General features: G+C 69.0%; 46 protein-coding genes and 1 tRNA gene (1 of these 47 only partly in view). 21 read left to right on the top strand and 26 right to left on the bottom strand.

Going from position 1 to position 57,142, the window contains the following annotated elements:
• Positions 1-696 carry the 5' portion of a geranylgeranyl reductase family protein gene (locus ACFO8M_RS13945; protein WP_387976170.1) on the bottom strand. The gene continues 591 nt to the left of window position 1, outside the view, so the window shows 696 of its 1,287 coding nt (coding positions 1-696); the start codon lies at positions 694-696; its stop codon lies beyond the left edge, outside the window.
• 450 nt (positions 697-1,146) lie between these two features.
• Here ACFO8M_RS13945 and wrbA point away from each other — a divergent pair, with 450 nt between their 5' ends.
• Positions 1,147-1,767 carry an NAD(P)H:quinone oxidoreductase gene (wrbA, locus tag ACFO8M_RS13940; protein ID WP_387976167.1) on the top strand — a complete coding sequence of 207 codons (621 nt, stop codon included), beginning with the start codon at positions 1,147-1,149 and terminating at the stop codon, positions 1,765-1,767.
• A gap of 1,002 nt (positions 1,768-2,769) precedes the next feature.
• On the opposite strand, the gene ACFO8M_RS13935 is transcribed toward wrbA, so the two are convergent.
• From ACFO8M_RS13935 to ACFO8M_RS13915, 5 genes are all read right to left on the bottom strand, one after another.
• Entirely contained in the window at positions 2,770-3,354 is a 585-nt protein-coding gene (locus tag ACFO8M_RS13935) for a hypothetical protein (protein ID WP_387976164.1), read from the bottom strand.
• On the bottom strand, positions 3,351-3,923 hold the full coding sequence (locus ACFO8M_RS13930; protein ID WP_387976161.1) for a hypothetical protein: 573 nt from the start codon (positions 3,921-3,923) through the stop codon (positions 3,351-3,353). The genes ACFO8M_RS13935 and ACFO8M_RS13930 overlap by 4 nt, the downstream gene beginning before the upstream one ends.
• A gap of 96 nt (positions 3,924-4,019) precedes the next feature.
• Positions 4,020-5,807: an alpha/beta hydrolase gene (locus tag ACFO8M_RS13925; RefSeq protein ID WP_387976158.1), complete on the bottom strand. Its 1,788-nt coding sequence runs from the start codon at positions 5,805-5,807 to the stop codon at positions 4,020-4,022.
• Positions 5,804-6,184 (bottom strand): hypothetical protein, encoded by a 381-nt coding sequence (locus ACFO8M_RS13920; protein WP_387976156.1) that lies wholly within the window; start codon positions 6,182-6,184, stop codon positions 5,804-5,806. The genes ACFO8M_RS13925 and ACFO8M_RS13920 overlap by 4 nt, the downstream gene beginning before the upstream one ends.
• A gap of 196 nt (positions 6,185-6,380) precedes the next feature.
• The gene (locus ACFO8M_RS13915; RefSeq protein WP_387976153.1) at positions 6,381-6,839 is read right to left on the bottom strand and encodes a MarR family winged helix-turn-helix transcriptional regulator; all 459 of its coding nucleotides are present in this window, start codon (positions 6,837-6,839) and stop codon (positions 6,381-6,383) included.
• 81 nt (positions 6,840-6,920) lie between these two features.
• On the opposite strand from ACFO8M_RS13915, the gene ACFO8M_RS13910 reads away from it, so the two are divergent.
• Positions 6,921-7,781 carry a dioxygenase family protein gene (locus ACFO8M_RS13910; RefSeq protein WP_387976150.1) on the top strand — a complete coding sequence of 287 codons (861 nt, stop codon included), beginning with the start codon at positions 6,921-6,923 and terminating at the stop codon, positions 7,779-7,781.
• 114 nt (positions 7,782-7,895) lie between these two features.
• Here the strand turns inward: ACFO8M_RS13910 and ACFO8M_RS13905 are convergent, their stop codons facing one another.
• The 4 genes from ACFO8M_RS13905 to ACFO8M_RS13890 all read right to left on the bottom strand — a co-directional run bounded on the left by ACFO8M_RS13905 (position 7,896) and on the right by ACFO8M_RS13890 (position 12,689).
• Positions 7,896-8,591 carry a class I SAM-dependent methyltransferase gene (locus ACFO8M_RS13905; RefSeq protein WP_387976147.1) on the bottom strand — a complete coding sequence of 232 codons (696 nt, stop codon included), beginning with the start codon at positions 8,589-8,591 and terminating at the stop codon, positions 7,896-7,898.
• Positions 8,592-9,625: 1,034 nt separating this feature from the next.
• Positions 9,626-10,864, bottom strand: coding sequence for an amidohydrolase family protein (locus ACFO8M_RS13900; RefSeq protein ID WP_387976144.1), 1,239 nt, complete (start codon positions 10,862-10,864; stop codon positions 9,626-9,628).
• Between the two features lie 10 nt (positions 10,865-10,874).
• Positions 10,875-11,987 (bottom strand): adenosine deaminase, encoded by a 1,113-nt coding sequence (locus ACFO8M_RS13895; protein WP_387976141.1) that lies wholly within the window; start codon positions 11,985-11,987, stop codon positions 10,875-10,877.
• 36 nt (positions 11,988-12,023) lie between these two features.
• Entirely contained in the window at positions 12,024-12,689 is a 666-nt protein-coding gene (locus ACFO8M_RS13890) for a DUF4272 domain-containing protein (RefSeq protein WP_387976139.1), read from the bottom strand.
• 344 nt (positions 12,690-13,033) lie between these two features.
• Between ACFO8M_RS13890 and ACFO8M_RS13885 the strand changes: the two genes are divergently transcribed.
• The 3 genes from ACFO8M_RS13885 to ACFO8M_RS13875 all read left to right on the top strand — a co-directional run bounded on the left by ACFO8M_RS13885 (position 13,034) and on the right by ACFO8M_RS13875 (position 16,486).
• A complete protein-coding gene (locus tag ACFO8M_RS13885) occupies positions 13,034-14,128 on the top strand; it encodes a hypothetical protein (RefSeq protein ID WP_387976136.1) in 1,095 nt (364 codons plus the stop codon).
• A gap of 211 nt (positions 14,129-14,339) precedes the next feature.
• Positions 14,340-15,779: a serine/threonine-protein kinase gene (locus tag ACFO8M_RS13880; protein WP_387976133.1), complete on the top strand. Its 1,440-nt coding sequence runs from the start codon at positions 14,340-14,342 to the stop codon at positions 15,777-15,779.
• Positions 15,734-16,486, top strand: coding sequence for a ComEA family DNA-binding protein (locus tag ACFO8M_RS13875; protein WP_387976130.1), 753 nt, complete (start codon positions 15,734-15,736; stop codon positions 16,484-16,486). Before ACFO8M_RS13880 ends, ACFO8M_RS13875 begins: the two co-directional genes overlap by 46 nt.
• 77 nt (positions 16,487-16,563) lie before the next feature.
• Here the strand turns inward: ACFO8M_RS13875 and ACFO8M_RS13870 are convergent, their stop codons facing one another.
• On the bottom strand, positions 16,564-17,286 hold the full coding sequence (locus ACFO8M_RS13870; RefSeq protein ID WP_387976127.1) for a hypothetical protein: 723 nt from the start codon (positions 17,284-17,286) through the stop codon (positions 16,564-16,566).
• A 317-nt stretch (positions 17,287-17,603) separates the two neighbouring features.
• Positions 17,604-18,215: a hypothetical protein gene (locus ACFO8M_RS13865; RefSeq protein WP_387976125.1), complete on the bottom strand. Its 612-nt coding sequence runs from the start codon at positions 18,213-18,215 to the stop codon at positions 17,604-17,606.
• Between the two features lie 130 nt (positions 18,216-18,345).
• Here ACFO8M_RS13865 and ACFO8M_RS13860 point away from each other — a divergent pair, with 130 nt between their 5' ends.
• Together ACFO8M_RS13860 and ACFO8M_RS13855 are read left to right on the top strand one after the other, a co-directional pair.
• Positions 18,346-20,049: an N-6 DNA methylase gene (locus ACFO8M_RS13860; RefSeq protein ID WP_387976123.1), complete on the top strand. Its 1,704-nt coding sequence runs from the start codon at positions 18,346-18,348 to the stop codon at positions 20,047-20,049.
• 193 nt (positions 20,050-20,242) lie between these two features.
• A complete protein-coding gene (locus tag ACFO8M_RS13855; RefSeq protein ID WP_387976120.1) occupies positions 20,243-21,244 on the top strand; it encodes a hypothetical protein in 1,002 nt (333 codons plus the stop codon).
• Positions 21,245-21,282: 38 nt separating this feature from the next.
• Here ACFO8M_RS13855 and ACFO8M_RS13850 read toward each other — a convergent pair.
• A tRNA-Thr gene (locus ACFO8M_RS13850) sits at positions 21,283-21,359 on the bottom strand.
• A gap of 137 nt (positions 21,360-21,496) precedes the next feature.
• On the opposite strand from ACFO8M_RS13850, the gene ACFO8M_RS13845 reads away from it, so the two are divergent.
• The 5 genes from ACFO8M_RS13845 to ACFO8M_RS13825 all read left to right on the top strand — a co-directional run bounded on the left by ACFO8M_RS13845 (position 21,497) and on the right by ACFO8M_RS13825 (position 25,972).
• Complete coding sequence (locus tag ACFO8M_RS13845; protein WP_387976117.1) at positions 21,497-22,780, top strand: RNA-guided endonuclease InsQ/TnpB family protein; 1,284 nt, start codon at positions 21,497-21,499, stop codon at positions 22,778-22,780.
• A 320-nt stretch (positions 22,781-23,100) separates the two neighbouring features.
• The gene (locus tag ACFO8M_RS13840; RefSeq protein WP_387976114.1) at positions 23,101-23,685 is read left to right on the top strand and encodes a hypothetical protein; all 585 of its coding nucleotides are present in this window, start codon (positions 23,101-23,103) and stop codon (positions 23,683-23,685) included.
• A gap of 72 nt (positions 23,686-23,757) precedes the next feature.
• Complete coding sequence (locus tag ACFO8M_RS13835; protein ID WP_387976112.1) at positions 23,758-24,366, top strand: CDP-alcohol phosphatidyltransferase family protein; 609 nt, start codon at positions 23,758-23,760, stop codon at positions 24,364-24,366.
• On the top strand, positions 24,366-25,328 hold the full coding sequence (locus ACFO8M_RS13830; protein ID WP_387976109.1) for a phosphatidate cytidylyltransferase: 963 nt from the start codon (positions 24,366-24,368) through the stop codon (positions 25,326-25,328). Before ACFO8M_RS13835 ends, ACFO8M_RS13830 begins: the two co-directional genes overlap by 1 nt.
• Positions 25,325-25,972, top strand: coding sequence for a lysophospholipid acyltransferase family protein (locus ACFO8M_RS13825; protein WP_387976107.1), 648 nt, complete (start codon positions 25,325-25,327; stop codon positions 25,970-25,972). The genes ACFO8M_RS13830 and ACFO8M_RS13825 overlap by 4 nt, the downstream gene beginning before the upstream one ends.
• Positions 25,973-26,004: 32 nt before the next feature.
• Here the strand turns inward: ACFO8M_RS13825 and ACFO8M_RS13820 are convergent, their stop codons facing one another.
• From ACFO8M_RS13820 to cysS, 3 genes are all read right to left on the bottom strand, one after another.
• Positions 26,005-28,596, bottom strand: a complete 2,592-nt coding sequence (locus ACFO8M_RS13820) for an Hsp70 family protein (RefSeq protein WP_387976104.1) — start codon at positions 28,594-28,596, stop codon at positions 26,005-26,007.
• Positions 28,597-28,755: 159 nt separating this feature from the next.
• The gene (rlmB, locus tag ACFO8M_RS13815; protein WP_387976100.1) at positions 28,756-29,766 is read right to left on the bottom strand and encodes a 23S rRNA (guanosine(2251)-2'-O)-methyltransferase RlmB; all 1,011 of its coding nucleotides are present in this window, start codon (positions 29,764-29,766) and stop codon (positions 28,756-28,758) included.
• A gap of 116 nt (positions 29,767-29,882) precedes the next feature.
• Entirely contained in the window at positions 29,883-31,280 is a 1,398-nt protein-coding gene (cysS, locus tag ACFO8M_RS13810; protein WP_387976097.1) for a cysteine--tRNA ligase, read from the bottom strand.
• A gap of 369 nt (positions 31,281-31,649) precedes the next feature.
• Here cysS and ACFO8M_RS13805 point away from each other — a divergent pair, with 369 nt between their 5' ends.
• Complete coding sequence (locus ACFO8M_RS13805) at positions 31,650-32,594, top strand: ABC transporter ATP-binding protein (RefSeq protein ID WP_387976095.1); 945 nt, start codon at positions 31,650-31,652, stop codon at positions 32,592-32,594.
• A complete protein-coding gene (locus tag ACFO8M_RS13800) occupies positions 32,587-33,369 on the top strand; it encodes a hypothetical protein (protein ID WP_387976092.1) in 783 nt (260 codons plus the stop codon). The genes ACFO8M_RS13805 and ACFO8M_RS13800 overlap by 8 nt, the downstream gene beginning before the upstream one ends.
• A gap of 139 nt (positions 33,370-33,508) precedes the next feature.
• On the opposite strand, the gene ACFO8M_RS13795 is transcribed toward ACFO8M_RS13800, so the two are convergent.
• Entirely contained in the window at positions 33,509-34,576 is a 1,068-nt protein-coding gene (locus tag ACFO8M_RS13795; protein ID WP_387976089.1) for an aspartate-semialdehyde dehydrogenase, read from the bottom strand.
• A gap of 2 nt (positions 34,577-34,578) precedes the next feature.
• On the bottom strand, positions 34,579-35,844 hold the full coding sequence (locus tag ACFO8M_RS13790) for an aspartate kinase (RefSeq protein ID WP_387976086.1): 1,266 nt from the start codon (positions 35,842-35,844) through the stop codon (positions 34,579-34,581).
• A 129-nt stretch (positions 35,845-35,973) separates the two neighbouring features.
• Here ACFO8M_RS13790 and ACFO8M_RS13785 point away from each other — a divergent pair, with 129 nt between their 5' ends.
• The 4 genes from ACFO8M_RS13785 to ACFO8M_RS13770 all read left to right on the top strand — a co-directional run bounded on the left by ACFO8M_RS13785 (position 35,974) and on the right by ACFO8M_RS13770 (position 40,366).
• Positions 35,974-36,768, top strand: coding sequence for a hypothetical protein (locus ACFO8M_RS13785; RefSeq protein ID WP_387976084.1), 795 nt, complete (start codon positions 35,974-35,976; stop codon positions 36,766-36,768).
• Positions 36,769-36,965: 197 nt separating this feature from the next.
• Positions 36,966-37,544: a nitroreductase family protein gene (locus ACFO8M_RS13780; RefSeq protein ID WP_387976081.1), complete on the top strand. Its 579-nt coding sequence runs from the start codon at positions 36,966-36,968 to the stop codon at positions 37,542-37,544.
• Between the two features lie 216 nt (positions 37,545-37,760).
• The gene (gene leuA / locus ACFO8M_RS13775) at positions 37,761-39,479 is read left to right on the top strand and encodes a 2-isopropylmalate synthase (protein ID WP_387976078.1); all 1,719 of its coding nucleotides are present in this window, start codon (positions 37,761-37,763) and stop codon (positions 39,477-39,479) included.
• Positions 39,480-39,628: 149 nt separating this feature from the next.
• Positions 39,629-40,366 (top strand): SDR family oxidoreductase, encoded by a 738-nt coding sequence (locus ACFO8M_RS13770; protein ID WP_387976075.1) that lies wholly within the window; start codon positions 39,629-39,631, stop codon positions 40,364-40,366.
• Here ACFO8M_RS13770 and ACFO8M_RS13765 read toward each other — a convergent pair.
• The 6 genes from ACFO8M_RS13765 to ACFO8M_RS13740 all read right to left on the bottom strand — a co-directional run bounded on the left by ACFO8M_RS13765 (position 40,363) and on the right by ACFO8M_RS13740 (position 47,765).
• Positions 40,363-41,322, bottom strand: a complete 960-nt coding sequence (locus ACFO8M_RS13765; protein ID WP_387976072.1) for an endonuclease/exonuclease/phosphatase family protein — start codon at positions 41,320-41,322, stop codon at positions 40,363-40,365. The genes ACFO8M_RS13770 and ACFO8M_RS13765 overlap by 4 nt on opposite strands.
• A 104-nt stretch (positions 41,323-41,426) precedes the next feature.
• A complete protein-coding gene (locus tag ACFO8M_RS13760; protein ID WP_387976070.1) occupies positions 41,427-41,963 on the bottom strand; it encodes a DUF6973 domain-containing protein in 537 nt (178 codons plus the stop codon).
• Positions 41,964-42,080: 117 nt separating this feature from the next.
• Positions 42,081-42,719, bottom strand: a complete 639-nt coding sequence (locus ACFO8M_RS13755; RefSeq protein WP_387976067.1) for a hypothetical protein — start codon at positions 42,717-42,719, stop codon at positions 42,081-42,083.
• Between the two features lie 152 nt (positions 42,720-42,871).
• A complete protein-coding gene (locus ACFO8M_RS13750) occupies positions 42,872-44,014 on the bottom strand; it encodes a hypothetical protein (RefSeq protein ID WP_387976064.1) in 1,143 nt (380 codons plus the stop codon).
• Between the two features lie 86 nt (positions 44,015-44,100).
• Positions 44,101-45,894 carry an ABC transporter ATP-binding protein gene (locus ACFO8M_RS13745; protein WP_387976061.1) on the bottom strand — a complete coding sequence of 598 codons (1,794 nt, stop codon included), beginning with the start codon at positions 45,892-45,894 and terminating at the stop codon, positions 44,101-44,103.
• 8 nt (positions 45,895-45,902) lie between these two features.
• Positions 45,903-47,765, bottom strand: a complete 1,863-nt coding sequence (locus tag ACFO8M_RS13740) for an ABC transporter ATP-binding protein (protein WP_387976059.1) — start codon at positions 47,763-47,765, stop codon at positions 45,903-45,905.
• Positions 47,766-48,035: 270 nt separating this feature from the next.
• Between ACFO8M_RS13740 and ACFO8M_RS13735 the strand changes: the two genes are divergently transcribed.
• On the top strand, positions 48,036-49,826 hold the full coding sequence (locus tag ACFO8M_RS13735) for an ABC-F family ATP-binding cassette domain-containing protein (RefSeq protein WP_387976056.1): 1,791 nt from the start codon (positions 48,036-48,038) through the stop codon (positions 49,824-49,826).
• 90 nt (positions 49,827-49,916) lie between these two features.
• Here ACFO8M_RS13735 and ACFO8M_RS13730 read toward each other — a convergent pair whose 3' ends face one another.
• Together ACFO8M_RS13730 and ACFO8M_RS13725 are read right to left on the bottom strand one after the other, a co-directional pair.
• Positions 49,917-50,390 (bottom strand): HIT family protein, encoded by a 474-nt coding sequence (locus tag ACFO8M_RS13730; protein WP_387976053.1) that lies wholly within the window; start codon positions 50,388-50,390, stop codon positions 49,917-49,919.
• Between the two features lie 73 nt (positions 50,391-50,463).
• Positions 50,464-53,565, bottom strand: a complete 3,102-nt coding sequence (locus ACFO8M_RS13725; RefSeq protein ID WP_387976050.1) for an NACHT domain-containing protein — start codon at positions 53,563-53,565, stop codon at positions 50,464-50,466.
• A 381-nt stretch (positions 53,566-53,946) separates the two neighbouring features.
• Between ACFO8M_RS13725 and ACFO8M_RS13720 the strand changes: the two genes are divergently transcribed.
• Both ACFO8M_RS13720 and ACFO8M_RS13715 read left to right on the top strand, forming a co-directional pair.
• Entirely contained in the window at positions 53,947-55,497 is a 1,551-nt protein-coding gene (locus tag ACFO8M_RS13720) for a S8 family serine peptidase (protein WP_387976048.1), read from the top strand.
• 244 nt (positions 55,498-55,741) lie between these two features.
• Positions 55,742-56,929: a S8 family peptidase gene (locus tag ACFO8M_RS13715; protein WP_387976045.1), complete on the top strand. Its 1,188-nt coding sequence runs from the start codon at positions 55,742-55,744 to the stop codon at positions 56,927-56,929.
• Positions 56,930-57,142: the final 213 nt, after the last annotated feature.

The following is a 57,142-nucleotide window of genomic DNA, read 5'->3' as shown; positions in this document are numbered from 1 at the left end:
GCCGTCGCCGAGACCGAAGACCCACCCGTAGCCCGGTTGCAGGACGTCAGGCTCGTTGGCGGTCCGCAGCGCCAGCCAGGACTCGAGATAGGCGTCGTCGTGCTTGGCCTCGGAGCGGTAGTACTGCCGGACGGCGACGCCCATGGGGCGCTTCTCGTCCCGCTTGAGGCCCAGGGAAAGGGCGAGGCGCCCGGACACCCCGTCGGCGGCGATGACCAGCGGCGCGCGGTAGGTGACCTGCTCGCCGTCGCGGACGGCGCTGACGCCGCAGACGCGGCCGGCGAGGTCGAAGACCGGCGCGGAGACCTTGACGCCGGTCTGGAGCGAGGCTCCGGCGGCGACGGCGCGGTCGGCGAGGATCTGGTCGAAGTCGATCCGGGTGCGGGTGAGCCCGTAGTCCGGGTAGTGCTGGAGCGTGGGCCAGTCGAGTTCGATGGCGATGTCGTCGGCGACGACGCGGAGGCCGCGGTTGCGGATCCAGCCGGCGGACTCGGAGGTGTCGACGCCCATCTTGAGGAGCTGCGCGACGGCGCGGGGGGTGAGGCCGTCGCCGCAGACCTTCTCGCGGGGGAAATGCGTCTTCTCGAGCAGCAGAACGTCGAGGCCCCGGGAGGCCAGGTGGTAGGCCGCGGCCGAACCACCAGGTCCCGCGCCGACGACGATGACGTCGGCCTCCGGGGTTGCGTGAGTGGTCACGGGCGTCCTCTCAGGCGAACGGGGCGGTGATCCTTGTAACGACCGTCCCGCTTGTGAAGATCTTCACAAGCGTTTGCCGCAAGTCTAGAACTCCGCTATCCACGCCCTGTCACTTAGGTCCACCTAAGTTGTCATTATTCGAGGTCACGATGCATACAGGCGTGCTTGAACCAGAGTTGCGGAAGCGCCGGGAGCGCCTGAGGTGACTCGGCGATCGAGCGTGATAAAGCCGACAGCCGAAGACCCTCGCCACTTGCAACATCAGGAAACACTCTCGTAACAAGCCCCCCGATGAAGGCTTCACCCTCTCCCATAAGGGCGAACGCCATTGCGACAACGTGGCAAGCGCCACATCGTTCAAATTTGAAACTTCGTCGAGGGACCCGTATGGTCGATGGGTACTTCAAATCTGAACTACTTATTGACCGCACTCCTGGAAGAGGTAGGAACATGTCCGAGCCTGTCAAGGTCACCGTCGTCTACTACTCGCAGACCGGCAACGTCACCCAGCTCGCCCGCCAGATCGCCGCAGGTGCGGAGAAGGCCGGAGCCGAGGTCCGTCTGCGCCGGGTCGCCGAACTGGCGCCGCAGGAGGCCATCGACTCGAACGAGCAGTGGGCCGCGAACATCCAGGCCACCGCCGACATCGCCGAGGCCACGGCTGACGACGTCGACTGGGCCGACGCCGTGATCATGGGCAGCCCCACCCGCTTCGGCAACGTCTCCTCGCAGCTCAAGCAGTACATCGACACCCTTGGCGGACTGTGGTTCCAGGGCAAGCTGGCCGACAAGGTCTACTCGGGCTTCGCCGCAGCCTCCGGCAAGCACGGCGGCAACGAGTCGACGCTGCTGGCGCTGTACAACTCGTTCCACCACTTCGGCGGCATCATCGTGGCCCCCGGTTACGCCGGCGAGGTCGCCTTCGCGAACGCCTCGCCGTACGGCGTCTCGCACTTCGGCTGGGGCACCCCGGTCGACGAGAGCGTGCTCGCCGCCGCCACCGCGCAGGCCGAGCGCGTGGTGAACACCGCCGCCGCCCTCAAGGCCGGCCGCGCCGCCGTCGCCGCCTAACACCGCATACGACGAAGCGCCCGCTCGGTCCTCCTACGGCATCAAGAGGATCCGACGGGCGCTTTGTCGTACTCAATCGCGGTTGGTCTTTGGTCGGGGTTCAAGCGATCAGCGACGGAGCGGTGGGGGGCGGGGCTCGGTGGCGGGACTGCGGGTTCGTTTCGGGCGGACCGCGACACTCCCGAGCGCGGGGAGCGCCTTTGCTTGCGGCGCAGCGGTTCTGGGGCGGAACGTGAGGATCTTGTACGCCAGTGGGTGATGACGGCCGGGGGCGGCTTGAGGGAGAATTGAGGTACGTACAGGGACAGGGAATTCGTACAGGTGTCGAGTAGGTGCAAGCAGACTACGACAAGCCTCTGGCTGAATCGACAAACCGACTTGTTTCGAGGCACTCAGCCCCCACCGGGGGTTCCAGATCTCATCCCAGTGCTATCGCCCGCAGCTGTCCGCGCCCCCGATGGGCCGTGACTGGGTGGGAGATTTCCTAGTTGGGATCACCCCAACCAGAAGGAAGTGCCTTGCAGGGAGGCATCTTCGACCCAGGCCAGACCCGCCAGCGTTAAGGGCCGCACCAGACCAGGCAGTACAGACCTGGCCCGGCAGCTGCCCACGTCCATGGCGACGCCTTCACTACCGCACCGCAGGCGGCCATGCCCTCCGGGAGCGGACCACCCAACACCGTTGCGCCACTGCATGGCCCCGGCTTCGCCAGCGCTCCAGAACATTATCCGGGGAGCGAAGGAACGACAGCCACGGGAACACACCACCGCAGCCGATCACGACGCAGCGACCGGCGGCAGCACCCTTGGAAGGAGGTGACACCACATGACCGATCCGTCTCCCGATGCCCTCAACACAAGTGCCGAGCACGATCCCAAGAGCGGCAACGCACCCGAGCCGCGGCACCCGGCCACCATCGCCGCCCGTCTGAACCGCGACCGAGAACCCGCGACGATCGCGGTCCACGGCGCCCGTCGCGGTGTGGCCTGCTTCGGCCGCAAGTCATCCGCCGTCGTCGAACCCGCCTTGCGGGACGCTGTCGTGATCGGGTTGGACGCCGCCCAAGGGTTCGGGGGCTGTGAAGTCCTCGTCCGCCTCCACGCACTCCGGCCCGCCGCCGAGGGAGGCTTCGATCGCGACCTGGCCCCAGACCCGGTAGTAGAGGCCGATGCCGTCCTCGCGGACGGCGCTCACGTGCGAGACGGCGCCCGTGTCGTCGCGGTCGATCTCGACCTCGTGGCCCTGCGCCTCCCAGAACTCGGCCAGCTCCTCCGGATAGGCCTCCCGCACCAGCGGATCCTCCCAGCTCGCTTCTGGGAAGACGTACGAGAGGTGAACGGTGTCGTGGCCCTCCAGGACCTCGTTGCGGTCCACGCCGTAGCCGCACGCGTCCAGCTCGACCGATCGCGATTGGAAACCGGGGAAGCCCTCCAGCTCCGCGATCGACTCCGCCAGGAACGCCTCCATCGCGGCCAGCGCCTCGGTGTCGTTGAACTCCTCGTTCACCTCCGGTCCGGTACAGGCCGAGGCCGCGAGGCCGAGCGCGGCCACCGCCGCGATCGACCCGGCTCGTCTCGCGCGGCTCACAGGTCGTCCTCGTATGAGTCGGGCGAGTCGAACGGGTCCACCGCGTCGCGGTCGGCCGGAATGCCGTCGGGGAAGTAACGGCCGACCTTGTCGTAGCGGCCGCCCGGCATCACGCCGCCCGAAGGCGGGACGTACTCGATGTCCTCGGGTTCGCTGGCCGCCACCGGCCCTGACTGCACTCGCAGCACCGTGTAGCCGGACGCCCAGTACCAGAGGGCGATCCCGTCCGGCCTGATCGCGACGAGGCTCCGGTCGGTGCGGTCGGCCTTCTCCTTCACGGCGTCGCGGGTGAGGGTGTAGCCCAAGGAGGTCCAGTGCTTCCGGAGTACGTCGACGTAGGTCTCGCGGACGAGCGGGGTGCCGGAGTCGGGCAACGAGAACACATAGGTGATCTCGACGATCGTGAAGCCCGGGACGTCGATGCCGCCGCTCGTCGCGGGCAGCTCCGACCAGATCCGCTCCCTGCAGCCGGGGAAGTCGGGGAGGGCGGCGATGGAGTCCGCGGCGGCGGCCTCCATGGGCGCGTAGGCCTCGGCCTGCGTGTACCGGGGTTCAGGCGGGTTGTCCATGAAGTGCTCCACGATCGAACGGACCGGCGGCAGGGACGCGAGGGGTCCGAGGGCCCTGCGCCACCGCGAGCCGGGAGGGGGTCGGCGCGGCATTCGTCATCGCTGTCCGGTGGCGATGTCCGCGAGGGTCTCGCGTCCGGCCATGTTGGTGTCGTCCCAGTACGTGCTGTGGTTGTTGGCGTTCCACGCGCCGGTGTCGCTGTGGAAGGTGTTGCCGCCGAAGTCGTCTCCGGCCGGATTGGCTCCGTGGAGGAAGTCCGGTGAGAGCGGGATCGGGTCGAGCGAGTTCGTGGTGGACCACACGTTGTCCTCGTCGACGCCGAGCGCGCTGGCGGTGTCCGTGCCGACGCCCGGGGAGGCGACGAAGACGATGTTGTCCGCGTTGACGCCGTCCTGGGTGGCGGCGTGCCCGATCACGGTGGTGCCGTAGGAGTGTCCGGTGAGCGTGTGGTTGGTGTTCGGCTGCCCGGTGGCGTCGAGGCCCTTGGTGAACTGTTCGAGGTCGTCGCTCGCGTCGTCGGCCCAGCGTTCCTGCATGGCTTCGGGCACGATCGTGTCGGGGGCGTCGAAGCCGAGCCACATGACCGTGGCGTTCGACGCTCCGGGGGCGGCGAGCTGGGCGTCGCTCTGCATGGTGTCGGCCCGGTTGAGGATGCCGGTGGCGGTGCCGAGGCTCGCGGTGGTGCCGGGGACGAACGTGTTCACGTTGTCGGCGGTGTCGGGGTTGCCGACCGAGACGATCGCGCGGCCGCTGTCCTGGGTGCCGAAGCCGAGCAGGTAGTAGGGCTGCTGCGGTTCGGGCCCTTCGGCGAGGGCGGGGGTGCCGTCGTCGTCGGTGATGCGGTCCTGGAGCTTGGCGAGGTCCTTTTCGTCCTGCTTGAGGTCGTCGAGTTCGGCTTTGGCCTGCTCGTACTCCTCGGATTCGGGGTCCATGCCGTGGAGGGCCCGCTCTTTGGCGGCGATCCGGGTGCCGAGGCCGTCGATCTCGCTGTCGAGGAGGGTGCGGTTGGCGGTGTCGCGGGACTCGGTGGGGATGCCGTCGACCGGGCCGACCCATTCGGGGTGCTCCTCGATGAGGGCCTGGCGCTCGGATTCGCTGAGGCCGTCCCACCACTGGTCGACCTGTTCGGGCGACATGCCGGAGGTGCCTTCGGCGATCGCCTCGGCTTCGTTCGCGACCTCTTCGGTGACGCCTTCCTTGTAGTCGTCGACGAGCTCGTCGTAGGCGGCGCCGAGTTGCGGCGGGAGTTCGGTGGGGTTCTCGCGCATTTCGGCGAGGGCCGCGGCGGCCTCGTCGTCGGCGTCGTGGGCGCGGGACATGACGGCGCGGAGCCAGTCCTGGTACTGCCCGGCGAGGCCGATGGCGGTGCCGTAGAGGTCGACGCCGTTGAAGAGGACCTTGATGGTGTCGACGTCCCAGAAGCCGTCGGGTTTCTGCACGCCGCACATGTCGCACAGCCATTGCGGCGGGTTCAGGGTGAGGATCGCCCGGTGGAGGTCTCCGGAGAGGTTGACGTCGTATTCGTGGTGGGGGCCTTCGATGTCGAAGTCGTGCCGCTCGATGAGCGGGACGAGTTCCTTGAGCTCGTTCTGCTCCTTCTCGAACGCGTCGGCGGCTTCGATGAGGGTGGTGGCGATGCGGGTGCTGGCGTAGTCGGCGAGGTCGTCCTCGTAGCGGTCGGCGGTCATGCCGATCTGCTCGCGCACCCGGGTGGCGGTGTCGGATTCGAAGTGCTCGGCGCTGAGGTGGCCGTCGATCACCTCGGTGCGGAGGCGGTCGGTGTGGGCCAGTTGCTGTTCCACATAAGACTTCCAGGTGTCACTGAGGGTGCGGATCGCACCGCAGTCGAGGTCGCGCAGGCGTTCCCAGGTCAGGTCGCTCATGGGCCCTGCCAGTCCGGCCTGGTGTTCGCGTTGGCGTTGGCGCGTTCGGGATAGAGGTCGCCGGCGACCGACGCGAAGGTGCCCGCGTTGTAGTCGTCGACCTCGACGGCTTCCTCGGCGCAGACGGCGAGGTACTCGCCGGTGTTGCCGAGGAGGCTGCAGAAGCCGCTCGCGCGCCGCCCCTGCCACCATTCGCCGGCGGCTTCGAGGGCGGGGCCGAGGGCGGTGTCGGCGTCATTGAGGGGTCCGGCGGCCTCGGTGTTCGCGGTGGCCATATTGGTGGCCTGGAGGTCGACCTCTGCTTCGATCTCGAAGAGGATCTCGACGGATTTGCGGACCTCGTCGGGGTCCATGGCGAAGACGTCAGCGCCGGACATCGGCGACCTCCAGGGGGAGGCCCGGAGGGCATGGGCGCAGGGGGATGTTCTGTGGCGCAAGGGGCATGATTCGAGTCCTCGGGGGGTAGGAACGAAGCTTCCGCTCACTATAACGGACTAAAACCACACGGACTGTGCAAGATATTTCAGAAAGGTCGGTGGGATCCGCGCTCGCCCAGGGGGTCTCGGCTGCCGGTCAGGCCTGGATGCGGGCGAGGATGCGTTCGGACAGCTCGCCGAGTTGGCGCATCTCGTCGCGGGTGAGTTCGTCGAAGACGAAGGCGCGCACCAGCTTCACGTGGCCGGGGGCCGCTTGGGCGAGCTTGTCGCGTCCGCGGTCGGTGAGGGCGGCGAGGGTCGAGCGGCCGTCGGTGGGGCAGGCGTAGCGCCGGATGAGGCCGGCGTTCTCGAGGCGCCGGGCGACGTGCGAGAGCCGCGAGAGCGAGCCGTTGCAGAGGAAGGCGAGGTCGCTCATGCGCATCGTCTGGTCTTCGGTGTGTTCGAGCACCACGAGGACGCTGTACTCGAAGTAGCTGATGTCGGCTTCGTTCCTGACCTGGCCGTCGAGGGCGCTGGGGAGCCGCATGACCACGCGCACGAACGCCAGCCAGGTCGCCATCTCCTCATCGTCCAGCCATGGCGCGTCATCACTCATGCAACAAGCTTAACTTGACTACTTGATGCATCAACGATCCCGAGCTAAATTTGTTGAAGATTCAATGATGCAGGAGTTACCATGTCCGGTCGTCCCGGCGCCGCGTTCGACGCCTTCCTCGAGTCCACCGCGCCCGCCGCGGCCGAGCGCCGCGACTGGACGCCCGAGGACGGCGCCCTGCCGACCCTATATCTCTCCCACGGCGCCCCACCGCTGTTCGACGAGGCCGCGTGGATGCGGCAGCTCTTCGACTGGGCGCAGGGCCTGCCGCGGCCCAAGGGCGTCCTCATCGTCTCGGCCCACTGGGAGGCCGCGCCGCTCATGATCTCCAGCCCCGCGGCCGGGACCCCGCTCGTCTACGACTTCGGGGGCTTCCCCGAGCGGTACTTCAAGATGCAGTACGCGACGCCGGACGCGAGCGCCATGGCGCGGCGGGTGGCCGCGGCGATGCCGGATGCCGAACCGCTGCACCAGCATGCGAGCCGCGGGCTCGACCACGGCGCATGGGTGCCGCTCAAGGTCATGTACCCGGACGCGGACGTGCCGGTGCTGCAGATGTCGATCCCGACGCACGATCCCGACCGGCTCATGGCGATCGGCCGGCGGCTGCGGCCGCTGCGCGAGGAGGGCTACCTCGTCGTGGGCTCGGGCTTCATGACGCACGGGCTGCCGTTCATCGACTTCCACCGCCCCGACCAGATTCCCGGCTGGTCGGCGGACTTCGACGACTGGGTCTCGGACGCCTTGGCGCGCGGGGACATCGAGGAGCTGGCGCGCTACCGCTCGCAGGCGCCGGGGATGCCGTACGCGCACCCCACGGTCGATCACTACGTGCCGCTGTTCGTGACCTACGGGGCCGCGAGCGAGCAGGAGCAGGCGGCGACCACCGTCATCGACGGGTACTGGCTGGGCCTGTCGAAGCGCTCGTTCCAGCTCAACTAGACGTTCGGGTCCTGCCGGGGGGCGGACCCGAATGCGGCGGGCCGGTGATCGTCTCATCTCCGCCCGCTTGCGCCGTCCGCGCCGCTCCCACCTTGCGGCGCGGGCGGCGCGTTCCTATTTGAAGCCGCGGTGCATGGCGACGGCGCCGCCGGCGAGGTTGCGCCAGGCGACCTTGCGGAAGCCGGCCTTGACGATGCGGTCGGCGAGCTCGGCCTGGTCGGGCCAGGCCATCGTCGTGTCGGCGAGGTACTGGTAGGCCTCGGGGTCGGAGGCGACGCGGGCGGCGACCTTCGGGAGCACGTGCTTGACGAACACGCCGTGGGCCTTGCGGTAGGGCTTCCAGACCGGCTTGGAGACCTCGCACAGGACCATGCGGCCGCCGGGGGCGAGGACGCGGCGGATCTCGGTGAGGCAGGCGTCGAGGTCGACGACGTTGCGGATGAAGAAGGAGCCGGTGACGGCGTTGAACGCGTCGTCGGCGAACGGCAGGCGCAGCGCGTCGGCGTTCACGAGCGGGACCTGGCGGTCCTTGTGGTTCTTGAGCATCTCCAGGGAGAAGTCGACGCCGATGACGTCGGCACCGGACTTGGCGAGCTCGGCGGTGGAGATGCCGGTGCCCGCGCCCAGGTCGAGGCAGCGTTCGCCCGGCTGGAGGCTCAGGGCCTCGCGGGTGGCCTTGCGCCAGCGCTTGTCCTGCCCGGCGACCATCACGGTGTTGGTGCGGTCGTAGCCCGGCGCGACCCGGTCGAACATCGCCGCGACGCGGCCGGGTTCTTTACGCGGGGTATTCGCTTCGTTCGCCTCGATCACCTGGACAGCCTTGCACACGGGAAACGGAAAATCCGCCGGAGCCCTGTCGGTGTGGGCCCCGGCGGATCAAGGGGTTATATCGGGCGTGCGCGGGGTAACGCGGCGCGAGCGGCCATGAGGGAGCAGGGTACGGACGCTCGCTCGCCCAGTGAGGAGATTCTGAGGGCGATTCGGAGTTCGGACGGGAGCGACTGGGGCGCACGGGAAGGGGCGGCGGTGTGCTCGAGTGAGCGGTGCATCGGCGCCTCCTGTCCGTCTTCGATTCGATCGGCGCGGACCGGCTGCGATCCCGGCTGTGATCTCGCTGAGAGATCCCCCGAGTGCGGTCTGCGCTACAGGACCACACTGACGCATGAAGGCTGTGATGTCGATCTATGAAACCGAACCGTTATCCCGTGTAACCCTTCCGATAGCAAGGGCGTGCCGGTTGTCACAGAGATCAGTGGGCTCGTATGCGTTGGTCGGGAAACCGCTGGTTCCGCCGTTTTGCACGGCGGTGTCCGTGATGGAAAACGGCGGTGGCGTCCGGGACGAAAAACGGCGGGGCGCGCCTTCGCGCGCCCCGCCTTCTCCAGGGGATACACAGAGAGGCGCTGCCTCTCCGGTGTGGAAAGTCGATCGGCCGGCACTCGGCCTCATTCAGCATCGCGGACGCCGAGCCGATCGACAAGCCTCGAGATCGAAGCGTTATCGATGCAAGGACTTCAGCTCCGGTTCAGGTTCGATTTCGGCCGTCAGCTCCCGTTCACGTTCCCCTTCCGCCTTCAGCTCCGCTTCAGCTTTCCGCGGGCACCGTATTGGCCAGGGGGCCCCAAACGCAACGCGTGGGTAACTCCCGCCCGCCACCTTCAGCTCCGATTCAGGTTCCTTCGGGCACGGTATAGGCCAGGGGACTCCGAACCGAACGCGCGGGTAACTCCCGATCTGATTCCGATTCGCCGTCGGCTTCAGCTTCGCTTCAGGTGGCTTCAGGCCCCCTTCAGGTTCGGCGGGGCACCATCGAGGCACAGCGCTTGCGAGGAGAGGAGGATCGCCTATCGATCGACGAGAACGCCCTTGAGGACCGTGGCGGCGCAGTTGCCGGCGGCGCCGTTCACGAGGGCGGCGTAGGGGTCGCCTTCGGTGTCGACGTTGAAGACCGCGAGGTCGGCGCGGTTGCCGACTTTGATGGCGCCGATGTCGTCGCGACCGAGGGCCTTGGCGCCGCCTTGGGTGGCGGCGCGCACGAGCCATTCGTTGAGGCCTTCGCCCCCGTCGCCTTGGGCGAGTGCGAGTTTGCGGAGCACGGGCCATTCGGCGGCGACGTCGAGGTCGGGGCTGGAGGCCCGCGAGTCGGTACCGACGGCGACGGTGTTGCCTTCGGCGCGGAGGGCGGCGACGGGCGGCTCGCCGGCTTCGAGGCGGGCGTTCGAGCGGGCGCAGAGTGCCACGGCGGTGCCGAGGTTGCGCAGAAGTTCGCGGTCGGTCTTGTCGAGGTGGACGCCGTGCGCGACATGGGAGTCCGCGCCGAGCCAGCCGACCTTCTCCATCTGGGCTGCCGGGGAGTGCCCGGCGCCGCCGTCGGCGAGTTCGAGTTCGAGGCCCGCGCGGCGGTTCATGAACGCGAACGGGCCGGAGCCGCGGCGCACGAACATGTCCTCGTGCATGGTCTCGGCCAGGTGCGGGTGGAGGCGGATGTCGAGAGTGCGCGCGAGTTCGGCGAGGCTCTTGCCGACCTCGGTGCCAAGCGTGTACAGCGTGTGGGGGCTGATGCCGACCGCGATGTCGGAGTTGTTGACGGCGCGGCTGTCGGTGACGATCTCGCGCCAGGCGCTGCGGCGCACTTCCCAGGCGGCGCCGTCGATGAAGCAGGCCTCCCAGTAGGCCACGCCCGCGAGGCGGGAGGCGAAGAGCGGCACGAATCCCGCTGCGGGCGTGACGATGTCGGCCACGGCGGTGACGCCGTGGGCGATGGACTCGTCGATGCCGAGCTGCACTGAGGCCTTCCAGGCGTCATCGGCGGTCGCGGGGTTGCGGCGCGCGAAGTCCTGGATCCACTCGAAGAACTCCTTCTCGTTGCCGTACATGTCGGCGAACGCGGTGTAGCACAAGTGGGTGTGGGCGTTGACGAGCCCGGGGGTGAGCACACCGTCGAAGGCGGTGGTCGTTTCGGCCTCGGGTGCGTCTGCGGCGGGGCCGACGAAGGCGATCCGCCCGTCGTCGACCCCGACCGCGCCCTCGCGGATCGGCTCGTCCGCGACGGGGACGACGACAGGAGCGGTGTAAACGTGCATGAGCACGAGCTTACTCAGTGTTGGCGGACTCCAGCGCGGTGTAGGCCGGGCGAATCACCTCTTCGAGCATGAAGCGACGCTCGGAATAGGGCAGGAACGAGGCCTTCACGGCGTTCTCGGTGCAGCGCTTGACCTCCGCCCAGCCCCAGCCGAACGTCTCCGACAGGAGCTGGAACTCGCGGGAGACGTCGGTGCGGCTCATGAGTCGGTTGTCGTTGTTGACGGTGACGCGGAAGCCGAGGGAGTACAGCACGCTGATCGGGTGCGTCTCAATCGATTCGGCAGCACCGGTCTGGAGGTTGGAGGAGGGGGCGACCTCGAGGGCGATGCGGCGGTCGAGGATGTACTGCGCGAGGTTCGAGAGCTTCGCGAAGTCGCCGGTGATGTCGATGTCCTTGATGAGCTGCACGCCGTGGCCGATGCGGTTGGCGCTGCAGACGGAGACCGCACCCCAGATCGACTCGGGGCCGCAGGACTCGCCCGCGTGGATGGTGAACGGCATGTTCTCGCGGCGCAGGTAGTCGAAGGCCTCGACGTGGTGCTCGGCGGGGTTGCCGATCTCGCCGCCGGCGATGTCGAAACCGACGACGCCCTGGTCGCGGAAGGCGACCGCGAGCTTGGCGATCTCCGTGGTGCGGTGGGCGTGTCGCATCCCGCACAGCAGGGTGCGGACCTGAATGGGGTTGCCGTTCTCGGCGGCGATGCGCTGGCCCTCTTCGAATCCGGCGAGGGTGGCCTCGACGACTTCCTCGAGGCTCAGGCCGCTGAGGAGCTGCTGCTCGGGGGCGTAGCGCAGTTCGGCGTAGACGACGCCGTCGCTCGCGAGGTCCTGGGCCGCTTCGGAGGCGACGCGGAAGCAGTCTTTGGCTCGCTGCATGACGGCGACGGTGTGCGCGAAGGTCTCGAGGTAAAGCTCGAGCGTGCCGGAGTCGGCGGCGTCGAAGAACCAGTTCCTGAGCTCTTCGGGGTTGTCGGTGGGCAGCGTGTGGCCGATCTCGTCGGCGATCTCGATGATGGTCTCGGGCCGCAGGCCGCCGTCGAGGTGCTCGTGGAGCACGACCTTGGGGGCGGTGCGGAGCTGCTCATGGGTGAGCGCGTTGCTGAACGGTGCAGACGAATTCATCCCATGAATATAGTCAGCCCGTTTCGCGAGCCTGCCTCACAATCGGACCTCGTCCCAGTGGACGGGCTTCTCGTCGGCGAAGACGACCGCCCACTCGAGGGCCCAGCGCCGATGCCACACCAGGTTGTCGTCGACGCCGCGCGGCGGGGCCTGCCCGGCGCGGCGGGCCTGGTCGCAGACCCAGTCGAGGCAGTAGTAGAGGTCGAGCATCTCGGCGATGACGGCCGGGTCGCGGGTCGGTGTGAGCTGGCGGTCGCGCCAGGTGCCGAAGGACTCGGGCCGGCGCAGGTCCGGCAGGAGTTCGGGGAGCTCCTCGCTGCAGGGCACGGCGGGGTCGAGGTGGTCCACGAGGCCGAGCAGCCAGGAGACGGTGTACAGGCTTTCGAGCTGGTCGGCGTAGCGCGCCCTTTCGCCTCGGCCGCAGGCGATGAAGCCCCATTCGTCCGGTGAGAGGTGGTCGAGGACGTGCGCGTCGAGGAGCCAGCGCATGGCGAGCTCCTCGGGCATGTCGAAGACGCGGGCCTGGACGATGTTGAGGATCGCGGCGCGGGCCTCGACGTGGCCGCGGGGGCGCATGCGCGGGAGCTGCCCGTTGGGGAAGGGCAGCGGGAACTGCTCGGGGGGCGCGGGTATGCCGAGCGCGCTGAGTCCGTCTACTGTGCGCAGTCGAACGCTTCGCTGGTCTGAGATCGCCGTCGGCATATGGCTCCCTACCACTTGGGGGTTCACCGGAGGGGTGAATGCGCGTTCACTAGGAAGGGTGATTGTGAAGAACTGTAGCGTCCGACACACGCCTCAGTCAACGCGGGCGGAAGAAATCTTTAGGCTTCTATCTACGTGTTACGCAGGTGTTTCACTGCTGCCGCGCGTGAGTCGCAAGTGTCCCTAGGGGCAAAATGAACCGACGGGTAACTACGTTCGTTCGACACCGTTCGACGCTGTTCGAGACCTTCCGACCCAAGCCCGGGCAACCCGGGTCACATCGGGCCGCGTACTGGAGGGCGTCGGGGCCTTCCGGCCCCAAAACGTCGACGAAAGGACCGCTGATGTCGAACGCATTCGGACAGGCCATCGAACTCCGGGCGACACGAAACTTCAAGCGCCGCAGTGCCTTCGCCGCGACCGGTGCACTCCTCGCCGCCGCAGCCGCAGCAGCCGTCCCCTTCCAGGCCGCGCACGCCGCCCCCGCGGGCGACGACGCGTGCGTCCTCCAGGAGCTGCCGATGCCGGAGGACCGCTACTTCAGCCTCGTCACCGCCATGAGCGGCGACGGCGACGTCATCGCCTACCGCGTCTACCCGCCCCAACTGGACGGGCAGGAGCGCGCCACCTACCTCTACGAAGACGGCGAGGCCGTCGAAGTGCCGCTGCCGGGCACCGAGCAGACCCTCTCCGGGGTGAACTCCGACGGCGTCGCGGTCGGCGACGCCTGGGTCGACGGCCTCCTGGTCCCTTATGTCTTCCGCGACGGCGAACTGTGGGAGCTCGGCGTGGAAGGCGGCGGCACGACGACCGGCGTCAACGAGGACGGCGACATCGTCGGCTACTCGGACCAGGAGTACCCGCAACCGGTCGCCTGGCGCGACGGCAGCCTCAAGGCCGAGACGCTGCCACTGCCGAAGGGCGCGGTCTCGGGCGTCGCCTCCTCGATCGACGAGGACGGCACGATCGTCGGCACCTACCACACCGAGGACGGGTTCTCCCGGCCTTACGTGTGGCACCCGGACGGGACGGCCGAAGAACTGCCGATGCCCGAAGGCGCCGACCCGGCCGACCTGTTCCTGACCGCCTCCGACATCGCCGACGGATGGGTCGGCGGCAACATGCGCTCAGCAGGCCTCGAAACCGGCGTCCGCTGGAACCTGGAGGACGGCACCGTCGAAGTCATCGATGTGCCCTTCGTACTCGCGATCAACGAAGAGGGCACCGTGGCCGGTCAAGTGGAGCCGCGCGCGGTCTTCCAGGAGGAGGACGGGAAAGTGGTCGAGCTTCCGGGCCTGGTCGACCCGGCCGACAACTGGTTCGGCGACTACGCCACCGAGATCGACGACGACGGCGAACTGATCGCCGGCCAGGTCTACGCGGGCCAGGACGCCGACGACGTCCACATTCTCAAGGCCGTGGTCTGGACCTGCGACTAGCGGGACGAACCCTCCGATCCGCCGGGCCCTCGCCTCCCCGAGGGCCCGGCCTCGCATTTCGGCTGTGATCGTTCGAATACATTGCAGCCCACCCCGATCAAGCGCGCCTACAAGGAATTCAACGAATAACCTCCCGACCGCGAAGGCCGGACCCCCGCCTCCTCGCGGGTCCGGCCTTCGTTTGCCACGAGACGCCGGGCATGCTTGTAGCGTGAGCACTCCCCAGGTCTTCGGCGACCGGTACCGGCTGGTGCGGCCGGTCGGCGCAGGCGGCATGGGCCGCGTCTGGCAAGGCCTCGACCTCCACCTCGAACGCGAAGTCGCCGTCAAAGTCGTCAAACCCGACCTCCTCGACGGAGCCCAGAAGCACGAGGCCGCCGCCCGCTTCCGCCGCGAAGCCCGCGTCACCGCCCAGATCCAGCACCCCGGCGTCCCCGCGATCTTCGACGCAGGACTCGACGAGGACTCCGGCGAGCTCTACCTCGTCATGGCCTACCTGCCCGGACTCAACCTCCGCGACCTCCTGGACGAGACCGGCGCGCTCCCCGGCGACTGGACCCTCGCCATCGGCGCGCAACTCGCCTCCGTCCTCGCCGCCGCCCACGCGAAACAGGTCGTCCACCGCGACCTCAAGCCCGCCAACATCATCGTCGGCCCCGAAGGACTCGCGCACGTGGTGGACTTCGGCATCGCCGCGATCCTGGAACCCGACGTCTCCCGCCTCACCATGACCGGCGACAAACCCGGCACCCTCAACTACATGGCGCCCGAGCAGATCCGCGCCCAACCCGCCGGACCCGCCGCCGACCTCTACGCCCTCGGCGCCCTTCTCTACGAGATGGCCACGGGCGAAAGGCTGTTCGCCGACCGCGGCTCGGCCTACGAGGTCCAGACCGCCCACCTGAAAGAGCTGCCCGACCCGGTGCGACGCCGCCGCCCCGACCTTCCGTCCGAACTGGACGGACTCGTGTCCCGACTCCTGTCAAAGGAACCCGCCGAACGCGGCTCGGACGCCGCCGCCGTGCACCTCCGGCTCGCCGCCCTCCTCGCCACCGCACCGGCCTCAGGGACGCCCGCGCACGACTGCGGCGACCCGACCTGGCCGTTCCGCGCCCCGCTCGCCCCCGCCCGAGTCGCCGCACAGGCCGCCGCGCAAGGAAAGCGACCGACCGCGCCGGACCGGGCCGAGCGCATCGCCGAGGCTGACCGGGCCTTCGGCATCGGCGACTACAACGGGGCGCTCAGCGCGTTCCGCTCCCTCGCAAAGGATTACGAGAGCCCGGACCCCGCACTGGCGCTGCACTGCCAGATGCGGTCCGCGCAATGCCTTGCGGCCCTTGGGAACACGGCGAGCGCCCTGACTGGGCTCATGAGCGTGATCGAGCGGCAGCGGCGCCTCGAAGGCGAGCGGTCGCGCTCGACGCTGCGCTCGAGGCGGGTGGCGGCGGACATGCTCGCGGCACTCGGCCGGGGCCCGGAGGCCCACCGCGAGTTGTCCACTGTGGTTCACGAGATGGCCGCGGCGCTCGGCCCGGCCGATGCCGATACCATCGAAGCCGAACGGCTGCTGCGGACCTGGACCGCTTCGCCCCACGCAGGTCCCGCGTGGCCGGTGCCGCCCCCCGCCACGCCTGGGAGTCCTCCTCGATGACCGCGCTCGGTCCTTACGCCCCGCCCGTCAACGAAGTCAAAGCCCGAAACCGCCGCCGCCTGGTCCAGATCGGCTCGTACATCTGGGCGTTCGCGCCACTGCTCACCTGCGGGTACGCCGCACCGATCGTGTTCGGGATGGCCTTGGGAAGGCGCCGCGACACGTTGACGCTGGCGGCGCTGATCGTCCACTCGGCCCTGATCCTCGTCGGCTGCTTCGCCGTTTTCGGCTCCGGCGACCCGATACCGACGTGGGCGGTCGCGACCTTCGGCACCACGATGGCCTTGGCCGGGTTCGGCTCCACCGCGCACCTGCTGGTGATCCGGCCCGTGGTGTGGACCCCGCCCGCGAACACAGGAGTGCCGGTCGCCCGACTGTCCAGCATGGAAGTGGTGGACCGGGCGCGACGCCTCCGCGACCAGGCCCGCCGCACCGCCGAAGCGGATCCCATGCTGGCCAAGCGACTCGGCATCGGGCGACCGGACCTGCCGCGCCAGTTCGACGACGGCGGCCTGGTCGACCTCAACCACGCCCCGCTGCAGGTCCTCATGTCCCTCCCCGGCGTGACCGAGCGCAGCGCCAGGCAGATCCAGAGCTGGGTCGAGCAGTCCGGACCGTTCGGCAGCCTCGGCGAGGTCATGCTCGTCATCGAGATCAGCCCGACCTTCGAGCACCACCTGCGCGAGTACTGCGTCTTCATTCCCTAAGGACGGCAAGCGAAAAGCCCCGAGGCGATGCCTCGGGGCCTTGTTGCGCGCGCTACGGGCGCGCTCCAGTCGCGTGGTTACGCGGTGCAGTAGACCGCGGTGGTGCGGCCGAACTGGTCCATGGCCGGGAGGTAGTACGACCAGTCGCCCTCGCACTCGGCGGAGAGCGCCTCAGCGTCGGCGGTGGCCCACTCGGCCGGGTCGACGGTGACGACGTCGATCACGACGGAGTCGACGCCGGCGGCGTCGCACGGGTAGGTGCCGTACAGGTACTGGGTGCTGTCGAAGCACTCGTCAGTGGCGGAGGGGACGACCGGGGTGACGCCCTCGGCGTTGGGCTTGTCGATGGCCTCCATGCAGAACAGGTAGTCGACATTGCCGGTGGTCTGGTCCCAGATCATGTTCCAGTCGGTCCAGGCCTCGCCGGGCACCATCGCGCCGACGCTGTCGCCGCAGATGTCGTAGATGCCCTGCGGGTCGGCGATCTCGCCCTCGCCGGCGGCGGTGAGGCCAGGGTCGGCCTCGATGGCGGTGATCGTCCAGAACGCCTCGGGGGCGTCGCAGTCGACGGCGAACGTCGAGCTGTCTCCGCCGACGGGCGGCTCAGGCAGGCAGTCGCCGCTGGCGGCGTCCGCGGCGGCGTCGAGCTGGCTGGAGCTGACCTCGGTGTCGCTGGTGGTGTCGGACGCGGCTTCCTCGAGGATGCTGCAGCCGGTGAGGGCAACGCTGCCCGCGAGGGCGACGCCGCCGACGGCGAGGAGTCGACGGATGGGGCCGAAGGTCTCGGTGTTGAGGTTCATGAGCTGCTTTCTGTGCGGCACCGCCGATCGGGTGGGGCGGTGATCCTGAATTCAGCGCGACCCTATGGAGGGGTTTCAACTACCGAGGTGTCCGTAGTCGTCACCCGACCGGCGTTCGCGCCGCTGACCTGGCGATTCACACCGTCCGCGAAATCGCGGCACGGCGTTCATGATGAGGATCACGATGGTTGCAATTCGGTCAAGCCGGAAGGAATCCTCATCGGCTGAGCGGATGTGTCGGGAGGCAAAGGAGGACGCGGGTTCCGCCCAATGGTCACCGCGTCCTCCGGCTTGTGGGTGCCGAGCGCCGCGGGCGCTCAGGCGAGCTCGACGAAGTACTGCGTCCCGTCGATGTTCATGAGGTCCTCGAAGTAGAGGACGTACTCTTCAGCGCCCGTGGGCACCTCGACGCAGGCCGAGCCCGTGGAGGTGCCGCCGGCGGAGACGTCCGGGACCAGGGTGATCTGGTCCGAGACCATGTTCGTGCAGTCGATGCTGTCGTAGTAGGTGCCGTCGGCCCACACGCCGAAGGTGACGTCGAGCCACAGCGAGCCGGTGTCGGTGCCGTTGTAGGTGCCGTCCAACGTGATCAGGCTCTGCTGGAACCCTTCGGCGGGAGCGGAGTTGTACTCGTCGTCCGCCAGGATCTCCTCGGTCGCGTCGAGCGTGGCCTTGGAGACCGTCACGGTCCAGTCGCCGACCTCCAGGGTGGAGCCGGCGGCGAGCGGGGCTTCAACGTCGGTGCCGTCGCCCGCGGGGGCCTCTTCCTCTTCAGCGCCTTCTTCCGCGCCGGCCTCTTCGGCGGCGTTCGAGGTGTCGGTCGAACCGGTGTCTTCAGAGCCGCAAGCGGAAAGGGCCGCAAGGGCGATGAGGCCGGCGCCGGAGGCGGCGAGGAAGCGCTTGGAAAACTCGGGGAACTCGATGTTCATGACTTGCCTTCCGTGGGATGGGGTTCGCGATTCATAGCTTGTGAACTTACTTCACGAGCCTAGTAGACTGTGTCAAACCTCAGCAACGCGGGGTGGGTTACGATTCGATAAATCCAGACAGGGGAGCCGCATGACCACCCGTGACGCCAGTTCCGGCGAGACCATCACGCTGACCGACCTCGCCCGACTCGCGGGCGTCGGCCGCAACGCCGTCAGCAACTGGCGCCGCCGCGAACCCGACTTCCCCGCCCCCGTGGACGAATCGACCCGCAGACCCCGCTTCTCCCTGAACGAACTGGAACAGTGGGCCGAACGGCACGGCCGAGCACTGCACGTCAGCGGCGCCGACCGCCTCTGGTTCGCCCTCGCCGGAACCCACCCCACCGCCGAAGCCGCCCTCGGCGCAGTCGCCGCAGCCTTCAGCGGCACCGGCGAACCCGCGATCGCCAAGGAACTCAAGGACTTGCGGGCCGAGACTCCCGCTGCGAAGCTGTTCGAATTCTTCATCGAACGCGCCCGCGAAGCCGCCGGAACCGGCGTCCCCCCGGGCATCGCGCCACTGGCCGACATCGCCGCCGTCGTCACCGAAGGCACCGCGCTGCCGAGCGTCCACGACCCCGCCTGCGACGAAGGCGACCTCCTCGCCGAGGTCGCGCGGCGGACCGGCCGGTGTCGCGTCCTCAGCGGCCAGGACCTCTCCGCACCCCGCGCGGCGATCGCCGAACAGCGCCTCAGGCTCCTCGACGAGGACGCCGAAGTCACTGCACGCGTGGGCGATTCACTCCTGAACCCGGTCCAGGGCGAACGCTACGACCTCGTCGTCTGCGACCCGCCGTTCAACGTCAAGGACGTGGGCACGGGCCAGTACCCGGCCGGCGACGACCCGCGCCTGGCCTACGGCACGCCGCCGCGCACCGAACCCGAACTCGCGTGGGCACTGCACTGCGTCGCACTCCTCGCCCCCGGCGGCCACGCCGTCGTACGCATGCCCGCCCAGGTCGCCCACCGCCGCACCGGCCGACGCATCCGCTCCGAACTGCTCCGCTGGGGCGCACTGCGCGCCGTCGTCGACTCCCCCGAAGCCAAGGCGCACATCTGGATCCTCGCCCCCCGCGGCGAGACGAGCCAGCTGCTGGTCTCCGGCGGCGGCGACTTCGCCGAGGCCTGGCGCACGATCGCCGCCGACCCCGACGCCACGATCGCCACCGCCGACTCGGCCACCGTGCCGCTCATGCGGCTCTGGGACGAGGACGTCGACATCTCCCCCGCCGTCTACCTCGCCAGCGCCACCGGCGACGCCGCGAGCCTGGCCGAAGCCGTCGAGGGCCTGGGCGGCCGCGTCGGCGAGATCGGCCGCCATCCATTGCCGCGCTTCGGAACCGGCGCGGAGGAGAGCACCCCGGAAACGAGCCTCGCGGACCTCGAACGGGACGGGCACCTGATCGTGAACCCCGGCGGGGAAGGAGGCGACCTGCGCTGCGTCATCGTCGACCCCATCGGCGATCCGCCGGTGCGACTGGGATGGCGGGGCGACGCCACCGAGACGCAATGGACCATCACCTGCGAGCCGACCACGGACCTCGGCTGGATCGCCGCCGCACTCGCGGCCCGCCTGCCGACCGCGACCAAACGCACCGCCACCGGTGCCAAGCGCCGCATCCTCTCGGTCAAGATCCCGAGACTGCCGCTCGCCGAACAGCAGCGACGCGGAGCGGCCTTCACGAAACTCGACGACCTCCGCTCAGCCCTCGCCGAAGCGGAGACCCGAGCCGGAACACTCGCGGCCGAGGCCGCGGCGGGCCTGGTCTCGGGGGCGGTGACGGTGGAGGACTAGCTGCGCCGGGCGGAACATAGGGCGTGCCCCTTCCCACCCGCATCCACCTCCGACCAACCGAAGAAATGGGACGACTCTCCCACAAGCGTCCGACACCCACTTGTTCGAATGCGGTGCCGTTCATGCGGGTGGTGCCGATGGCCCGGATGCCTTAGTGTCGGAACGGTTCCCGTCGCCCGACGAAAGCCGCATCATGGACCGCGAAGCGCAGCCCGAACCGCCCGAGTCCGAACCTGAGGCCGGCGCGAATCCCGCCGAGTCCACGCCCGAGTCCACGCCCGAGACCGAAGCCGCCGCGCCTCCGGCGGAACCGCCCGAACCCCCGGTCTCCGGAACGGATCAACCGAAGCCGCGCACGCCCGTGGCGGTCCTCGCCGCGGTCGTGGTGCTGTGGCTCTTCGCGGTCGTGACCGCTTGGACCGCAACGGTGTCCGTGGTGGCGACCTCGTTCGAGGTGACCGCGCGATATTCGGACGCGTGGACGCCGTTGGAGTTCGTCGAGTCGCTGCTCATCCTGGCCGCCGCCGTCGTGTTCGGGTTGCTCGCGATCAAGGTGCGCAGCGGCCGCGACTGGGCGCGGTCGGTCGTGGTCATCGTCAGCGCGATCGCCCTGGCCGCCGCGCTCCTCACCAGAGCCTTCGCGGCCGGAACGGGCGCCGTCGGCACCGCCATGCTCGCGCTGCTGCTCGTGCTTCTGCTGCTGCGGCCCGCGCGGGACTGGTGCGACTGCGACGCCGAACGCCACAGCCCCCGGATCGCCAAAGCGGCGCAGCCGCCGCACCAGGTCGTGTCGGCGCTGCTCGTGCTCTGGACCGCCGTCGGTACCGGGCTCTATCTGGGCTCGGTCGGGATTCTGGCGCAGGCGGGAGATGAGGTGGACCTCGCCTCGGACGGCGCGGCCTGGACCGCCGGTGCGATCTTCGTGCTCGCGATCATCCACGCCGCCTTGAACATCGGCTTCTCATTCCACCGAAACTGGGCCCGCTGGGCCACCGTCGGCCTGGCAGCGGCCTACGCGTTCTGGCTCATCATCGCCGCAACCCGCGACCTCTTCGAAGACGGCACCAGCTCCTGGCCGCTGCTGGTGATCCTCTGCCTCATCCCACTCGCCCTCATCTGGGCAATGGCGGGAGCGGACTCCCGAGAATGGTGCCGCCGAGCCGCCCCGGACGACCAGAACGAAGCCGAGAACTGAACCCGGACAAGAAAAAAGCCCGACCGACGGTCGGGCAATGGAGCCGGTGACAGGACTCGAACCCGCAACCTACTGAATACAAGTCAGCCGCTCTACCAATTAAAGCTACACCGGCTGGTCAGCGCCGGTATCCCGGCGAGCCGAGGCAATCTTACTCGACCGGATTCCAAGTCCCGAAATGACCGAGCTCACATCATCAGTCACTCGATCGTGTGACCAATTTTAGCACGCCTGTCCGATATCATTATCGGCATGCTGTTGCGATACCAATTCCGCGCCTTCCCAGGCGGTCCCGAGCGCGCCCGCGCTGCCCGGACCTTCGGGTGTGCCCGGACGGTTTACAACGACGCAGTAGCCGCGAGACGGGCGGCCTTTGCCGCCGGGTTGCCTTGTCCGTCTTCCGCAAAGCTGCAGAAGCTCCTGATCACCGAAGCTAAGCGGACCCCAGAACGAGCATGGCTGGCCGAGGTCAGCCCGGTACCTCTGCAACAAGCCGTGCGCGACTGCGATCAGGCCTACAGCCGCTTCTTCAAGTGGCTGAAGGAGGGGCGCACCGGCCCCAAGTGGGGACGGCCGAACTTCAAGAAGCGCTCACATCGCCAGTCGGCGCGGTTCAACCGCAATGCCTTCCGGCTGCGAGACAACGGCCGGCTTTATCTCGCCGGCATCGGCGAACTCCGTGTCGCCTGGTCGCGAGAACTCCCTGCGGCTCCGTCGAGCGTCACGCTCATCAAGACGCCAACCGGCAAGTACTTCGCCTCGTTCGTAGTCGAGGTGCCCGGCGAAGCGTTGCCTCCACTCGGGATTGATGACGACACTGGCATTGATGTGGGACTGTCCTGTTTCGCAGTCATGCGCAACGGGAAGCGAATCGAGTCACCGAAGTTCCTCCGCAAGCAGGAGAAGCGGATCGCCAAGGCCCAGCGAGCGCTGAGCCGCAAGCAGAAAGGTTCGAAGAACTGGCACAAGCAGCGGGTGCGAGTCTCACGGCTCTATGAGCGCACTGCCGACCAGCGGCGGGATTTCCTCCACAAGCAGTCCACCGCCATCGTCCGCGAGAACCAAGCGGTCTATGTCGAGGACCTAGATGTGCGGACGATCCTGCAGCGGTTCGGCAGGTTGGCAACCGACCAGGCGCTCGGGGCCTTCCTTCGCATGGTCAAGGAAAAGTGCGCCCGATACGGGCGAGATTTCGTAAAGGTCGACCGATACTTCCCCTCGACCCAGATGTGCTCGGCCTGCCGGTCACTCACCGGCCCGAAGGGCAAGGCCGGCCTGAACAAACGCAAGTGGACCTGTTCGGCGCCCGGGTGCGGCGTCACCCATGATCGAGATGAGAATGCTGAAGTAAATCTTCGTGCCTATGGGCGCGAAGTGCTCGCCGCAGGACGGAAAGGCTCGGCTCCGGCCGGACCAGGCGGAGAGTCGAAACGACTGTGGAGTGCCGAGAAGACCTGGGATACCGGGCACGGCGCGGAAACCCGATCGCCGGGAGGCGAACGGCAAGAAGCAGTAACCACCGCTGCTGCGAAGTAAGCGGCCATGCGGGCCAGCGCCCGCAAGGAGGCCCCGGCACGATCGGGGGGACGTCAAAAGTGCGCCGCTCTGCTTGGCCTTCTCCGGTTCGATCGGGGAGGACGTCAAAAATCAGCTGCTCTGCCTGGTCCCCTCCGGCCTGATCGGGGAGGACGTCAAAAGGCGGGTGCTTTGCCGCGGCCCGGTGGTCCGTTTTTGGTGGAAACCTAGAAAATTGCGGGGTGGAAGCGGGCAGTGAGCGAGGTGTTGTTGTGGGGAACCTACAACGATGGCACGAATTTGGTAATGGAGCGGTTGCCTAGGGTTGCGACACTGGTTGCATGAACAACGCACCGCAGAACACCGCTTCAAGCCGCAGAGGCTCGGCCATTGCCTGGGGGCTCGCCCCGGTCGCCTGGATCCTGGCACTCGTCCTCTGGCCCTGGCTCTCTGAATCCGGCACCGTGGCGATCGTGATGTTCGTCGTGCTGCTGGCGCTGCCCGCGCCGTGGCTGCTGTGGGCGTCGTGGCGGATGCCGCGGCCCCGCGTCGACACGTACCTGGCCGAGGGCGGCGCGCTGCTGACGATGCTCGTCTCGGTGTACATCGCAGTCCTCGTGTACATGATCGCCAACGAGGGGCCTGCGCCGATTGAGCTCATGCTCATCTTCTTCGCCGCCGCTGCGGTGCTCATCGCCGCGGCCTGGCCGCTGCCGGGGCGGCGGATCGCTTACGGGGCCGCCGCTTTGGCGTGCGTGATCCTCGGGATCGGGCTTCGGGTGCTCTACTCAGACACCTCGTATTACCCGGGCATCGACTTCGTGACGAAGGACGAGCTGTTCGCGTACGCCTTCCTCGGCCTGCCCGCGCTCGGCGCGCTGCTCCAGGTCGCCTGGTGGCTGCGCCGCAAATCCCGCGCCGCCTGAACGAGCCGACGTTCGGAGGCCGCGGCCTCCGCCTGATCTCAAGCCCCTTCACCCTTCGAGAAAGGCCCCTTCATGCCCTCCGTGTACCAGTTGAAACCGGCGTTCCAGCGAACGCTGCGGCCCGCAGTCGGCCGGCTCGCCGCGGTCGGTGTCACCGCGAACGCGGTCACCGTGGCCGCCGCGGTGCTGTCCATCGGTGTCGGCGCGGTCGTCGCGGTCTGGCCCGATCGGGCCTGGCCGTTGGTCGCGGTGCCGGTGCTGCTGCTCGTTCGCATGGCGCTCAATGCGATAGACGGGATGCTCGCCCGTGAGCACGACCAGCGGTCGAGGCTCGGCGCGGTCCTGAATGAACTCGGCGACGTGGTCTCGGACGCGGCGCTGTATCTGCCGTTCGCGTTCGTCGCCGGCTTCGAACCGGCGTTGGTGGTCGCGGTCGTGGTGCTGGCGGTGATTGGCGAGATGACCGGTGTCATCGGCGTCCAGATCGGGGCGTCGCGGCGGTACGAGGGCCCGATGGGCAAGAGCGACAGGGCGGTCGTGTTCGGCGTGCTCGCGCTGTGGGCGGCGTTCGGGAGCCCGGTCGGGTGGATCGGGACGGCCGTGCTCGCGGTCGCGGCGGTCCTGCTCGTGCTCACGGTCGTCAATCGCGCCCGCGCGGCGCTCAAGGAAGGGGCGGCGTGATGAGTTTCGGATTCCAACCGGTCGTCGCGACCGCGCTCGCGGGCATCGCGGGCATCCTCATCGTTGCGAGCGTGCTGATCGCGTTGCTGCGCAATAAGCTTCCGGAGGCTCTGAAGATCGAGCTGGTGCAGCGGGTCAAGTCGTGGTGGGTGATGGCGGCGGTGTTCGCCGTCGCGATCCTGGTCGGCGATGTCGTGTCGCTGGTGTTCTTCGCGCTGCTGTCGTTCCTGGCGCTCAAGGAGTACCTGTCGCTGATTCCGACACGGCGGGCCGACCGGCGGGTGATCTTCTGGGCCTATCTGGCGATCCCGTTGCAGTTCATCGTGATCGGGTTCGGCTGGTACGGCGTGTTCATCATCTTCGTGCCGGTGTACGTGTTCCTGCTCCTGCCGTTCCGCATGGTGCTGGCCGGGGAGACCCAGAACTTCGTCCGCGCCGTCGGCACCCTCCAGTGGGGACTGATGGCGATGGTGTTCGCGATCGGGCACCTCGCGTACCTGCTGGTGCTCCCCGACGAGATCAACCCGGGCGTCGGCTCGGTCGGCCTCGTCCTGTACCTGGTGTTCTTGACGCAGTTCAACGACGTGAGCCAGTTCGTGTGGGGCAAGCTCCTCGGCAAGCGGAAGGTGGTGCCGTCGGTGAGCCCGGGCAAGACCGTCGCGGGCCTTGTCGGCGGTGTGGCGACCACTGTGGTCCTCGCTTGGACGCTGGGGCCTTGGTTGACGCCGATGACCTGGTGGCAGTCGCTCATCGCCGGCGGCATCATCGGGGTCGCGGGCTTCGCCGGCGACGTGACGATCTCGGCGCTCAAGCGGGACCTCGGCGTGAAGGACACCGGGAGCCTGCTGCCGGGCCACGGCGGCATGCTCGACCGGGTCGACAGCCTGATCTTCACGGCGCCGCTGTTCTTCCACTACATGTGGTTCCTGTACTACTCGCCGACCGCGCAGGGGCTGTTGTGAACGCGCTCAACAAGGTCCTGCGGCTGGGGTTCTTCGCCGTGATCGTGCGGACCGTGGTGCTGCTGGTGATCGGGCTGAACGTGCGCCACCGCGAGCGGCTGCCCGTCGCCGGGCCGGCCGTGATCGCGGGGAACCACAACAGCCATCTGGACACGATGGTGATGATGAGCCTCATGCCGTTGCGGTCGCTCGCGAAAGTGCGGCCGGTGGCGGCGGCGGACTACTTCCTGCGCAACGGGTTCCTGGCGTGGTTCTCGCTGCGGATCATCGGGATCGTGCCGATCGCGAGGCAGCGTGCGGAGGGCGCCGATCCGCTGGCCGAATGCCGGGCGGCGCTGGGGCGCGGGGAGATCCTGATCTTCTTCCCGGAGGGTTCGCGCGGCGAACCGGAGCGGTTGGCGCGGTTCAGGGGCGGGATCGCGAAGCTCGCGGTCGCGTGCCCCGAGGTGCCGGTCGTGCCGGTGTACACGCACGGCCTGGGGAAGGCGCTGCCGAAGGGCGAGGCGCTGCTGGTGCCGTTCTTCGCAGACGTGTTCGTCGGGGAGCCGTTGCGGGGCAGCGATGTCGAGGGCGAGTTCCTCGCGGCGCTGCGGGACCGGATGGAGGCGCTGCGTGGCGAGGGCGTGTTCGCGCCTTGGGAGTGAGTTCGGGGCCGCTCAGCGGGCGGCCCCGTTCCCTAAGCGTCCCTGAAGGAGTAGATCTGCATACCGCCGGGAGTCAGGCAGGCCAGGCGTGTTTCGGTGGCGTCGCAGCTGAAGACCTCGAGGCCGATGCTCAACGAGGTGCGCTTCCCGTCGCGGCCGAGGCCGATCACGTTGCCGGTGCTCGCGCTGAAGGCGGAGGGCGCCGGCCAGGTGATGGCGCTGCCGCCGTCGACCGCGTGGAAGGGGGCGTCCCCCAGGCTGTTGCCGACGGTGTCGAAGCCATTGTCGTAGATCTGGGTGTGCACCTCGTCGCCCTCGTAGTACTCGACCATGAGGCGGTCGCCCAGCGGTTCCATGTAGCGGTACTCGAGGTCGTCGAAGACGTGCACGACCTCCTTCTCCTCGGCGTCGTAGATCCGCCAGGTGTAGACGTCCGTCTCGCCTTCCACCGGCTCGCGCACACAGATCGAGGTCTCGCTGCAGTAGCGCACCTTGTCCGGTGCCGCCGTGTCGGACTCGATGACCTCATTGTCGAGAAGGGACAATCCGTCTTCGAGGTCGTAGGCGTTGAGCTCGTATCCGGTCTCCTTGTCGACGACCACGTACAGCAGGTTGTCCCAGCCGAAGTACAGGTCGTCGACCTTCTCGATCTCCTTCTCCGCCACCAAGTCGCCCGACTCGAGTTCGTAGACGTGCACCACGTTGTCGCTCGTGACGGCCCAAGCGCGGCCGTTGCCGTTGGCGAGCAGGGACGGTTCCTTGAGGTCTTCGGGGGTGCCGACGAGGTTCCAGCCGGACAGGGTGACGCTTTCGTCGACGTTCCCGACGGGCCACGTCGCGACGGACTCGCCGTCGCCGTCGTAGACGTCGAAGACGTTGCCGCCCAAGGGGGCGATCACGAGGTGGTCGCCCGAGCGGGCGGCCGTGCGGTCCGGGCTGTCGACCGTATTGCGGATCTCGCCGTCCTTCCAGTCGAGGAAGTAGAAGCGGTACTGGGTCTCGCCGCCGCTCTCCACCTCCTGGGAGAAGGCCACGAGGTCCTCGGAGACGTAGAAGTTCTCGTCCCAGCCCGCGCCCGTCATGACCGTGTCGGCGTCCCACAGCGGATCGCCGGTCTCCGTGTCGACGGCGCGCAGGTGGAGCTCTTCGCCGGACGCGTCGCTCGAGGCGGTGGTGTAGGCGAACAGGGTCTTGTCGCCCCAGGCGCGGACCTCGTAGATCCCGTCGTTGCCTTCGGCCGCAAAGGCGATGGTCTCGCCGACCGGCTTCAGCTCCTCGTCGAACGGCTTCTGCTTGTACGGGTTCGTCAGCCACCACCAGCCGATGGGCAGCACGATCGCGAGCACCGCGACGACCGCGGCGATGGCGATCCACTTCGGAGGAATCTTCCGCTTCGGCTTCTCAGGGCTGTTGCGCCGCAGCATGACCGTCTCGTCCGTGCCCGGCGTGACCGGCGGCAGGCTGCCCGACCGGACCGGCGGCGAGGTGTGCGGGGACGTCGGCGACTGCACCGGCGGGGAGGGCACCTGGGCCGGAGGCGTCACCGGCGCGGGACCCGCCAGCGCGAGGGCCGCGCCTTCGCTGACGGGCAGTTCGGGCTGTTCGAGGACTGTGGGTGCGATCCCGAGTCCTTCGTGGAGCATCTTGGACACCATGGGCATTCGGCTGGAGCCGCCCACGAGGAACAGGCCCGCGAGGTGTTCGGGGCGGCGGCCGGTGAGGCCGAGGACGCGTTGGGTCTCGCCGACGGCGCGGGAGAGGAGGGGGCGGGAGATCTGGTCGAGTTCGCCGCGGGTGAGGTGGAGCGACTGGGCCATGTCGGGGACGGTGACGGGTGCGACGGAGGAGCGCGACAGCATTTCCTTCGCGGCGCGCACTTCTTCCCAGAGTTCGCGGCGGTTGCGCAGTTCGCTGGCGCCGGTGGGGTTTTCGAGGCGCTTCCAGATTTCGGGCTCGCGCTGCTTCACGGTCTCGCCGATGTGTTCGACGAGTGCCGCGTCGAAGTCGAGGCCGCCGAGGTCGGGCAGGCCGCCGTCGGCGAGGACGCCGAAGGAGCCGTCTTGGCGGCGTTCGAGGACCGCGATGTCGAGGGTGCCGCCGCCGAAGTCGAAGACGGCGAGGGCTTGGCCCGGTTGGAGCGGGTGGGACAGGCGTGTCGTGTAGTAGTGCGCTGCCGCAACGGGTTCGGTGAGGATCTTGACGGGCCGGTATCCCGCTTGGGCGGCGGCGTCGTGGAGTGCGCCGCGCCGCTGTTCACTCCATGCCGCCGGGCAGGTCAGGACTGCGTTCGGGAGGTGGCCGACGGCTTCGACGGCGGTGCGGGCGACGCGTCCGAGGATTGCGGCGAGTGCGCCGGTGACCGGGACTTCGCGGTCGCCGAGGAGGATGGTGCGGTCGCTGATGCGCTGCTTGGGGTTCGGTTCGAAGCGTTCGGGTGCGGTGAGCGCGAGGCGCTCGGCGTCGCGGCCGGTGTGGAAGTTCCCGGCCTGGTCGAGGAACACTGCGGAGGACATCACCGGGGAGCCGTCGAACAGGAGCGGCCGCGTGCGGCCGTCGGGCCACACCAGCACCGCCACGGTGTGGGAGGTGCCGAGGTCGACGCTCAGGAGGTATTCAGCCGGCATGTGGGTGCAGCTCCGGGGGCGCTAGGGCGTGCAGGGTCGTTCCAGGTTAGTCCGATGCGGCGAGTGGCGCGGTCACGGGATGACCCGTTGTGGTCGAAAGCGGGCGGGCCGCGACCGGGTGGGGTCGCGGCCCGCTCTTGACGTTCGGGTACTGGGGTTTCAGCGGCGTTGGCGCTGGACTTCGGCGAGGGTGATCGAGGCCGCGACTGAGGCGTTGAGGGATTCGACTTCGCCGGCGATCGGGATGCTCGCGATGTGGTCGCAGGTCTCGGCGACGAGCCGGGAGACGCCCTTGCCTTCGTCGCCGACGACGATGAGGAGCGGGTCGGTGGCGACTGGCAGGTCGAACACGTCGATGTCGCCGCCGCCGTCGAGGGCGACGGTCATGAACCCGGCTTTCTGGCAGGCCTGGATGGTGCGGGTGAGGTTGACGACCTTCGCGACGGGCAGGCGTGCGGCGGCGCCGGCGCTGGTGCGCCAGGCGACGGCGGTCACGGAGGCGGCGCGTTTGGACGGGATGATCAGGCCGTGGCCGCCGAAGGCGGCGGCGGAGCGGATGATCGCGCCGAGGTTGCGCGGGTCGGTGACGCCGTCGAGGGCGATCAGGAGCGGCGCGGTGCCGGAGGTGGTGCTGATGTGCAGCAGGTCTTCGAACTCGCTGTATTGGAACGGTTCGATCTGGAGGCCGATGCCCTGGTGGAGGGCGTTGTTCGTGCGGCGGTCGAGTTCGCGGCGGGCGAGTTCCTTGATGGGGAGGTCGCGGTTGCCGGCGAGGCGCACGGATTCGGCGACGCGGTCGTCGAGTTCGGTGCCGAAGGCCACGTAGAGGGCGGTGGCGGGGACTTTGGCGCGGAGGGCTTCCAGGACCGGGTTGCGGCCGAGGATGAGTTCGGGTTCGTCGTCGCGGCGGCGGCGGATGGCGCCGGAGGGCTTGGCTTTGCCGATGTTGGTGGTGCGGCCTTCGGAGGCGGCTTTGGCGCGTTCCTTGGACTGCTTCCACTGGGTCTTGCGGGGCTTGTCGTCGCCTTGGTACTCCTTGTGCCAGGGGCGGTCCTCGGCTTTCAGGGTGCGGCCGTGGCCGGCCAGGCCCTTCTTGCCGCCGCCGGAGCCGATCTTGGGTCCGGCTTTGGAGGTCTTGCGGCGGTTCGGGTGTCCACCCTTGGTGCTCATCGGTCTCGGTTCCCCAGGTCTCGGTCGTTGCTGGCGGCGGCTCGGCCCGACCTGCTCGCGTTCACGGCTGGTGGGCGTCGCCTGGCCTCGTCAAATGTAAGGCTCGCAAGCTTCGCCTAGTCGATTGTCCATACGGGGCCGCGAGGGGTGTCCTTGACGGTGATGCCGGCATCGCTGAGTTCATCGCGGATGCGGTCGGCAGCCGCGTAGTCCTTGCGGGCCCTGGCCTCGGCGCGCTGTTCGAGCGCGAGCTTCACCAGCGCGTCGACGGCGCCGGTCAGCTTCGCGTCCCCCGGGTCGTCCCAGTGCGGGTCGAGCGGGTCGAGGCCGAGCTGGTCGAGCATAGCTCGGACACCGCCCGCGATGCTGGTCGCGGCCGTGTCGTTGCCCGCATCGAGTGCGGCGTTCCCTTCGCGGGCCATGTCGTGGATCGCGGCGACGGCTGCGGGTGTGTTCAAGTCGTCATCCATGGCGTTGACGAAATCGGAGCACAGCATGCCGCCGATGGTGGCTTCAGTGCCGAGCGCTTCGGCCGTACGGTGTACGAAGTTGGAGAGTCGCTCCCACGCGGTCTGGGCCTCTCCCAGCGTGTCCTCGGAGAAGTCGACCGCGGAACGGTACTGGACGCTCGTCAGGTAGTAGCGGATCGCGGCGGCGCTGAAGCCCTTCTCGCCGAGGGCGGTGACCGACAGCGTGTTCCCGAGGGACTTGGACATCTTGGTGCCGGCGAGGTTGAGCATCCCGTTGTGCACCCAGTACTTCGCGAAGTCGAGGCCGGCGCCGCGGGACTGGGCCAGCTCGTTCTCGTGGTGGGGGAACATGATGTCGGTGCCGCCGCCGTGGATGTCGAAGGCGTCGCCGAGGTAGCGGCGGGCCATCGCGGAGCACTCGATGTGCCAGCCAGGGCGGCCGGGGCCCCACGGGGAGTTCCAGGCGGCGTCGAGCGGCTCGCCCGCCTTGTGGGCCTTCCAGAGGCCGAAGTCGCGCGAGTCGCGCTTGGCGCCGACCTCGAGGCTGGAGAGCATGTCCTCGGGGCGGCGGTGGGAGAGCTCGCCGTATTCGGGCCAGGAGGAGACGTCGAACCAGACGTCGCCGGCGCCGGTGACGTAGGCGTGGCCGTTGTCGATGAGCGACTGGATGAGGTCGATCATCTGCGTGATGTGGCCGGTGGCGCGCGGCTCGTAGGTGGGTGCCTCGACGTTCAGGGCGGCGTAGTCGCGAGCGAGTCTGCGCTCGTTCTCGTAGGCGATGGCCCACCAGGGGCGGCCCTGCTCTTCGCCGCGCACGAGGATCTTGTCGTCGATGTCGGTGACGTTGCGCACGTAGGTGACCTGGTAGCCGCTGCGGCGCAGCCAGCGGATGAGCACGTCGTAGGAGACGCCGGAGCGGAGGTGGCCGATGTGGGGCGGCCCCTGGACGGTGAGGCCGCACAGGTACACGCCGACTTCGCCGGGCTTCCGGGGCTGGAAGTCGAGGACGGATCGGGTGCCGGTGTCGTACAGTCGCAGGCTCACCCGACAAGTCTAGACAACCAGGCCACGCCCGATGCCCGCCCGGCCCGCGTGTCAGCCCCGGACCCGATCGGGTGACACGGCGGGCGTGGACCCCGGTTGCTGTCGTACCCGCGCGGGACGCTGGGACCTACCGTTCCCCGGGTGGGTGGGGGCTCGGGATGGCATTCGCCGAGAGCGCCGAAAACCCGCCCGCGCCGCGTCCCCGGGTAGTACCCCGGTACTGCGAAACGCCTGCTTCTCCTCCTCCGGCATGAGAAGAAGATCCGTCTGCGAGCCGGTATACGTGCACGTCAAGTCCTCATAGACTGGCCGCGTCCCCCAGGGACTCTGCCCCGCATCCCTCGATTCGAAGACTTGAAGAGGAGCCCGATGATCACAGCGAAGGGCCTGTACAAGCACTACCGGCGGACCGTCGCGGTCGACCATCTGTCGTTCGAAGTGCGCCCCGGCGTCGTCACCGGTTTCTTGGGGCCCAACGGCTCCGGGAAGTCCACCACCATGCGGCTGATGCTCGGCCTCGACCACGGCGAGGGCGAGACCCTCTTCGACGGCGAGGCCTTCACCGACATCCGCCGCCCCATGAACAAGGTCGGCACGCTCCTGGAGGCGAAGCCGTTCCACCCGACCCGCAGCGCCCGCAACCACTTGCGGATGCTCGCCGCCGCCAACGGCGTCGGCGACAAGCGGATCGACGAGGTCATGGACCTCGTCGGCCTCGGCACCGTGAAACGCAAGAAGCCGAAGGGCTACTCGCTCGGCATGGCCCAGCGGCTCGGCCTCGCGCAGGCCCTGCTCGGCGACCCCGGCATCCTGCTGCTCGACGAACCCACGAACGGCCTCGACCCGCACGGCATCCACTGGATGCGGGACATGCTCAAGCACCTCGCCTCCGAGGGCCGCACCATCTTCGTGTCCAGCCACCTGCTGTCGGAGATGCAGCTGATGGCCGACGAGCTCGTCGTCATCGGCCGCGGCCGCATGATCTTCAACGGCGACGTCGACCAGTTCGTGCGGGACTTCACGCAGTCCACGGTGATCGTCCGCAGTCCTTCGGCGAGCGGTTTCGCGTCCGCGCTGGAGGGCGCCGGCGCGGAGGTCGCGAAAGGCAAGGACGGCGAACTGGTCGTGTCCGGCATGGAGATCGGCGCGGTCGGGCACCTCGCGTTCACCGAGAACGTCGAGCTGTCCGAGCTGTCCACCCGCAGCGCCTCGCTCGAAGAGGCGTTCATGTCCGCGACGGGCTCGTCTGAGGAGTTCATCGCGGCCGAACCGATCGCCCCTGCTACCAAGACCGGTGGTTCCGACAATGCTTGACGCCCTTCGTTTCGAATGGATGCGGCTGACGACGCTGCGTTCGACCTACTGGCTCGTCGGCATCGGTCTGCTCGCCGCGGCCGCGATCCCGGTGATCTTCGGGCTCACCGCGACCGAGGAGGACCTGATCCCGGAGTTCGTGGCGCTCGCCGTCAACGGCGGCGCGTCGTTCGGCATCCCGTTCCTGGCCGTGTTCATGGCGGTCATCGGGATCTTCGCGACCGGCCACGAGTACCGGCACGGCACGATCCAGCCGACGCTCACGGCGCTGCCGCAGCGTTCGCGGCTGATCCTGGCGAAGATCCTGGTCGTCTCCGCGGCCACGATCGCGGTCACGGCGGTGTCCATGGCGGTCAACGCCGGAGTGGTCCTGGTCTTCTTCGACGAGGTCCCGGGCCTGTTCGACGACCCGGTGCGGTCGGCGCTGCTCGGGTACGCGGTGTACACGCTGATCTACACGCTGGTGGGTCTCGGCCTGGGGCTGCTGTTCCGGGGCGTGCCGTCGGCGCTGGTGGTGATCTTCCTGATGCCGCTGATCATCGAGAACGTCATCGTCGGCCTGTCGTCGCTCCCGACGCTCGACTGGCTGGTGCCGGTGGTCAAGTTCCTGCCGTTCACGGCTGGAACGCTGCTGATGTCGGTGGGGCCGGCCGACATGGGCATGGGCACCGACTTCGACTTCTTCGACCGCTGGGGTTCGGGCGCGGTGTTCGCGGGCTTCGCGGCGGTCATCATCGCGGCGGCGTGGACGCTGTTCAAGAAGCGGGACGCGTAACCGCACAGCCGATAACGGCGGCCCGGAGCTTTCGCTCCGGGCCGCCGTTATCGGCTTTCGAACACCGGCTTGTCGTACCCCCCGGGCAGGGTTTTGACCGGGGGCCCGAAATTCGCGAGACGACCGGTGTTCGGGATGCCTACGCTTCCGCTTCGAGTTCGCGGCGCACGAGGTCCGCGGTCTCGATCGAGTTGAGGGCCGCGCCCTTCATGAGGTTGTCGCCGACGACGAAGAACTCCAGCGAGTTCGGGAAGTCGAGCGACTGCCGGATGCGGCCGACCTGCGTGCCCCCCTTGCCGGCCGAGTCGATCGGCATCGGGAACACCATGTTCGCCGGGTCGTCGACCAGGTCCACGCCCTCGGCCGCCGCGAGCACGCGGTGCGCCTCGGCGACGGTCACTTCGCGTTCGAACGTGGCGTGCACGACCTGCGAGTGGCCCACGGCCACCGGCACGCGCACGCACGTCGACGCGACCTTGAGGTCGGGCAGGCCCAGGATCTTGCGGGACTCGTTGCGGACCTTGAGCTCCTCGGAGGTCCAGCCGTCGTCCTTCCAGCCGCCGATCTTCGGCACCACGTTGAGCGCCAGCGGCGCCCCGAACGGCGCGTTGAACTCCTCGCCGAGCACCATGCGCACGTCGTTGCCCGCGGTCCCGAGCCCGTCGATCCCGGCGATCTTCTGGAGCTGCGCGTACAGCGCCTCCAGGCCTTCCTTGCCCGAGCCGGACGCGGCCTGGTAGGAGGCCACCGACATCGACACGAGCCCGAACTCCGCGTTCAGCGCCGCGAGCGACGGGATGAGCGCCAGCGTGGTGCAGTTGGCGTTCGCGATGATGCCCTTGGGGCGGTTGCGCGCCTCTCCCGGGTTGGCCTCGCGGACCACCAGCGGCACGTCAGGGTCCATCCGGTAGTGCGCGGACTTGTCGATGACGACGACGCCCTTCGCGGCGGCGACCGGGACCCACTCGGCGCTCACTTCGTCGGGCAGGTCGAAGTGGGCGATGTCGATGCCGTCGAAGGCCTCGGCGCTGATGGCCTGCACTTCGAGGTTCTCATCCCCCACCGACAAGATCTTGCCCGCCGACCGCGCCGAGGCGATGAGTCGTACCTCACCCCAGTTGCCGCGTTCTTCGGCGATGAGCCGCCGCATGATCGATCCGACGACGCCCGTGGCGCCGACGATGGCCACGTTCAGCTTGCGCGCCATACCTATCGCCCCGTTCCGGCGTAGACGACGGCCTCTTCGGCGCCGCCGAGTTCGAACTTGTCGTGCACCGCGCGCACCGCCGCGTCGAGGTCGGTGTCGCGGCAGACCACGGAGATGCGGATCTCCGAGGTCGAGATGATCTCGATGTTCACGCCCGCGTCCGCGAGCGCCTGGCAGAAGTTCGCCGTCACGCCCGGGTGCGAGCGCATCCCGGCGCCGATCAGCGAGATCTTGCCGATGTTCTCGTCGTAGATGAGCTTCGCGAACCCGATCGCGGCCTGGTGCTTCTTCAGCGCCCCGGTCGCCTTCGGCCCGGCCTCCTTCGGGAGGGTGAACGAGATGTCGGTGTGGCCGTTCCCGGCGGTCGACACGTTCTGCACGATCATGTCGATGTCGATCTCGGCGTCGGCGATCACCTGGAAGATCGAGGCCGCGGCGCCGGGCTTGTCCGGCACGCTGGTGACGGTGATCTTGGCCTCGGAGCGGTCGTGCGCGACGCCGCTGATGAGTGCTTGCTCCACGGGCAGCTCCTCCATGTAACCCGACACCATCGTGCCGGTCTTGGTCGAGTACGACGAACGGACGTGCAGTGGGAGCCCGTAGCGCCGGGCGTACTCCACGGCGCGCAGGTGCAGGATCTTGGCGCCCGAGGCGGCCATCTCCAGCATCTCCTCGAAGGTGATCGTGTCGAGCTTCTTCGCGTTCGGCACGATCCGCGGGTCGGCGCTGAAGACGCCGTCGACGTCGGAGTAGATCTCGCAGACGTCCGCTTCCAACGCTGCGGCGAGAGCGACGGCGGTCGTGTCCGAGCCGCCGCGGCCGAGCGTGGTGATGTCCTTGGTGTCCTGGCTGACGCCCTGGAACCCGGCGACGATCGTGATGAACCCCTCGTCGAGCGAGGAGCGGATCCGGCCGGGCGTGACGTCGATGATGCGCGCGACGCCGTGTGCGGCGGTGGTGATCATCCCGGCCTGCGAGCCGGTGAACGACCGGGCCTGGAAGCCCAGGTTGTTGATCGCCATCGCCAAGAGCGCCATGGAGATGCGCTCCCCGGCGGTCAGCAGCATGTCGAGTTCCCGGGGTTCGGGCACCGGCGATACCTGGGCCGCGAGGTCCAGCAGCTCGTCGGTGGTGTCACCCATGGCGGAGACGACGACGACCACGTCGTCGCCGCGCTTTCGCGTCGCGACCACTCGTTCGGCGACGCGCTTGACGCGCTCGGCATTCTCCACCGATGAACCGCCGTACTTCTGCACGACTAGCGCCACGGATTTCACCTCACTCGCTCGTGTCTCAGGTCACTCTGAACCGCCCGCACGCGAGCGGCCACCTCACCTTAGCTGCGCATACCGGTGTGTCGCCAGGTCGTTCTGGGTGGTGAGACAGAGAATCGGGCGGTGGCATGGACATGGACCGGGAAGACAGTGGCAGCCCTCACGCTCTTGGGGCTGTCGGCGGCGGCGGGCTGCGGGACGGCGACCGTGGCCGACACGCCCGAGGAGGCCCCCCGGCGCGCCAGCGCGCAGGCGACGCTCATCGGCCGGGTCAGCAAGGCGCTCGACGCGACGTTCACCGCTGAATACACGTGGTCAGGCGACTCAGTGTCGGAGGGCGGCACGGTGACGGTGTGGGCCGCCGAGGACGGCACTTGGCGCGTCGACGTCCCCGCGTGGGCGCTCGGCGGCACGGTGGACGTCTCGGTGGCGTGGACGACCGGCGGGTTCTTCCAGTGCGCGGCGGAGCAGTGCGTGAAGCTCGCGGGGATCACCGGGGAGATCCCGAGGTCGTACGACCCGAAGGTGCAGCTGCCGTTCGTCGAGTGGCTGCCGCAGCTGCTGGACCGGCACCTGCCGTTCGCGGTCTCGCAGGAGGGCGACTGCTTCACGCTCACCCCGAACACGGTCGTGGTCGACACTCCGATGCCGCCGGGCGAGTGGTGCCTGGACCAGGCCGGGACGATCCTGTCGGTGGAGAGCGGCGATTTCGGCACGCTCGAACTCGCGGGGGTCCCGGCCGCGGCGGTCGCCACGGTCGAGCTCCCGGGCGAGATCGCCGACGCGGAACCGTTGGGCCGCAAGGCACCGCCGGAGCCGAGCCCGTCAGTGGACCCGTCGGCGACGGCGACGCCCGCCCCGGGTGACACGCCGTCGCCGGAGCCGTCTCCGTCGCCGACGCCGTCCGCTGAGGGGTGAATGGGGAGAGTAAGGAAGGCGACACGAGCAGGCGTCGTGCCCGTGTTTCGTGGCACCATGAACGATGGCGAGCGACGACGCCGCTACGACGACGGAACCGGTGAAGAGTGTAGGTGCCGGGACCGACAGCAGACGCGCCCCGCCGGGTCACCGGCGCCCGGCAGCGCCGTGCGAGACCCGCAACCGAAGGAACGCGCATGACCGCACCGACCGACCGCCACGCCCAGACCGCGGTCCCGATCCACCCGCTGCTCGCCTCCCGCGCCTCCACCCGCGCCTTCACCCCCGGTGTCGACCTCACCGACGGCCAGGTCACCGCCCTCCTCGAAGCGGCCCGCTGGGCCCCCAGCGCCGGCAACACGCAGCCGTGGCGGTTCCTCCTCGCGAGGCGGGACACCGGCGAGTTCAAGCGCGTCCTGGAGACCCTGAACCCGGGCAACCGCGACTGGGCCGGGCAGGCTTCGGCGCTGCTCGTGGCCGTGCGCACTGAGTCCAACGCGAAGGGCCCGCTCTCCCACGCCATGTACGACCTCGGGCAGTCGATGGCGCACCTGACGTTCCAGGCCGCCGCCGAGGGGCTCACCGTCCGCCAGATGGGCGGCTTCAACGCGGCCGCTCTGGCCGCGGAGTTCGAGCTGGCCGAGCCGCTGGTGCCCACCGTGGTGGTGGCGATCGGCGTGCCGGGCGACCCGGCGGACCTGGGCGAGTCGGTGGCGGGCCCGGACCGGGTGGTGCGCGCCCGTCTCCCGATCGAGGACCTGCTCATCCACCCGTAGCGAATGCCGGGACGGCGACTCGCCGTCCCAGCATCCGGGCGGTGAATTCGACCGTTGTCACTGCGTCGGTGTAAGCTCGCGGGCATCATGCGGTTCACGATGCTCCTTAGGTGCCGCGGCGGGGCCAACTAGGTCGGCTCCTCGCCGCGGGTTTTCGCATGCCGGCTGGTCCAGAGATATCGACTCAGACAACCAGCGTCAATCACAGGAGCATCCGTGACTTCCACGTCCAGAACCGCCGCGTTCGCCGATCGCGCCAAGCGCTACCAGCCTTACCATTCGCAGTTCAAGGTGGCCCTGCCCGATCGCACGTGGCCGGACAAGATCACCGAGACCTCGCCGATCTGGTGCGCAGTGGACCTGCGCGACGGCAACCAGGCCCTGATCGACCCCATGACCCCCGACCGCAAGAAGAAGATGTTCCAGCTGCTGGTCGACATGGGCTACAAGGAGATCGAGGTCGGCTTCCCCTCGGCCTCGCAGACCGACTTCGACTTCGTGCGGCAGCTGATCGAGCAGGACCTCATCCCCGACGACGTCACCATCCAGGTCCTGACCCAGTGCCGCGAGCACCTGATCGAGCGGACCTTCGAGAGCATCCGCGGCGCCAAGCAGGCCATCGTCCACTTCTACAACTCGACGTCGACGCTGCAGCGGCGCGTCGTGTTCGGCCTGGACAAGGACGGCATCACCGACATCGCCACGCAGGGCGCGCGGCTGTGCCTGAAGTACGCCGAGATGCACACCCCCGACACACTGATCCGCTACGAGTACTCCCCCGAGTCCTACACCGGCACCGAACTGGAGTACGCCGTCGAGGTGTGCGCCAAGGTCGCCGAGGTCATCCAGCCCACCCCCGAGTGGCCGCTGATCCTGAACCTGCCCGCCACCGTCGAGATGGCCACCCCGAACGTCTACGCCGACTCGATCGAGTGGATGCACCGCAACCTGCCGAACCGCGAGTCGATCGTCCTGTCCGTGCACCCGCACAACGACCGCGGCACCGGCGTCGCCGCCGCCGAGCTGGCCGTGCAGGCCGGCGCCGACCGCGTCGAGGGCTGCCTGTTCGGCAACGGCGAGCGCACCGGCAACGTCTGCCTGGTCACGCTGGGCATGAACCTGTTCAGCCAGGGCGTGGACCCGGGCATCGACTTCTCCAACATCGACGAGATCAAGCGCGCCGTCGAGTACTGCAACCAGCTGCCGGTGCACGAGCGGCACCCGTACGCCGGGGACCTGGTGTACACGGCGTTCTCCGGTTCGCACCAGGACGCCATCAAGAAGGGCTTCGCGCACCTGGAGGCCGACGCCGAGGCGGCGGGCATCCCGGTCGACGAGTTCACTTGGGGCGTACCGTATCTGCCGATCGACCCGAAGGACGTCGGCCGCAACTACGAGGCGGTCATCCGCGTCAACTCGCAGTCCGGCAAGGGCGGCGTCGCCTACGTCATGCAGAGCGAGTACGGCTTCGACCTGCCGCGGCGCATGCAGATCGAGTTCAGCGGCGCGATCCAGCGGCACACCGACGCCTCCGGCAAGGAGGTCTCCACGGCTGAGATCCACGAGATCTTCCGCCGCGAATACCACCCCGAGTACCAGCCGACCGCGCGCCTGGCCGTCGAAAGCCACAACACCGCGTACGCCGACGAGAAGCTGACGCTGGACGCGAGCATCGTCCTGGACGGCGTCGAGCAGCAGATCTCGGGCACCGGCAACGGCCCGCTCTCGGCGTTCACCGACGCGCTGGCGTCGGTGGGCGTGCACGTGGAGGTCCTGGACTACGCCGAGCACGCGCTGTCGGCCGGCCAGCACGCCCAGGCCGCATCCTATGTGGAGTGCGCGATCAACGGCCGGACCGTGTGGGGCGCGGGCGTGCACCCGAACATCGTCCTGGCGACGATGCGAGCGGTCGCGAGCGCCTACAACCGCACCTAGCAGCTGAGTGCAGGGGCGGGCCGCGATCGCGGCCCGCCCCTTCGCATTCGCGCAGTCGACGACGCCTCGCGGACCGGTTCGCAATGCGGGCGTGGAGACTGGCGGCAACAAGACCGGCGCGGCCCCGCCGCGGAACCTGGAGGTACACCATGACCGTCGCATTCGTCTCCGGCGCTTCACGCGGCCTCGGCGCCGTCATCGCGCGGCGGCTCGCCGCCGACGGGTTCGCCGTCGCCGTCAACTACGCGGCCGGGCGGGACCGCGCAGCGCAGGTCGTCGCCGACATCCGCGCCGCGGGCGGCACCGCCGAGGCCTTCGGCGGCGACGTCACCGACGAGACCGCAGTGCAGGAGATGATCGAACGGGTCCGATCCGAGCTGGGCCCGGTCACGGTGCTGGTGGCCAACGCGACCGGCCCGCAACCCGAGGTCGCGGTCGACCGGCTCGAATGGCGCGACCATCTGAACCAACTCGAGTTCTTCGTCAAGAGCCCCACCCTGCTCCTGCGCGCGGTCCTAGCGGACATGCGGGCCGCTGGCGGCGGACGCGTCATCCAGATCGGATCGGACATGTTCGAGCGCGCACTGCCGGGCTTCTCGGCGTACAACGCCGCGAAGGGCGCGCAGTGGGGGCTGACCCGCACGTGGGCCAGGGAACTCGGCGCCGACGGCATCACCGTCAACCTGGTCGCACCGGGCTGGGTGCCGGTCGAGCGGCACGGCGAACTCACCGACGCCGACCTCGCCGGGTACCTGTCAGAGGTCCCCTTGGGCCGCATCGGCAAACCCGAGGACGTGGCCGCCGCCGTCGCCTACCTGGCATCCGACGCGGCGGGATTCGTCACCGGCCAGCGCATCACCGTCAACGGTGGCCACAACATGGACTAGTCGAGCCAGGCGAGGTCGGCGACCACGGCCAGGTGGTCGGTGCCTTCGATCGCGGTGAATGCCACCGAGTCGGCTTGTACGCCTTCGGTGGCGAAGACATGGTCGATCGGCGCCCGCAGCGGCCCCGGCGCGCTCGCGGGCCAGGTGCCTTGCAGGCCTGCGCCGCTCATGTCGGCGGCGTCGGCGCAGCCCTCGGTGCCGGTTCGGAGGGCGCTGTGGTCGAGCGTCGCATTGAAGTCGCCGGCGATGATCGCTCCGTCGGCGGACTGGCAGAACTGCTGCAGCCCTTCCAGGTCGTCACGCCAGGCGTCGGTGGCCAGGGGCAGCGGCGGGTAGGCGTGGAAGGCCACGAAGCGCATCGGGCCGAGTTCGCCGCCGGTGAGCTCCCAGGTCGGGAACGAGCCCGAGACCGACGGCTCGGCGGTGACGTCGCCGAGATCGGACCGGTAGAGCACCGACACGGCGCTCACCGCCGAATCCGAGACCTGCAGGCTGACCCCGGTGTAGCCGCTGCCGAGTGCGGACTCCAGCCTGATCCGGTAGTCCTCGCCCGCTTCGGGAAGCGCCACCAGATCCGCGCCGCTCCCGGCGACCAGCGCGGCGACTTCCTCGACGGAGGCGTTGCCGCCCTTGACGTTAACCGAGGCGACGGTGAGCGTCCCGGTCGCCGCCTCGAGGGTCGGATCGGGGATGACCCGAGGCGCGATGAGCACCGCGGCGATGAGGCACACCGCCAGGCAGGCACCGGCGGCCCAGCGCGCGGACCGGCGGCGGACGAACACCAGGCCCCCTCCCGCGATCGCCACTGCGACAACGAGAACGGGCCTGAAAGCGATGAGCTGCGCGAACGGCGTCCAGTGGTCCAAGCGGATCAGGTCCGGCAGGAGGACCAGACTAGCGGCGACAAACGCCACCAGCGCGACCACCGGCTCCCGGCGTCCGACGCGCGGTCGCACCGCCGATTCGGTTCGCTCACTGTCAGTTCGCTGCACAGGGTCTGCCCTTCCCACGGTGTGCTCGGACAGGACCGGAGTCTATGAGCTCAGGCCGAGCACGCCGATCATTTCAAGGTCTTGAGCGAGCCCTGCACCGCGTGGTAGCGGCAGCTGTCCCTGGCGGCCTGCTCTGAGGGCGTCGCGGCCCCGATGTTGCGGCCGAAATGGTTGTTCTCCAGGTCCATGAGCTTCTCCTCGAAGGGCTGGCCCGGCTTCTCCTCATGGGCGGTCGCCACGGCCTCGGCCTGCTCGTAGTCGATGCGGTCCACCATGAGCGCGTTCCAATAACAGTGGCGGAACGCGTCGGCCTTGCCGTTGTGCATCGAGTCGTAGTCGAACACTCCCGCGTTGACCTCCTCGACCGTGGCGTTCTCCGCGTCGGTCGCGGCCCCTTTCGCAGTGCCGCAGTCGATCGGGCCGACCGCCCAGACGCAGTTCCAGATCTCGCCGAGGTCGGACCCGTACTCCTCGTGGCCATGCGGGTCGGCGACGATCGTCTCGGCATGGGCCGGTGCGGCCGCGGACGCCGGCGCGGCGCTCAAACCGGCCGCCGCGACGGCCCCGAACGCTTCGGCGGTCATGATCTTGGAGGCGTGCTTCATAACGGCTCCTCACGAGTGCGATTCCTGGGTCAGCCCCATCTTCGGAGGGCGACCGCGCGCTCATGGCCCGAACATGAAATCAACGTGGCCTTGCGTCAGATAACCGACAGTCCGGCCTCAACGGCGAGGCCGCGCCGATTCAGGCTTGCGCATCGCGAGGATCTTCGGCGGCAGCCACGGATACTCCTCGCAGGTCTCCAGCTCGTACAGCGCCGAACGGAACCACCACAGGACCAGCATGGGCGCCAGCGGCGGCACGACGAGGATCATCAGCCACCCCAACCCGAACGCAGTGCCCACAATGCCCGTGATCAACAGGATCGGCAGCGGCACAACGGTGCTCAGCGCGCACATGACGATGCCGGGCCGGTGCAGCTTGTACCAGGTGCGGTGGCAGGCGGCGAAACTCACCAGCAGCTGCACCGAGACGGCCGCCAGCACCGGCGCGAGCACCAGCGCCGCCGGGTTCGCACCCCTTACGCCGACGCTCGCCAACACCACGGTGAAGAACAGCCCGCAGAGCGCCACCAGCACCGCCACGTAGAGCATCACGGCCACCAGCGCGACATGGATCTTCTTGGAGCCCTGGAGGTCGCGCCACCTCACGCGGTGGCGGCACGGAGTCGGCTTCACCGCACGCTTCACGGCCGCAAGCCTCGCGAGCGCCCAACCGGGCTCCCGTTTCACACCGGGCGCCACCGCCTCGACAGTGATGAGCGGGTCGTTCTGTTCCGGAACAGCAGGCTGTCTATCCATTGAGGGCTTTCCGCAGATCGAAGCCCCGACCTTACGGCCAGGGCTGCATCCCATTTTAGCGGCACGAGGCTCGTTGGAAGATGAAGCGCTCGGCGCAGGCGCCCCGACGGGTCACGAGCTCCTCGGAGGGCCGACCAGAAGAACCGGTGATTTCACGCCTTGAGCATCTTCCGAATGACCAGCGGCGGTTCGCGCAGGGAACCGCACTCGGAGCGGGGCGGCGAGCCGGTCATGGCGACCACCGCGGAGAAGGCCCAGTACGCCGCCAGCGCCGTGGGGATGAGCGACATGGGACCGCCCAAGACGATCGCGCCCCAGATGCCGGTGGCCGCGCTCAACGCATAGCCGATGAACGCTCCGATGTAGAGGCCGAACGGCGCCCGGTGGTAGCGCTGAGAGCGGACGTTGACCTCTTGGAAGGCGGGGAGGTTGATCAGCGGCAGCAGTACCGCCAAGGCCAGAGCGGTCGCCTCGTACCCAGGACCGCCGGCGGCGAACTCGCGCCGCGCGACCAGGGCGGCCATCAACACCAGCATGGCACCGAGGTATCCGAGGAGGAGCGCCGTGTTCACCAGGGACATCACCTGATAGCGGCGTCGAAGCCTGCCGAATTCGAGCCGGTGCGGGCAGTCGGCGACGCGGAACCGGGTCGGTTCGGGCATGACCGCGAACGGGCCGGGATCATGCTTGAGCAGGGCTCGGATCGCCGGTGGAAAGCCGGGGTGGGTCCGGCAGGTACCGCGCCCGTACAGCGTGTTCCGGAGTGCGATGAGTTGCCAGAGGACCGCGGCGAAAGGCAGTGCGGCGACGATGACGAGAAAATAGTAGGCGGGCTCGACGGCCGTCAGGAGCAGTACCAGGACGAGGAGGAACAGCAGATACCCGGCCGCGGCAAGCCCGATCACGATGTCGCCGGGGCGGTGCAGCCGCCGCAGGACCGACCCGAGCCCGACGGCGCCGACCGCCTGCAGGAGGGCACTGCACACCAGGATCAGGCCCCCCAGGGTCAGGAGCCGGTCGGCGTTCTCCACGCCCTCGGGAACGATGGCGAGGCCGACGATCGCACCGATCGTGATGACACCCCAAGTCAAGCTGATGGCGGCGAATGCGAGTCCGGCCCTCCCGCGCCCTTGCTCGTTCAGGTCGTGGAAGCGCACCCGGTGGCGGCAGCGGTCGCGTGCCGTCCCGGTCAGGACCGGTTCGGTCCAGTCTGGAGCGGCGGCGTCGGGGATCGGGGCGGCCTCGACGGTGATCGGCGGGTCCGAACGCGGGGGTTCAAGGGGTTCGCATGACATTGTGGGGCTTTCGATCAGGCACAGGGCGAGGTCCCGGCCGCTTCGGCGGGGACCTCGCGAATTCTATGGACTTCGTCGGGGCGCGATCAGCGGTAGGCGGCGCTTTGGAGCGTGTATAGCTCGGCGTATGCCCCTTGACGTGCCATGAGCTCCTCGTGCGTGCCGGTCTCGGCCACTCGGCCTTCCTCAAGCACCACAATGAGATCGGCCATGGACACCGTCGAGAACCGGTGGGAGACGAGGACGGTGACGGTGCCGCGCTGGCGGCCCGCGTGGACCTCTTCGGCGAAGCGCTCGAAGAGGGCGTGCTCGGTCTGGGGGTCGAGGGCGGCGGTCGGTTCGTCGAAGAGGACGAGGAGCGGGTCCTGCCGCATGCGGCCGCGGCCGATGGCGAGCTTCTGCCATTGGCCGCCTGAGAGATCGGTGCCGTCGTCCCAGCGGGTGCCCAGGCGCGTGTCGAGTCCGCCGGGGAGGTCGTCGAGGATGTCGTCGGCGCCGGCGCGGATCATCGCGGCGCGCACGTTTTCGTCGTCGTAGCCGCCTTTGAGGTCGCCGATGCCGATCGTCTCGCGGGCGGTGAACTCGAATCGGGTGAAGTCCTGGAAGGTCGCGCCGATGCGTTCGCGCCAGGCGTCCACTTCGAAATCGGTCAGGGCGTTGGCGTCGACTTTGATGCGACCGGCGGTCGGCTGGTAGAAACCGGACAGGAGTTTGACGAGGGTGGTCTTGCCCGCGCCGTTCTCGCCGACGAGGGCCACGACCTTCCCGGCGGGGAGGGTCAGGGTCACGTCGTCCAGGGACTGGCGCTCCGATTCGGGGTAGGAGAAGGAGACGCCTTCGAGGGCGATGCCGTCGGTGAGGCGTTCGGGGACGTCGAAGGGCACCGCCGGGCCGCTGGACTGCGCGGCGTAGTCGCGCAGCCGGCCGATGCGCTCGCCCATTTTGGCGAGGCGCGCCATGAACATGCCTTGGAAGGCGACGTTCGCGGCGGCCCCGGCGACCATGCCGATGAGGCCGACGAGGAGGACGACGTCGCCGGCGGTGGCCTGGCCGCGGATCGCGAGGTAGAGGACGATGCCGATCCCGGCGGCCATGCCGAGCGCGGAGAGCAGGCCTTCACCGGTGGAGAGCCGGGCGGCCTTCCACTGGCCCCGGTTGCGTTCGGCGACGACGGCCGCTCCGGACTCGTGGTGGTGTTCGGCGACCGCCGCCGCGGAGCCGAAGATGCGCAGTTCCTTGCCGGATTCGCCGTGCGTGGCGACCTCGAAGAGGTGGCGGCGTTTGCGTTCGGGTTCGCTCGTGGCCGCGTAGACCTCGTCCTCGATCATCCCGGCCCGGTGGGCGATCGCCATGGCCACCAACGCGAGCAGCGGGAACACGAGCAGCAGCGGGTGGACCTGGAAGAGGAGCGCGCCGCCGACGACGATGGTGACGATGGCGCGCAGCCACTGGGCGAGCTGGTTGACGCCGCCGGCGAGGAGCCAGCGGTTCTCGCGGATGTACTGGACCTCGTCGAGGTACTCGGGCCGCTCGTGGTGGTCGAGCCCGGGCGGCCGGCCCATGAGCACCATGAGCTCGCGGTCGGAGGCGCGGGCGGTGTGGTCGAGGACGAGGAACACGAACTTGACGTAGACGAAGACGACGGTCCAGATCAGGGCGACGCCGATCCCGAGTCCGGCCGCGGCGAGCAGGGCGTCGCGGTGGTGTCCGGTTTGGACTGAGTCGATGATGAGCTTCGACAAGTAGACGAGCAGGGGCATGAGGATGGCCTGGATGATGCCGAGGACGATCAGCGCGATGATCGCTTTCGGGTGCGAGCGGTAGCCGACGGCGAGGCCGTCCTTCAAGCCGCGCAGGCGTTTAGCGATGGTGTCGATCATGGGGGCTCCTAGATTTTCGGGGCGCTGCCGAGGGGGGACCGGGCGAGGCGGTTGGCTTGGAGTGTGAAGGCTTCGGCGTAGCGTCCGCCGAGCGCCATGAGGTCGTCGTGGCTGCCGTCTTCGACGACGTTCCCGCCGTCGAGGACGACGATCCGGTCGGCGCGGCGCACCGTGGAGAAGCGGTGCGAGATGACGATCGTGGTGAGACCCGCGGTGATGTCGAGGAACTGCTCGTAGAGCTCGGCCTCGGCGCGCACGTCGAGCGCGGCGGCGGGCTCGTCGAGGATGAGGATCTTGGCCCCGGCCTGGACGGCGAACAGGGCGCGGGCCAGGGCGATCCGCTGCCATTGCCCGCCGGAGAGGTCGGTGCCGTCCTTGTACTCGCTCGACAGGACGGTGTCGAGTCCATTGGGGAGCGAGTCGATGAGGGCACGGATGCCCATGGGCTCGCAGGCCTTCCAGATCCGCTCGGTGTCGCCGGCCAGGTGCGGGGCGCCGAGGGTGATGTTGTCGCGCACCGTCAGCTGGTAGCGGGTGAAGTCCTGGAACAGCGCCGAGAGGCGGGTGCGCCAGAGGGCCGGGTCGACCCCGGCGAGATTCACACCGTCCACAGTGATCTTTCCGCCGGTGGGCTCGTAGAGCCCGGCGAGGAGCTTCACGAGACTGGTCTTGCCGGCGCCGTTGTGGCCGACGACGGCCAGGGAGGTCCCGGCCTTGATCTCCAGGTCGAGCCCGCCGATCACGGGCCGTTCCGAACCGGGATAGGCGAAGTCGACGCGCTCGAACCGCACCGCCTGCTCGGGGGCGGCGGCCGGGAGCTCGGCGGTGACGGGGCGTTCGTCGGCGACCAGCTCCGATTCGAGGGCGAGGGCCTTCGGGACCGGCAGCGAACCGAGCGCCAGGAACGCGGCCACGTCGTCGAAGGCCGTGAAGTTGAACATCGTGGTCAGCGCGACCAGGTAGACCGAGAGCGCGGCGAAGCCGACGGCCCCGTCGAGCCCGGACTGCACGAGCAGCAGCGCGGTGGCGGCGGTGAGCACGAGCAGAGCGGCGATGACGCCGACGGCGGTGCGGGCGCGCAGGCGCAGGAACCGTCCCGAGTACGCCATCCGCTCGGCCCACTGGCGGTCGTAGCGTTCGAGGAGCCAGCCCATGAGGCCCCAGACGCGGATCTCCTTGGCGGGCTCGGCGGTGACGGCGAGGTCGCGCATGTACTCGCTCTCGCGCATCTCGGTGGAGCGCATGTAGGCGGTCTTGCCGACCCGCGTGTACTCGTTCTGCATCGCGAGGAAGATCGCGGGCCAGGCCAGAAGCCAGGCGAGGCCGATCCAGATGTTGAAGGCGCACAGCACGATCGAGGCCCCGGCGGCGGCGAGGAACTCGGGGGCGATGGCCGCGAGTCCGCGGATGGCGCGCTCGGGCCGGATGTGGTCGCTGCCGAGCTGGCGGGCGATGCGCAGGAGGGCGAGCACGTTGTCGTCCTCGAGGTGCGCGATCCCGGTGGGGCGGGCGACGGCGGCGACGAGGCGGTCCTGGAGGAGCAACTCGAGTTCGCGGCCGAGGTTGAAGGCGTTGGCACGGTGGACGTTGTCGACGAGGCGGCCGAGCAGGAGCGCGGTGACGCCGACGGCGAGGAGGAGGTAGGCGTTCCGGGCTTCGGGCGAGCCGGGTCCGGCGGCGGTGGCGGCGGGGACGGCGCCGATGAGGAGGCCGGTGGCGATGGTCATCGCGAGCGGGAGCGCGGCGACGAGGACCGTGGTGGCGGCGAAGAGCGCGGTCCGGGGGCGGCTGATCTGCGGCAGGAGCCGCGCGACGGCGAGCACGGCCCGGCCGGCTTCGAAGCGCACGGCCTCGGCATTCGGGGGTGTCATATGAATCCATTCATGACGTCATGATGACTGTTCCACGACACCATAACGGATGCAGCAAGCGCTCGCAATCCCCGGACCGCCCAGCAGGACGGAAAGAGGGCACGGCGAAGGAGGTCGGGAGCGGGTAACTTGGGCCCGGTCTCGGCGAGGCTTGCGAGCCGTCAATTGGCACTGCGCAATCCCTGACGCAGGGGCCCGACAATCCGCGCCGTCACTGGCGTGACCCTGCTCCCCTTCACCCGTTCGATACCGCGGGTAGTGTTGTGCCACGTGTCAGCGCCCAATCTCGTCAACCTCGAAACCGTCTCCAAGGCCTACCCCGACCAGGTGATCCTCGACGCGGTGTCCCTCGGCATCGCCGCAGGTCAGCGCGTCGGTGTCGTCGGCCGCAACGGTGACGGGAAGTCGACGCTGCTGCGCCTCATCGCCCGCGCCGACGAGCCCGACTCGGGACGCGTCGTGCACACCGGCGGCACCCGCGTCACCGTGCTCGGCCAGACCGACGGCCTCGACGACGCCGCCACCGTGCGCTCCCAGCTGTTCGGCGACGCCGACGCCCACGAATGGGCCCGCGACCCGCGCGTGCGCGAGATCCTCACCGGCCTCTTCGGCGGCCTCGACGCACCCGGCCTCCCCGAAGGCCTCGACTCCCGGATCGGCGTCCTCTCCGGCGGCGAGCGCCGCCGCGTCGACCTCGCCCGGGTCCTCTCCGACGACGCCGACCTCCTGCTCCTCGACGAGCCCACGAACCACCTCGACATCGAGGGCATCGCCTGGCTCGCTTCATATCTCAACGCCACCAAGTCCGCGATCATCGTCGTCACCCACGACCGGTGGTTCCTCGACGAGATCTGCGACCGCATCTGGGACGTCCAGCGCGGCAACGTGTTCGAGTACGACGGCGGCTACACGGCCTACGTCCTCGCCCGCGCCGAGCGCGAGCGCCAGGCCAACGTCGCCGAAGAGAAGCGCCAGAACCTCATGCGCAAGGAGCTCGCGTGGCTCCGCCGCGGCGCCAAGGCCCGCACCGGCAAGGCGAAGTACCGCGTCGACGCCGCCAACGAGCTCATAGCGAACGAGCCGCCGCCGCGCGACACCGCCGAGCTGGTGAGCTTCGCGACCGGGCGCCTGGGCAAGACCGTGTTCGAGGCGAAGGACGTCACCGTCAAGGCCGGCGACCAGACCCTCCTGGAGCACCTCGACTGGATCCTCGGCCCGGGCAAGCGGGTCGGCCTCCTCGGAGTCAACGGCGCGGGCAAGACCTCGCTGCTGCGCAGCCTCGCCGACGCGCTCGAGGACAAGCAGCCCGCCGCCGGCCGCATCAAGGTCGGCCGCACCGTGAAGCTCGCGTGGCTCACCCAGCACATGGAGGACCTCGACGGCTCCTGGCGGGTGCTCGAGGCGATCGAGATCGTCGCCAAGCGGGTCCAGTTGGGCAAGAAGGAGATGAGCGCCGGGCAGCTCGCCGAGCGCCTCGGCTTCGTCGGCGGCAGGCAGCGCACCTTCGTGCGCGACCTCTCCGGCGGCCAGCGCCGCCGCCTGCAGCTCGCGCGCCTGCTCATGGCCGAGCCGAACGTGCTGTTCCTCGACGAACCGACGAACGACCTCGACATCGAGACGTTGACGCAGCTCGAAGACCTGCTCGACGACTGGGCGGGAACGATGGTCGTGGTCAGCCACGACCGGTACTTCACCGAGCGGGTCGCCGACGAGACGTGGGCGCTGCTGGGCGACCGGAAGCTGCGGCACCTGCCGCGCGGCATCGAGGAGTACCTGCAGCGGCGTGCGGAGAAGGTGAAGTCGGCTGCGCCGCAAGCGAAGGGCGCGGTGCCTACGAACGCGCCGCAGTCCTCGGCGGCCGTGGACCGGGCGACGCAGAAGGAGCTGTCGAAGCTCGAGCGGCGCCTGGCGAAGGTCGAGGAGAGGATCGCGGGCCTCTATGCCGACATGGCCGAGCACGCGACCGACCCGGGCAAGCTGGGCGAGCTGCAGGATCAGGTGACCGCGTTCGAGTCCGAGCGGGACGAGATCGAGGAGCGCTGGATGGAACTCGCCGACTAGGGCTTGTCCGCTCCCTGATTCGCAGGACAGGCCCTAGGCGTTCGCAGACTCGGGTTCGCACGTGTGCCTCGTCGACCGGTGATCCCGGCGTCAGGGCGTGAGTCGGTCCAATTCCTCGCTGATCGCTTGTCGCAGTTCGGTGTGCTGCGAGCCGAGCGCGTACCGCTCATCGCTCCAGCGCTCTCCCGGGTACAGCCATACCGGCCTGCCCACGAGATCGGCCGGCTCCCAGTCGAACCGCGGCCACACATGCGCGTGGAGGCAGGGAAGCGTGTTCCCCAGGATCTCCAGATTGACCCGCCGGAAGGCCGGGTCCAGTCGCTTGCAGGCGCGTTCGACCGCCTCACCCAACTTGTCCATATCGGACAGAAACGCCGTCCGCCTGGTCGCTGAGAGCTCTGACAGCCGCTCCACCGCAGGATCATCCACGAGCAGCACCGAGTATCCCGGCAGGAACTGGACGTCCCCGATCGCCGCGAATCCCGCTTCCAGCCTTCGGAGCACCGTGGGGTTCTCGCCGCGAAGTGCGCTGCCGATCCGGTCCTGCCGCCAGTCGTCGCTCATGTTCGGAAACTCTACGCATCGTCTACCATCACCGGCCACGTTCACGAGGTGCGTTCTCGGGTGCGGCGACCCCTCAGTGGACGGCGCGCTTGCCCTCGCCGAGTCTTCGCCACCATTTGCCGAGGCGTTCGATCGCCGCGGTCAGTCCGTTCTTGGGTCGCACCAGCGGTTCCGGGCGCGGGCGGCGCGGGGGTGCGTCCGGTGAGGGCAGGCGTTCGCGCACGAGCATGAGGAGGTCGCCGCCGACGGGACTTCCGTCGTCGGTGCCGACTCGGCCCGAGGCGACGGCGAGTCCGCCTATGGCCCTTCGCAGGTCGTCGGCTGTCGCCTCGTCACCGCGAAGCGAGTGCGCCACCGCGGCGGCAGCGTTGAGCGCCGTGCGGGCCGATCCCAGCAGGTCGGGGTCGAAGCGGGCCTGGCGTTCCATGACCGGCGCGATGAGCCTGCGGCATTCGCGGAGCAGCTCGACGGTCTTGTCCCCCAACGGGTCGAAGGGCTCGCCGGTCGCGTTCCAGTTGCGGGCGGCCTGGATCGCCTGGTCGATCGCGGGCACCACCGCGTCGGGGTAGACCGGGACGTCGCCCGTGGGGGCGCCGACCTCGTCGAGGTAGCGCTCTTCGGCGCCGGGGTCGGGGGCCTCGGCGCGCTTGAGGGCCTCGCGGATCCACAGCGACACCCCGATCAGATGGGCGCGCACGGCGAGCCGGTCGTCGGCGCCCTCCCGCGCCGGGTAGGCCCCGCGCTGAATGAGGGACTCCACGAACTCGTTGCCGTCGAGGCCTTCGAGATGCGACTCCCAGCCGAAGGCCGGGTGCCAGCCGCGCATCCCCGCGACGATCCGCACCCGCCTGCACAGGTAGTCGAAGGCTTCGGCGAAGATCGCGTCCGGGCTGAGGTGGGCGTCGACGGCGCGGGCCATCTGGAAGGTGTGGCGGAACTGCATCGGGTTGGCGACGTGGGCGTCGCCGCGCTGGGCGGCGATGTGGACGGCCAGTGCGAGGACGCGGTGCCCGCGGGTGCGTTCGCGGTCGGCGTGGAGCATGGCGGCCACGGCGGCACGGTCGGCGGTGAAGGAGTTGGCGACTCCGGCAGGGCAGTAGAGCCGCGGGTGGGGTTCGGCTTCGACCCATAGTGGACGACCGACGGTCTCGGCGGGGACGGCCTTGAAGTACTCGGCGAGTTCGGCTGCGGTCGGGAGCCGGTAGCGGTAGCCGGGTTCGGCGTAGTGGTTGGCCCACAACAGGAATTTGCGCACGTAGACCGGCCACATGCCGGCGGCGGCTTCGCCGTCGCGCAGCCGTTCGGGGGGTTCGAGGGCGTCGTTGAACCGCAGGTCGGTGAGGAAGCGGGCCCAGACGGCGTAGCGGACCGGGACGGTGCACAGGTCGGCGTCGGCGCCGACGGGCACCGATTCGGCGACGTTGCGCCGCAGCAGCCATTCGTCGACCAGGGGCCGGTCGGTGGAGTCCATTTCGGAATGGTGTTCGAGTCGGTCGCGCAGGTCCCGCTGGAGGCGGGGGTCGAGTTCGGCGGCGACGTCCATGCATTCCTCGGCCAGCAGCAGCGAGTCGACGTCGCCGGCGCCCAGGCAGGCGCGGACGACCGCGTCGGCCGGTCCTTCGGCGGCCCAGAGCAGGATGGCCTCGCGCCACCACACCTGGTCGATGCGCTTGGCGAGGAACGCGTCGTCGCCCTTCTCTCGGAGGGCGGCCGCGGCGAGGTACTCCTGGATGGTGACGTGGGCGAACGAGTAGGCGTCGTGGCCGTCGGCGACGAGGATGCCGCTCTCGACCGCGCCGCGCAGGTACTCCTCGGCTTCGACCGGTCGCGGTGAGGCCCTGAGGCGTTCGGTGAAGATCGCTTCAGCGTCGCGGGCGGCGACGCGACGTGTGCGCGAGCGCATCATCCGCAGCGCGAGTTCCCGCAGCGGCGCGGCTTTCAACGCGGCGGGCAGCGGGTCGAAGCTGGAGGGGACGCCGCTCTGGGAGCGGCGCCGGTGGAGCAGCATCTCGCACATCTCGCGGTAGAGCTCGGCGCGGCTGCCCGGGAGCTGGCCCCGGTAGCGGTCGACGTTGCACGTCATGGTGAGCAGCAACGGGTTCGAGACGAGCGCGCGCAGTTGACGGCTGTCGCCCATGTGTTTGAGGAGCCGCCCGGCGTCCTTGTCGGATTGGAGGCGCACGGTGCGGCCGGTGCGCTCGGTCTCCTGGCAGCGCACCACGTAGCACCACTGCCGCACGAACTGCTGGATCTGCGGCCACTCGAAGTGCTTGACGCGCACGGTGTCGGAGTCGGCGAGGACGGTGTTGTCGAGGCCGGGGCCGCGGGAGGTGACGACGAAGCGGCACTTGGGGTAGCACTCGGTCTGGGCTTTGATCCAGCGTGCGACCTCTTGGCGCGCTTCGACTCCGGCGGTCTCGTCGAGCCCGTCGAGCATGACGAGGGCTCGCCCGGTCTCCAGGCGCTGCCTGACGTCTTCGGCGATGGAGCGGTGGCGCAGCGCGGGGGTCTCTTCGAGCAGGGAGGCGACGGTGACGGCGGCGGGGTCGTCGAGGATCGTCTCGACGTGGTCGCGCAGGTAGATCAGGACGGGCAGGCGGCGGCGGATCGCGTTGCGGCTCTGGCAGAGCTGGAGCGCGGTGTGGCGCAGGATGGTGGTCTTGCCCGCGCCGGGCGGGCCGACGACGACGAGGAGGCGGCGCTCGGGGGCCTCCAGGACCTCGAGCAGCGATTGTCCAGTGTGGCTGTCGGCGCGGCGGTCGGGGCGGACGAGGCCGGCGGCGACGTGCAGTTCGGGCAGCCGCATCGCGTAGGGCCCGCGGGCGGTGAGGCCGTAGAGCTGGACTTCGGCCACCTGCTCGGCCAGTTGGGCGATGTAGAGCCGCCGTTGCCTTGCGAGCCAGAGGAGTCGGTGCGGGTCGACCTTCCCGGCCGCGCGCTTGGCCCAGCGCCGCCCTACCTCTTCACCCACCAGGCCGAGGAAGCCGAGGAGGATGAGCAGGGCCGCCGAACCGCTCAGTGCCGGGACGCTCATCGGGATCCGGTCGCGGACCTGCTCCCAGAACACGGTGACCAGCAGGACCGAGGGCCCCAGGGTCAGCATGCCCTTGGAGACCGCTTTGCGCAGCCGCCCGCGCTTCGCGGGGGCCGCTGCCTGCGGCGCTGGGTCGGTCATGGGCCTCCCGTCGATCGGCCTGTCCCTCACCAAGCGTAGGGGATTCGCGCCATTCGGACGGGACCGTGGTTTCCGGGCGGCTGATGCCGAATTCTCCAGAATTGCGGAATTGATCATGATTCGTCCACGTCGAACAGTGGAGCGGCGGTCGAAATGGTGCATTGTACTCGGAGCGATCGTTCTCGTACCGGTTGGTAACCGACTCTTCATTCAGTGATTTATGGGCATCTTCCAGGGTCTTCACTTTCCGTTGTGATTTCCATAACCTCAGTGTGAAAGCCCGAAAGGGCCCGGTTCCACCGAACCGCACCCTGCGCGCCGGTGCGCCCCTATTTATCTCTTGCGCACCAAGGCGTCTGACCCGAGAGGGAGTACCCCCCTATGACCGTCTCGCACCATTCCGTTCGCCGCATTGCGGTCGCCACCTTGGCGGGCGCCGCGGCCCTAGGCTCGGTCACCTTCGGTGGCCTTGCCGCACAGGCAGACCCGGCCGCCCAGATCTTCGGCGCCGATTCCCCCGATGCCATCAACGGCGAGTACATCGTCGTCATGGACGACGCCGCCGCTTACCGCGAGGCCGACGAAATCGCCGACGACGCGGGCGCATCGATCATCGACGACTACGACGAGGTCACCTCGGTCCTCGTCGGCGCCACCGAGGCCGAAGCGCTCGAACTGGCCGCCGCCGACGGCGTGGCCTTCGTCGAGCAGAACGCCGTCGTCTCCATCGACGCCGTGCAGAGCCCCGCCACCTGGGGCCTTGACCGCATCGACCAACCGAACCTGCCGTTGAGCGGGAGCTACGAGTACCTCGGCACCGGCTCGGGCGTCCACGCTTACATTGTGGACACCGGGATCAACTCGACCCACAGTGAGTTCACCGGGCGCGTGGGCGCGGGCTACGACTTCATCCAGAACGACTCGACTCCGCAGGACGGCAACGGCCACGGCACGCACGTCGCCGGCACCGTCGGCGGCACCACCTACGGCGTCGCCAAGAACGTGACCCTCCACGGCGTCCGCGTCCTCGACAACGCCGGCTCCGGCACCACCGCCGGCGTCGTCAACGGCATCAACTGGGTCGCCGCCAACGCGATCAAGCCCGCCGTCGCCAACATGAGCCTCGGCGGCGGCTTCTCCGCCTCCCTCAACAACGCCGTCGAGTCCGCTGTGGACGCCGGGGTGACCTTCGCCGTCGCCGCCGGAAACGAGGATCAGAACGCCTGCAACGTCTCCCCCGCCTCCGCGCCGTCCGCGCTCACCGTGGCCGCCAGCGACAACACCGACACCCGCGCCTCCTTCTCCAACTTCGGGTCCTGTGTGGACGTGTTCGCGCCCGGCGTGAGCATCACCTCCTCCTGGATCGGCTCGAACTCGGCCACCAACACCATCTCGGGCACCTCGATGGCCTCCCCGCACGTCGCCGGGGCCGTCGCGGTCTACCTGGGTCTCAACCCGTCCGCCACGACCGACGCCGTCGCCTCCTGGGTGACCGGCAACGCCGGGACGAACAAGATCTCCGACGTCCAGGGCAGCCCGAACCGGCTGCTGTACACCGGCACCGGCGGCGGCACCGACCCCGACCCGAGCGACTGCGCCGCCACCAAGTCGACCGCCACCGCGATCGCCGACCGCGCCACCGTCAACTCGACCCTGGCGCTCACCTGCGACGGCAACGCGCGGAGCAACAGCACCGTGGCCGTCAACATCACCCACACCTGGCGCGGGGACCTCGCGATCTACCTGATCGCCCCCGACGGCACGAGCTACACGCTCAAGACCTCCTCGAGCGGCGACTCGGCCGACAACGTCATCGCGACCTACCCGGTCAACCTCTCCAGCGAGACCGCAACGGGCACTTGGACGCTGCGGATCGTCGACGCCTACGCCGGGGACTCCGGGACGCTGAACTCCTGGACCCTCGAGCTGTAGCCCCCCCGAACAACTGAATAGCGGGTGACCGCGGGCGGGCCCTCCCCGTCGACCGCGTCGTCCGGCACCGCGACCTGGAGCCGTCGCGCACCGAGACGCCGTGTCCTGGGCCCGCACCGCGGCCCCGCACCACCACTGTTACCGCTCCCTCCGAAGACGTCGGCGCCAGCCGAGCCCGATTCCCATCACCCTCATCCCGTCTCGGCTCTGGACCGGCCGGGACCACCCGAAGGGACCACTGTCCATGTCGCACAACCTCAGTTCCCCACGCAAGCAGAGAACCATCGCGGCGGCCGCACTCGGCGTCGCCGCCTTCACCGCCCTCGCGTTCACCGCGACGGCCGCGGAGGCGAAGCCGCAGCAGGGCGCCATCGTCGGCGAGGACGCCGCGGGCGCCATCGCGGGCGAGTACATCGTCGTCATGGAAGACGGCACCTCCGTCTCGACGCTGGTCAAGAGCGTCGAAGGCGAAGAGGTCGTCGAGACCTTCCCCGAGGTCGACGCGTTCCTCATGGAGGCCAGCGAATCCGAGGCTAAGGAGCTCGCCGCCGAGGACGGCGTGGCCTTCGTCGAGCAGAACGCGGTCGTCTCGATCGCGGCGACGCAGACGGGCGCCACGTGGGGCCTCGACCGCATCGACCAGCGCAATCTGCCGCTTTCTGGCACCTACACGTACAACTACACGGGTGCGGGCGTGCACGCTTACATTGTGGACACCGGCATCAACGCGACGCACACCGAGTTCACCGGGAGCATCGGCAACGGCTACGACTTCGTCTCGAACGACTCGACGCCGCAGGACGGCAACGGCCACGGCACCCACGTCGCCGGGACCGTCGGCGGCACCATCTACGGCGTGGCGAAGAACGTCACGCTGCACGGCGTGCGCGTCCTGAACAACTCGGGCTCGGGCACCACCGCCGGGGTCGTCAACGGCATCAACTGGGTCGCGGCCAACGCGATCAAGCCCGCCGTCGCCAACATGAGCCTCGGCGGCGGCTACTCCGCGGCGCTGAACAACGCCGTGGCCGCGGCGGTCTCGTCCGGTGTCACCTTCGCGGTGGCGGCGGGCAACGAGAACCAGAACGCCTGCAACGTCTCCCCGGCGTCGACGCCGTCGGCGCTCACCGTGGGCGCGACCACCTCGACCGACGCGCGGGCGAGCTACTCCAACTACGGCTCCTGCGTGGACGTCTTCGCACCGGGCTCGAGCATCACCTCGGCGTGGCGCACCAGCAACACGTCCACCAACACCATCTCGGGCACCTCGATGGCCACCCCGCACGTCGCGGGCGCGGTCGCGCTGTACCTGGAGGGCCACCCGACCGCCACTCCCGCGGCGGTCGCCTCCTGGATCACCGGGAACGCGACCACCGGCGTGGTGACCGGCGCGGGCTCCGGCAGCCCGAACCGGCTGCTGTACACCCTGTAACCCAGCCGTTCTCCCGCGAGGCCTTGCGCTCTGTGAGCGCAAGGCCTCGCTCCGTTTATCCCTTTTAGACCAATCGCTGGATTTGCTCATTCACTGATCTGTTGATGGGATTCGGGGGGTTTACACAGTTTGTTCAACGGCTTAGGCTCACTGCCAGGGTCTGACGGCCCGTCGCAGAGCCGCTGGGCCCGGACGGGTGATGCGGACCGGGCC

It is taken from the genome of Glycomyces rhizosphaerae, assembly GCF_042647865.1.
Taxonomy (GTDB): domain Bacteria; phylum Actinomycetota; class Actinomycetes; order Mycobacteriales; family Micromonosporaceae; genus Glycomyces; species Glycomyces rhizosphaerae.
The sequence above is the reverse complement of the archived record's forward strand: the minus strand, read 5'-3'. Positions and strand labels throughout refer to the sequence as shown.

What these genes read in the sequence shown, in the direction of transcription:
- ACFO8M_RS13780 (WP_387976081.1), top strand. Translation starts at nt 36,966, where the DNA reads ATGACCGCACCGACCGACCGCCACGCCCAGACCGCGGTCCCGATCCAC.
- ACFO8M_RS13835 (WP_387976112.1), top strand. Translation starts at nt 23,758, where the DNA reads ATGCCCTCCGTGTACCAGTTGAAACCGGCGTTCCAGCGAACGCTGCGG.
- rlmB (WP_387976100.1), bottom strand. Translation starts at nt 29,766, where the DNA reads ATGAGCACCAAGGGTGGACACCCGAACCGCCGCAAGACCTCCAAAGCC.
- ACFO8M_RS13760 (WP_387976070.1), bottom strand. Translation starts at nt 41,963, where the DNA reads ATGAAGCACGCCTCCAAGATCATGACCGCCGAAGCGTTCGGGGCCGTC.
- ACFO8M_RS13855 (WP_387976120.1), top strand. Translation starts at nt 20,243, where the DNA reads ATGGACCGCGAAGCGCAGCCCGAACCGCCCGAGTCCGAACCTGAGGCC.
- ACFO8M_RS13770 (WP_387976075.1), top strand. Translation starts at nt 39,629, where the DNA reads ATGACCGTCGCATTCGTCTCCGGCGCTTCACGCGGCCTCGGCGCCGTC.
- ACFO8M_RS13755 (WP_387976067.1), bottom strand. Translation starts at nt 42,719, where the DNA reads ATGGATAGACAGCCTGCTGTTCCGGAACAGAACGACCCGCTCATCACT.
- ACFO8M_RS13795 (WP_387976089.1), bottom strand. Translation starts at nt 34,576, where the DNA reads ATGGCGCGCAAGCTGAACGTGGCCATCGTCGGCGCCACGGGCGTCGTC.
- ACFO8M_RS13920 (WP_387976156.1), bottom strand. Translation starts at nt 6,184, where the DNA reads ATGTCCGGCGCTGACGTCTTCGCCATGGACCCCGACGAGGTCCGCAAA.
- ACFO8M_RS13930 (WP_387976161.1), bottom strand. Translation starts at nt 3,923, where the DNA reads ATGGACAACCCGCCTGAACCCCGGTACACGCAGGCCGAGGCCTACGCG.
- wrbA (WP_387976167.1), top strand. Translation starts at nt 1,147, where the DNA reads ATGTCCGAGCCTGTCAAGGTCACCGTCGTCTACTACTCGCAGACCGGC.
- ACFO8M_RS13820 (WP_387976104.1), bottom strand. Translation starts at nt 28,596, where the DNA reads ATGCCGGCTGAATACCTCCTGAGCGTCGACCTCGGCACCTCCCACACC.
- ACFO8M_RS13740 (WP_387976059.1), bottom strand. Translation starts at nt 47,765, where the DNA reads ATGACACCCCCGAATGCCGAGGCCGTGCGCTTCGAAGCCGGCCGGGCC.
- ACFO8M_RS13865 (WP_387976125.1), bottom strand. Translation starts at nt 18,215, where the DNA reads ATGAACATCGAGTTCCCCGAGTTTTCCAAGCGCTTCCTCGCCGCCTCC.
- ACFO8M_RS13895 (WP_387976141.1), bottom strand. Translation starts at nt 11,987, where the DNA reads ATGAATTCGTCTGCACCGTTCAGCAACGCGCTCACCCATGAGCAGCTC.
- ACFO8M_RS13845 (WP_387976117.1), top strand. Translation starts at nt 21,497, where the DNA reads ATGCTGTTGCGATACCAATTCCGCGCCTTCCCAGGCGGTCCCGAGCGC.
- ACFO8M_RS13925 (WP_387976158.1), bottom strand. Translation starts at nt 5,807, where the DNA reads ATGAGCGACCTGACCTGGGAACGCCTGCGCGACCTCGACTGCGGTGCG.
- ACFO8M_RS13840 (WP_387976114.1), top strand. Translation starts at nt 23,101, where the DNA reads ATGAACAACGCACCGCAGAACACCGCTTCAAGCCGCAGAGGCTCGGCC.
- ACFO8M_RS13870 (WP_387976127.1), bottom strand. Translation starts at nt 17,286, where the DNA reads ATGAACCTCAACACCGAGACCTTCGGCCCCATCCGTCGACTCCTCGCC.
- ACFO8M_RS13910 (WP_387976150.1), top strand. Translation starts at nt 6,921, where the DNA reads ATGTCCGGTCGTCCCGGCGCCGCGTTCGACGCCTTCCTCGAGTCCACC.
- ACFO8M_RS13890 (WP_387976139.1), bottom strand. Translation starts at nt 12,689, where the DNA reads ATGCCGACGGCGATCTCAGACCAGCGAAGCGTTCGACTGCGCACAGTA.
- ACFO8M_RS13800 (WP_387976092.1), top strand. Translation starts at nt 32,587, where the DNA reads ATGCTTGACGCCCTTCGTTTCGAATGGATGCGGCTGACGACGCTGCGT.
- ACFO8M_RS13715 (WP_387976045.1), top strand. Translation starts at nt 55,742, where the DNA reads ATGTCGCACAACCTCAGTTCCCCACGCAAGCAGAGAACCATCGCGGCG.
- ACFO8M_RS13745 (WP_387976061.1), bottom strand. Translation starts at nt 45,894, where the DNA reads ATGATCGACACCATCGCTAAACGCCTGCGCGGCTTGAAGGACGGCCTC.
- ACFO8M_RS13720 (WP_387976048.1), top strand. Translation starts at nt 53,947, where the DNA reads ATGACCGTCTCGCACCATTCCGTTCGCCGCATTGCGGTCGCCACCTTG.
- ACFO8M_RS13900 (WP_387976144.1), bottom strand. Translation starts at nt 10,864, where the DNA reads ATGCACGTTTACACCGCTCCTGTCGTCGTCCCCGTCGCGGACGAGCCG.
- ACFO8M_RS13915 (WP_387976153.1), bottom strand. Translation starts at nt 6,839, where the DNA reads ATGAGTGATGACGCGCCATGGCTGGACGATGAGGAGATGGCGACCTGG.
- ACFO8M_RS13860 (WP_387976123.1), top strand. Translation starts at nt 18,346, where the DNA reads ATGACCACCCGTGACGCCAGTTCCGGCGAGACCATCACGCTGACCGAC.
- ACFO8M_RS13750 (WP_387976064.1), bottom strand. Translation starts at nt 44,014, where the DNA reads ATGTCATGCGAACCCCTTGAACCCCCGCGTTCGGACCCGCCGATCACC.
- ACFO8M_RS13730 (WP_387976053.1), bottom strand. Translation starts at nt 50,390, where the DNA reads ATGAGCGACGACTGGCGGCAGGACCGGATCGGCAGCGCACTTCGCGGC.
- ACFO8M_RS13805 (WP_387976095.1), top strand. Translation starts at nt 31,650, where the DNA reads ATGATCACAGCGAAGGGCCTGTACAAGCACTACCGGCGGACCGTCGCG.
- ACFO8M_RS13885 (WP_387976136.1), top strand. Translation starts at nt 13,034, where the DNA reads ATGTCGAACGCATTCGGACAGGCCATCGAACTCCGGGCGACACGAAAC.
- ACFO8M_RS13830 (WP_387976109.1), top strand. Translation starts at nt 24,366, where the DNA reads ATGAGTTTCGGATTCCAACCGGTCGTCGCGACCGCGCTCGCGGGCATC.
- ACFO8M_RS13725 (WP_387976050.1), bottom strand. Translation starts at nt 53,565, where the DNA reads ATGACCGACCCAGCGCCGCAGGCAGCGGCCCCCGCGAAGCGCGGGCGG.